We start from the raw sequence: 57,671 nt of genomic DNA, 5'->3' as shown, positions 1-57,671 counted from the left end.
ATTTTAAACAGATGCTGGAGAAAGGTTATTTGTCTGAACTGCCTGGAAACTCTTTTGAAGAGGGCGGTGTCTATCAGTATACGATTATCGACCCGGAAGACGATTTGCAAGTCCGCCTTATTGATTTACAAACTACGGAGCAATTACGAAGCATCAATGTACGGTTAGACGTTTACAGACAAGAGCACACATATCCAGCCTACGGGCAGCAAATCACAGACCAGATATATACGGTGGATTATGAAAAGCTCGGATTAAGTGAACCGCCGACTGCGAAAAGTCCTTATTCGCAGGCCGATTTGCCGATTGTGATGGATTTAGACGGCAAATTATATATTGATTATTCTTATGACTTGAATCAGGCGCTGGAAGAGGATGATCACGGCTATGAAGAAGGCGATGATATCCGTTATCTTTTAGTGGATAATTATCCATTTGTTCCCGCATACTCCCTTCCTTACACCGTAGAAGATGGACAAGCCGTATTTATGGAAGAAGACTAAATAGAAAAGCCATGCAGTTTCAATAATTGAACTGTATGGCTTTTTTTGAAGAATAAGAATGTTTATAAAAATAGCCGCTCCGGAAAAACACTACGCTTTCCATGGGCCCCGAGCTCATCTCCTTTAAAGAAGACTTGCTGATTGGCAAGCCGTCAGGCGCAGACAGAAGCATAGTCGCACTTATGCCCCGCGGGTAGAAAAAAAGAAGTTCACTTTTTTTCTGCGGGGTCTTCACACTGGGACTGGGACTGCGATTACTCGCCCCACCGAAGACCATTGCGCTTTCCTATAGGAGTCTCCATGTTTTTCCACCGCTAGAATCAGCTTCATTTTTTTGAAAGAAAGCAAATAAAACATATTTCTTCAAAGATGGGAGCGGAGGGAAGTCGACTCCTGCGGGAAAAGCAACAGGTAGACCTGAGCAGGAAGCGGTTTTCTTCCGAGGAGGCTGAACGTTGCCCGCGGAAAGCGACTTCCTGGGACTGCGATTACTCGCCCCATCGAAAACCGTCGCAGCGGACATCGCTTCGGCGAGGACACCGGTGATTTAAAGACCAACCAATATTCTTGGTTTTCTTTGTCGTCCTCAAATAAAACAGAATAAATAGATTCATGCTGCATATACATGAGATATAAAGTTTGTTTATAAATACCTGTGTTTTATTTGTAGCTTGCTTAGAGGACCTTTTAAAGTCAAATATGACGTCTGATGGACGTGTGATAAAAATGTGTAAAACTTAGTCATAATCTAATAGGACAACGTCATAGACTGTTAGTGTCCAACTATTACGGGTGATGTATATCAAAGTACGGAGATCGGGAGGGGATCTTTTGGAAAAAACAGATATTTTTAAGGATATATCGAAACGTACAAATGGCGACATATATCTTGGAATCGTCGGAGCAGTCCGTACGGGAAAGTCCACCTTTATTAAGAAATTCATGGAGTTGGTTGTACTTCCTAATATTGAAAGTGAAAGTGAAAGAGCAAGAGCACATGATGAATTACCGCAGAGTGCGGCAGGAAAAACCATTATGACAACAGAACCAAAGTTTGTTCCGAATCAGGCTGTTCAAGTAAACGTGGAAGATGGATTAGATGTAAATGTCCGTCTTGTTGATTGTGTTGGATACGCTGTAGAAGGGGCGAAAGGGTTTGAGGATGAAAATGGCCCGCGTATGATTCATACGCCGTGGTACGAGGACCCTATCCCGTTTCATGATGCAGCAGAAATAGGAACCCGTAAAGTAATTCAGGAGCATTCTACTATTGGCGTTGTCGTGACAACAGACGGTACTATCGGTGAAATAGATAGAGAAGACTATATTGAAGCTGAGACAAGAGTGATTGAAGAGTTAAAAGAGGTTGGCAAGCCATTTATTATGGTAATCAATTCTACAGAACCGCACAGTCAAAAAACAACTTTGCTTCGGGAAGAGCTGACGGAGCAGCATGATATTCCGGTATTAGCGATGAGTGTAGAAACAATGACAGAGCATGATGTCTACAGTGTACTGCGTGAAGCATTATTCGAATTTCCGGTCCTTGAGGTAAATGTAAACCTGCCTAGCTGGGTAATGGTTTTAAAAGAAGATCACTGGCTTCGTCAAAATTATCAGGAAGCCATTCAAGATACCGTAAAGGATATAAAACGTTTGCGTGATGTCGACCATATCGTTGGTCATTTCAGAGATTATGAACATATTGAAGGTGCCAATTTAGCAGGGATGGAGATGGGCGAGGGTATTGCCGAAATCGACTTGCATGCCCCTGATCAGTTATATGACCATGTTCTGAAGGAGATTGTCGGGGAAGAAATTCGCGGTAAAGACCATTTATTAGAGCTAATGCAGGATTTTGCCTATGCGAAAAGAGAGTATGACCAAGTTTCCGGTGCTCTGCAAATGGTAAAACAAACCGGTTATGGCATTGCTGCCCCCAGTTTAGAGGATATGCAGCTGGATGAACCGGAAATCATCCGTCAGGGCTCCAGGTTCGGTGTCCGCCTGAAAGCTGTGGCCCCGTCTATTCATATGATTCGGGTCGAAGTAGAATCTGAATTTTCTCCTATTATCGGAACCGAAAAACAAAGTGAAGAGCTGGTCCGTTATCTGATGCAGGATTTTGAAGAAGATCCGCTGTCTATCTGGGAATCAGATATTTTTGGCAGGTCACTCAGTTCGATTGTGAGAGAAGGTATTCAAGCTAAAATCTCGTTAATGCCGGAGAATGCAAGATATAAATTAAAAGATACCCTAGAGAGAATTATTAACGAAGGGTCAGGCGGTTTAATCGCTATTATATTATAAAAAAATACTTCTCGATAAGCAGCTAAATTGATAGCTGTTTATTTTTTTTATAATTTTTTTGTCAGAACGCCTAAAAAATCTGCAAAACACCGTATAGATTTATGGAAAGGTGACAATGCTTGTTGCATAAGAGTTTAGCCTGTTTCTCTTAAGAAAAAGGAATTTTTATGTAAAATCTCAATAAATTCTAGAGAAATCGATAGTTTTTGTTGAATTTTATTCCAAACTCGTTTATTATAAGCCTTGTCATCACATATTAGGGTGACTTTGATGAAACAGACCATGGGATAGGCAGACTAACTAGCCTATTTGTCTAAAGAACATCCTGGGAGGAGGTGAATGTCATGAATAAAACAGATTTAGTAAATGCTGTGGCTGAAAAAAGTGATCTTTCAAAAAAGGATGCAACAAAAGCTGTGGATGCAGTATTTGATGCAGTCATGGATTCACTGAAGAATGGTGAAAAAGTACAACTAATCGGTTTTGGTAACTTTGAAGTTCGTGAACGTTCTGCACGTAAAGGACGTAATCCACAAACAGGAGAAGAAATCGAAATTCCTGCAAGCAAAGTTCCTGCTTTCAAACCAGGTAAAGCTCTTAAGGATAGTGTAAAATAATATTTTACATATCCGGACAGGAGTGTACAAAAGGGAGGGATACGTTGATAAACGTGTCCCTTTCCTTATTTCTGCATGAGAAAGCATACAGGAGCTGAACAAGCCTATTAAAGCAAAGATATTATTTAAATAGATTTATTTTACATAAAGAATTCCATTTAAGGAGGAGTAATGTATGAATGATCAAAGCGCAAAAGCAGATTATTTCGTTATTAAAGCATTAGAAGACGGTGTTCATGTTATTGGCCTGACGCGTGGAAGCAATACAAAATTCCATCATTCTGAAAAACTGGACCAAGGCGAAATTATGATTGCTCAATTCACAGAACATACTTCTGCTATTAAAGTTCGCGGTAAAGCACTTATTCAAACAAGTCATGGCGAAATAGAAAATTAATATAAAAACATCCCCTTATTAGTATTTTACGAAGTGATCCATAGCCTCGCTCAAAAATAACTCCGCCTGAAGAGAAGATAGGAAACAACTGGAAGGTTATTTGTTTTCCAGTCCATGTGAGATAAAGACTCGTTCATTTCTGTGAGCAGCGGCGACGTTTCGATGCCGGAAAATATTCTGGATATTGTTTCTCTGACAGAAGCAGTTAATATAGGGGTATTTATTTTTTTGCACGATAGGGCAGTATAAGAAAAGCTGCGGATTCACTAAAAAACAAGCGAATGTGAGATTTTCTAAGACCAAGCCTAAAACAGAATAAGTTCTTTCGTTTTTATAACATTTAAAATGTGCTATAATAGCTAGAGCAAAGAAAGGCTGAAAGGGTCCAGGTGATAGTGTTGACTACATTTATTACAACTGATAGAGGTTATAGAAAAATACTGGAAAATAAATTATATGATTCATACATTCATAAGCATATACGTTATCCAGTGATCGATGAAGAAAAGTGGAATTTATTGCTATTTCTTGTTGAACAACATAAATCATTAACTCCTTTGCAGCGTGAAAAGTATATTATTTCAACCATGCTTGTTCAAATCGCCCTGGATACACATGATTTTGTTCCGATCAAACAACATGCTGATACAGAAAGCGAAATGATTGAGAAGCAGCTCCAGGTTCTCTCAGGAGATTACTATAGCGGACTGTATTATTTATTGCTGGCAGAAGCGGGAGAAATTCAGTTTATCCAGATACTCGCGAATGCGATTCGTGAAATAAATGAACTAAAAGTTACTTTATACTATGAAGAACAATTACCGCTTGAAACCTGGTTAAATATCAAAATGAAATTGAATGCATCCGTGCTGGTACATGTCGCAAAATATCTGCACAATCCTGAATTAGAATCGATTATTCAAAACTGGCTGATGTATCGCCGCTTGGATACAGAACAAGCAGACAACGGGTATACTTTACTGCGCAAAGAGTGGGAAGCACGTAATAATAAAGCAACTTCGATTCCGCTGATTGACGGGAAATTGATTCGGGATTATGAAAAAGCTGTTTACCGTGCTGTTTCGGAATTATCCAGCTCTAGTTTATTTATGGAGCAATTTATTTATTCCCAGGAAACGAAAGAAATAAGAACGTCAAGACTTTAAAAGGAAGTGTAATGAATTATGGGTTTTTCATCAAAAGAAGAACGTGTCCATCACGTCTTTGAGAAAATATATGAAAACTACGATTCCATGAACTCGGTGATTTCGTTTAAACAGCATACGTTATGGCGTAAAGATGTTATGAAACGAATGCACGTATCCCCGGGAGACAGTGCATTGGACGTATGTTGCGGTACAGGAGACTGGGCTATTTCCTTGGCGAAGGCTGTCGGAGCTGATGGAAAGGTTATAGGGCTTGATTTCAGCGAGAACATGCTGTCTATTGCCAGAGAAAAAGGAAAACAGGAGCAGCTGGATGAGATTGAATGGATGCATGGCAATGCGATGGAGCTTCCTTTTGATGACAATCAGTTTGATTACGTAACAATTGGCTTTGGCTTACGGAATGTTCCTGACTATATGGCGGTTTTAAAAGAAATGTACCGGGTAGTCAAACCGGGTGGGATGGTGGTTTGTCTGGAAACCTCTCAGCCTACACTGATTGGCTACAGGCAATTATATTATTTTTATTTCCGTTTTATTATGCCGCTTTTTGGAAAAGTATTTGCTAAAAGCTATCAAGAATATTCCTGGCTGCAGGAATCCGCAAAGGATTTTCCAGGTAAGGACAAATTGAAGCAAATGTTCTTTGATGCAGGCTTCAAGCATGTCGATGTCAAAATGTATGCCGGCGGCGGTGCTGCGATGCATATGGGGCATAAATCTTAAAATAAAGATTGAATTTACTAGTAAAATAAGGTGACGTACATGAGACTACCAAAGATTTATGGATTTTTAACAAAAGATATGGACACTATTGAAAAAACATTACAGAAGAGCATTCAGGCTGAACATCCCGTACTTCGAGACGCTTCTACAGCATTATTGAAAGCAGGAGGGAAACGCATTCGTCCTGTTTTTGTTTTGCTTTCATGTCAAATAGGGGATTATGACTTTGAAAAAATACAAAAAGTTGCTGTAACCCTAGAGCTTATTCATATGGCAACGCTTGTTCATGATGACGTGATTGATGAAGCTGAGCTGCGTCGCGGGAAACCGACGACTGCTTCTCAATATGGAAACCGGATTGCGATGTACACAGGCGATTTCATTCTTGCAAGAGCCCTGGAAGAAATAACAAAAATAGATGATCCGAGAATACATACTTTATTATCCAAAACACTTGTTGAAGTATCTATTGGGGAAATTGAACAAATTCAATTTAAATACCAATGGAATCAAAATTTTCGAGACTATCTGCGCCGGATAAAACGGAAAACGGCATTACTGATAGCGTGCAGCTGCAAACTGGGTGCGCTCGTCGGCGGGTTAAGTGAACAGGATGCAAATAAAATGTATCGTTACGGCTATAATGTCGGCATGTCTTATCAAATTATTGACGATATCCTCGATTTTACATCTACTGCAAAAGAACTGGGGAAACCGGCAGGAAATGATTTATTACAGGGTAATATCACGCTGCCTGTTCTATATGCAATGGAGGATCAGGAATTAAGAAATCAATTGGTGACATTAATCAACAGTAATCAGGACATTGATGAAAAAACAATGCAGAAGCTGATTGCCTGCTTAAAAAACACAGATGCTATTCAGAGGAGCTATGCAGTCAGCGACCTTTATCTGCAAAAAGCATTGAAATCTTTAGAAGGACTGAAATCGTCCAGGGCAAAGAAAAGTTTACAAGATATTGCTACTTTTATTGGAAAAAGGCGTTCCTAATGAAATAAAGATATTGTTATTTGTCTGATAATTTGTTACTATTTTAGAGGCTACATTTTTCATTTATTATAATTACATAGGGGCAGGGTGATTTTAATGGAAAGAACTTTTTTAATGGTAAAACCAGATGGTGTGCAGCGTAACTTAATTGGAGATATTGTTGCGCGATTTGAACAAAAGGGGTTTAAATTAGCCGGAGCTAAATTAATGACAATATCTACAGATTTAGCTGAAACACATTATGGCGAACATAAGGAACGCCCATTCTTTGGGGAACTGGTTGATTTTATTACTTCCGGACCAGTTTTTGCCATGGTATGGGAAGGCGAAAATGTCGTTGCTTCTGCTCGTACCATGATGGGAAAAACAAATCCATTAGAAGCGCTTCCAGGAACGATCCGGGGCGACTACGGCATTAATGTTGGCAAGAATATCATTCATGGTTCGGACTCTTTAGAAAGCGCTTCAAGAGAGATTAATCTCTTTTTTGACGAGAAGGAATTGAATTCTTACAACAAACAACAGGATGCATGGATTTATTAAACTGAAAGCGTTGTCGAAACCTCCGTTAAATATACGGGGGTTTTTGCGTACAAGCAGAGGAGGTTAACGAATGAAAGATGATTATGATTTAATGAAGCAGAAGGTGCATCAATCACTTAAACTGAATTTGAGCTTATATAAAGAAGCGCAGATGAAACGAAGAATCACGACTTTAAGAGATAAACATGGTTTTAGAAGCTACATAGATTATTTCTCGGCCTGTCAAAAGGATGCTGAGTTATTGGAAGAATTCACAGAGAAATTAACTATAAATGTATCGGAATTTTACCGGAATCCGAATCGATGGGATGTTCTGCAAAAAAAGATTATTCCAGAATTAACAAAAAATAAAAGAAAAATCACGATTTGGAGCGCTGCCTGTTCTACAGGGGAAGAGCCTTACAGTCTTGCGATGATGCTGGAAGAATACTTTCCGGGCTTGCGTTACCAGATTCGTGCTACAGATTTTGATCAGGCTGTATTAAACGCAGCAAAACAAGGAAACTATCAAGAGCGTTCTTTAAAAGAGCTCCCGGCTGCTCTGAAGAAAAAGTATTTTACATCACAGGGGACCATTTTTCAAGTTGATCCGTCTTTAAGAAAGCATATTCGTTTTGAACGCCATAATCTATTAGAAGATACTTACCCTAGAGATGTAGATCTTATCGTCTGTCGAAATGTATTGATTTATTTTACCGATGAAGCAAAAAATAATATATTCCATCATTTTAATAAAGCATTAACGAAAGGAGGCTGTTTATTCGTCGGCAGTACTGAACAGATATTTAATGCAGAACAGTTTGGTTTTTATTTAGAAGACAGCTTTTTTTATCGGAAACAATAATTTATACTACCCGAAACGGGCTTTTATATGGTATAGTAATTAGAAAACTTTCAACTATTTAAATAGGTAAAGTATATTCGATATTATCTAAAAAATATGACATGTCCATATTGCAAAACGTTTGGATAATAACAACGTTTATACGTTCTTATTTTAATAGCTTTATAAAGATAAAGGAGAATGTGTAGTGCGCTACTTAACAGCTGGAGAATCACATGGAAAACAATTAACGACAATTATCGAGGGCCTGCCTTCACAGATGGAATTAAAGGCAGAAGATATTAATGAGAGTCTGCGCAGAAGACAAGGCGGGCATGGCAGAGGCAAGAGAATGCAAATTGAAAAAGATACGGTAGATATCACAAGCGGAGTACGGCACGGATACACGTTGGGGTCTCCTGTGTCACTTGTGATACATAATGATGATTTTAAGCATTGGACAGATATTATGGGTGCAGACCCGCTTGAGGACGGAGCCAAGCTGCGCAGAGTCGTAACAAAACCTCGTCCGGGACATGCAGATTTAAATGGCGGTCTGAAATATGGACATCGTGATATGCGTAATGTATTAGAACGCTCTTCTGCAAGAGAAACGGGCGCTCGAGTTGCTGCAGGTGCAGTGGCAAAATCACTTTTAGAGCAATTGGGTATTTATGTTACTGGATATGTGAAAGAAATCGCAGGGATTCGGGCAGAAGAAAAAAACGATTTAACAGCGAAAGAACGTGCTGAAATTTCTGGAGATTCTCCTGTAATGGTATTAGATTCCAATGTGGAGCAGCCAATGATGGACGCAATAGATGAAGCGAAAAAAGTTGGCGACTCTATCGGCGGTATCTGTGAAGTTTATGTAGAAGGCCTGCCTGCTGGAATCGGTTCTTATGTGCATTATGATCGAAAGCTGGATAGTAAGATTGCAGCAAGTGTTGTCAGCATTAATGCTTTTAAAGGTGTGGAATTTGGCATCGGTTTTGAAGCAGCCCGCTTAAACGGCAGTGAGGTACATGATGAAATTGCCTGGAATGAAACAGATGGATATCATCGTACAACGAATCGTCTTGGCGGTTTGGAAGGCGGAATGAGTACAGGGATGCCGCTCATTGTTCGCGGGGTAATGAAGCCTATACCTACATTGATGAAGCGTCCATTGCAAAGCGTGGATATTGAATCCAAAGAGCCATTTAAAGCAACAGTGGAAAGGTCCGACGCTTGTGCAGTGCCGGCAGCTTCTGTGGTGATGGAGCATGTTGTCGCATTTGAAATTGCAAAAGCCGTCACAGAGCAATTTTCAAGTGACCGATTCCCGCAATTAAAACAGGCAATTGATCAGTACAGAGAAGAAATCAGGTGCTTCTAAATGAAACAATTAACAATCCAGTCCAGCCAGCGTAGCTATCCTATTGTGATGGAAGCTGGATTACGGTTTCACTTAAAGAAGTGGTTAAAGAAGGAATACAGCTCTATTTTAGTGATAACGGACGATAAAATAGCTGATAAATATTTACAGGATGTTATAAACAATCTGGAGGGACAACACGTTTATTCTTACATTGTTCCAGCCGGGGAAGCTTCTAAAAACATGGATCAATATTACAAATTACAGACAAAGGCAATCGAGAGCGGTTTAGATCGTAAATCGCTCATCATTGCTTTGGGCGGCGGTGTCATAGGTGATTTAGGCGGATTTGTTGCTGCGACCTTTATGCGCGGAATCGATTATATTCAAATGCCGACAACTATTTTAGCGCATGACAGCAGTGTGGGTGGCAAAGTAGCAATCAATCATGAATCCGGTAAAAATCTGATTGGCTGTTTCTATCCTCCGGCAGCTGTTTTATATGACACAGAAACGCTGGTATCTTTACCATACCGTGAAATTCGTAGCGGCTATGCCGAAATTTTAAAAGAAGGATTTATTTCTGATATCAATCTGACAGAAGAATTATTGTCGCTGTCTTTACAGCAGGTTACCACTACGCAGCAGGAAAATCATTTAGAGGCTGGTATAAAAGTAAAAGCAGCTATCGTAGAAGAAGATGAAAGAGAATCGGGTGTCCGGAAATATTTAAACCTCGGTCATACATTGGGACACGCGTTAGAAGCTAGATTGGGGTATGGAACAGTAACTCATGGAGAGGCCGTTGCGAATGGAATGCTATTTGCGCTTCATGTAAGCGAGGATATGTCAGGGGAAGAGCTCCCTTTTAATGAACTGTACCATTGGATGAAACTAAATGAATATCCTGTTATCGACATAGAAAAAAAGCGTATCGCCGAGCTCGTCAAAAGCATGAAGGCAGATAAAAAATCCGTTTCCGGCCATATCCAGATGGTATTACTGAACCAGGTAGGTGAGCCAACTGTCGCAAACTTAGATGATTCCTCTGTGGAGGCTTATATCAGAACATATATAGAGAGGATGAACAAGCTATGACAAGAGGCGTGCGCGGTGCTACAACCGTAGAAAATAATGTTGCAAGTGAAATTATTGAACATACAAGAACACTTGTTCAGGAAATGGCAGAGAAAAATAATATTCAGGCAGAGGATGTTTCCCATGCTTTTATTTCAGTAACAAAGGATGTGGATGCAGCTTTTCCTGCGAAAGCTTTACGTGAAATTGACGGGTGGAAATATGTTCCGGTTATGTGTATGCAGGAAATAGATGTTCCCGGCAGCCTGCCAAAGTGTATTCGAATTATGATGATTGTGAATACCGATAAACAGCAAAAAGAGGTTGAGCATACATTTCAGAGAGAGGCTGTAAAGCTTCGTCCGGATCTTTTAGAAAGAAAGGGTAGTTAAGCAATGAGAAGCAAAGAAGTATTAAAACAGCTTAGTCCATATAAACAAGGGAAGCAGACAAAGGATATTCAAGAAGAATTCGGACTTGATTATATCGTTAAATTGGCTTCTAATGAGAATCCTTATGGCTTTTCAGATAAAGTGAAGGAAGTCTTCCAGAAAAATGAGCCTGTATTTAATATCTATCCGGATGGGTACACATCTGAACTCCGTTATCTGATCAGCGGAAAACTAAATGTAAGCCCGGAATCACTTATCTTCGGAAGCGGTTCAGAGGAAATTATTCAGATGCTTTGCCGTTCTTATCTTACTGTAGGGGATCAGGTTATTATGGCAACACCGACATTCCCGCAATATAAGCATTATGCTTTAATCGAAGGAGCTGAGATTATAGAGCATCCTGTTAATGAGGATGGAAGTCATCCGCTTGATAAGATGCTTGACTCGGTTCAGGATAATACAAAAATTATCTGGATTTGTACACCAAATAATCCAACAGGCACTGCACTTTCCAAAGAAGCGTTAGAAGACTTTTTAGATAAATGCCCTTCGGACGTCCTTATTGCTTTAGATGAGGCATATGTTGAATTTTTACAGCCTGAGAAGGATTTAAATGCTCTCGAGCTGTTGGATAAATATCCAAACCTGATTGTTTTACGTACATTTTCAAAAGCTTATGGACTGGCAGGTCTGCGTATTGGCTATGGAATCGCCGATCCATTGATTGTGGAAACCTTAGATAAGGTCCGCGGACCGTTTAATACAACGTCTGCAGCGCAACAGGCCGCCGTTATTGCCTTTTCAGATCAGGGGTTTATCCAGCATACGTATCAGGAGAATAAAAAAGTATTAAAACAATTTCAAGCCTTTTTAACTTCGATCGGTTGGGGTTATTATGAATCAGAAGCGAATTTCTTGCTTGTAAAAACACCGGAAAGCGGAATGGAGGCTTTTGATTATTTAATCAAGCATGGTTTTATTGTCCGCCCTGGAGAATTATTAGGTATTCCAAATACCATTCGTGTTACGATTGGAAAAGAAGAGGATATGAAGGTATTGGAGAGCGTACTAAGAGATTATCAAGAACAATTAAATTAGGTAAGGTGAATGTATGAAAAAGCAGCAGGTATTGATAGCTGGACTCGGCCTCATAGGCGGGTCCATTGCTAAAGCGATTAGAAAAGAGTCCGAACATTACATAATCGGTTTTGATGTAAATGAAAACACACTCCATTTTGCTTCGAATCACGGTATCATTGATGAAGCTTTTACCAATTTTGAAGAAGCTGCATTAAAAGCAGATATTATTATTATTTCTGCACCTATTTCAGAGACGATTCAGCTTGTTTCCAGACTGGATGACATTCCTTTCGAAAAAGATGTGATTGTCTCTGATACAGCGTCTGTAAAAGGTTCTGTACTTATTGCTGCAAATGGTTTAAGCAATAAAGCCATCCGTTTTATCGGCGGGCATCCAATGGCGGGCTCCCATAAGAAAGGGATTGAAGCGGCGAAGGAACATTTATTTGAGAATGCCATTTATGTTTTATCCCCTCTTGATAATGCAACTGAGGAGAATGTAGATACATTAAGAGACGTTTTATCTGCAACCAAAAGCAACTTTGTTGTATTGCAATCAGATGAACATGACGAAATGACAGGAGTTATTTCTCACTTTCCGCATCTTATAGCATCATCACTTGTCCATCAGGCGAGAAAATGGGAGAAAAAACACTCCTACCTTCCGAAGCTTGCAGCAGGCGGATTTCGGGATATTACCCGGATTGCCTCCAGTAACCCGGTGATGTGGCAGGATATTTTTTATCACAATCAATCGAAAATGTCTGCCATGCTGGATGATTGGATTGTTGAAATGGAGCAGCTGAAAAAGCTGATTGAAGATAATGAAAAAGAAGAGGTTATTACGTATTTAGACAGCGCCAAAAATTACCGTGATGGATTAAATGAAGGCGGACGCGGTGCAATTCCGGCGTTCTACGATGTTATCGTTGATATTGCAGACCAGCCGGGTGCCATAGCTGAAGTGGCGCTTATTCTGGCAAATGCATCATTAAGTATTAAAAACATTGAAATCCTTGAAGTACGGGAAGGAATTACTGGTGCACTGCGCTTGAGCTTTTACACAAAAGAAGCGCAAGAAGCCGGTCAGAAGATATTAAAACAACGTGGATTTGAAACGATGATCCAATCTTAACGACAAGGAGGAGAACGTATTGTCGCATGTTCAATTTGAATACACCTCACCAAGATTAGAAGGTGAAGTTATCGTTCCTGGAGATAAGTCGATATCACATCGTTCTATTATTTTCGGGAGTATTTCACATGGAATTACAAAAATATCTAATTTTCTTGACGGGGAGGATTGTCACAGAACGATTGATGCTTTTCGGGAGATGGGAGTACAGATTGAAAAAGAAGGAAGCTCGGTACTCGTTCATGGGAATGGGTTAGAAGGATTAAAAAAGCCTGCTGGAGCATTCGATTTTGGTAATTCAGGGACCACGACCAGATTAATGCTGGGTCTATTATCTGGACTGCCATTTGAAACGAAGATTTTTGGGGATGCTTCTCTTACAAAGCGTCCGATGGATCGTGTGGTTACGCCATTAAGAGAAATGGGTGCTGCAATTCATGGACAGGAAGATGGAAAATATCTCCCGATTACCGTTCATGGAGGCGCCTTAAAAGGAATTACCTACCGCCTTCCGGTGAAAAGCGCTCAAGTAAAATCAGCTGTTTTATTGGCAGGCTTGGTTGCAGAAGGAGAAACTGTCGTACAAGAAGACACTGAAACAAGAAACCATACAGAAGTTATGCTTCAAGCCTTTGGTGCTGATTTAAAGCAGAAGGAAGAAGGAATTGTCGTTACAAACAAAGGGAAGCTGACAGCTTGTGACGTGGAAGTCCCCGGCGACATTTCCTCAGCTGCTTTCTTTTTAGCTGCCGGAGCAATTGTGCCCGGAAGTACAGTTACGTTAAAGAACGTCGGTTTAAATGCGTCCCGGACGGGCATTTTAGATGTAGTCAAGCAAATGGGGGCAGCTATTACTGTTTCTAATGAGCGCACTACAGGCGGTGAAAAAATTGGTGATTTAACCATTAAATATACTGCCTTAAAAGGGACGACAGTAGAAGGGGAAGTCATCCCCCGCCTGATTGATGAAATTCCAATACTTGCCTTGCTGGCAACACAGGCAGAAGGAAAAACGGTAATCAAGGACGCCGAAGAATTGAAGGTAAAAGAAACAGACCGCATTGAAGCAGTGTGTCAAAATTTAACAACACTGGGAGCAAATATCACACCGACCGAGGACGGAATGATTATTGAAGGACCAACCCGTCTAACAGGCGGCACCATTTCCTCCTATATGGATCACCGGATTGCCATGATGGGTGTTATCGCAGCGCTCGTATCAGAAAGCCCGGTAAAAATGGATGAAAAAGACAGTATCAATATATCGTATCCGACATTTTTTGATGACCTGGAAGCAATTTTGCAATAAAATTTCGTATATTTAAATTCTGGCTACAGTTCTAGTTATTTGAACTGTAGCTATCTTTTTTGTATGATAAATTGGAAGCAAAAGAAACACAAAAAGAGAGGGGTTCTTTTAAATGAACACCATTCAACAAGCAATCGAACTGGCTGAAAAAAATGAAACAGAAAAGGCGTTGGCATTATTAAGTGATTACCAAAAAAACGCAGATGATGATTCTCTGTTTCAAATAGCTGAACTTTACCTGCAGTGGGGGTTTCTAATTGAATCTAGAACCATCCTCGAACAATTGATTGAAAAATATCCTGAAGAAACGTCGCTGAAGCTTACCTTATCTGATATTTTTATTGAATCCGAAGAAGATGAGCTGGCGATTACGATATTAAATGAAATTCCGGAAGAAGATGAAGGATATGTTCAGGCGTTGATCCAGCTTGCGGATTTATATCAGGCTCAGGGATTATTTGAGGTTTCGGAGCAAAAGCTGCTGGAAGCAAAGCATATCGACCCTCAAGAGAGCATTATAGATTTTGCGCTCGGAGAATTATTCTTTTCTATCGGCGAATACCTAAAGGCTATCAACTATTATGAGCGCGTCTATGCGAAAGCAAAAGAAATAGGAAATGTTGCGATAGAAGACCGGCTTGGAGAAGCATATGCTGCTGCCGGTGAATATGAGAAAGCACTTGAATTTTACAAAGAAGAGGAAGACCCGGATCCGGATAATTTATTTAAATATGGAATCACTGCCCATCAGGCTGACCGTAATGACATTGCTATAAAAGCTTGGGAGCATGTGTTGGAAATCGACCAAGACTATTATGCGGCATATACCCAGCTTGCCAATGTATATAAGGAACAAGGGACGCTGGAAGAAGCTTATAAAGTTGCGGAACAGGGCTTGGAAAGAGACTCCTATCAAAAAGAACTCTATTTCCTGGCTGGCGATATTGCTCACCAATTAGGGAGAAATGCGGAGAGTGAAGAGTATGTCAGGCAGGCTATCGCTTTAGAGCCGGATTATAAGGAAGCCGTCTTGTTTTTGATTGAACTGCTTAAAGCAAGAGAAGCATTTGATGAGATTGTTGAATTGATCCAAAGTATTAAAAATTCTGGTGCAGAGGATGCACTCTATGATTGGGAACTGGCTAAAGCTTATGTTGAAATAGAATCGTTTGGTGATGCATTAAATAGCTACCAGGAAGCATATACTAGTTTACAGCATGACAGCGACTTTTTAAAAGAGTATGGCTATTTCCTGACCGAGGAAGGAAGAATGCAGGAGGCCATTCCAGTCCTGAAAGCATATCTCGGCCAGCAGCCTATTGATGAAGATGTGCGTGAGCATGTGGAACGCTTGGAACAAGATTTATTGTAGGTGACATGTCCAGCTTTTAGAGAGGAGAGAGGGGAGAGCGGAATGCTATCATCTGTAACTGCAAAAGATAAGAAGGACTTCATCCAGTGGTTTTTAAACCATTACCGCTTAAAAAAACGGGAAAGTGTATGGATACTTAATTATTTAGTAAACCATATGGATATTTTAGAACATGTGCATTTTGTTAGAGATGTAAAGTATTGTCCTAGAGGTGTAATGATTTCCAGTCGCTGTTCAGAGAAAATACCATTTCGATTTTACAAAAATCATCTGGTAACAACGGACGCAGAGAAAACCTTTCATGACATTCGGTTAAACAAGCAGGAAGCGTTATTTATCCAATTGAATTTTCATCAGGCAAACCAAAGCGCTTATTATGCTGCTGTATTAGAAGAAAATCCATTCTTGCCGGATGATTACTATTTAACAAAAGATGATAAACAGACCACAGCTGAATTATTGGATCAGCTCCTGATCAATCAAAAACAGGAACGTTTGCGGGAAGCGATTGATGAGGCTTTAGATTCGGGAAATCATACGAAATTTTTAGAGCTGACAAAAGAGTTAGAGAAACTGCTGAATAAATCATAAAGAACAAGCTGAAAAACGTATAAATCAAATGATAATGTTTAAAAGCAACCTATATTTTTATGGGTTGTTTTTTTCGTAACTCAAGTTTTATACATTAAAAAGTAACTTCATTTCCATAGAAACAGGAGTTACGGCGGTCCGTTTTGCTTTCCGACGTCCTGGGACTGCGATTACTCGTCCCATCGAAAACATTTGTATGTCGGAAAGCGGAGTGGTTGGTTGCAGGAGCTATGGACCATCACCAATTCCAAAAAGGCCGGATATTTAATCAAAAAGTAAGCATGTAATGGAGAACATATTCATCCGGGAATAGCAAAATATATATGCTTATTCTTAGGTGTGAAAATTGAATTTGTAACAAATAGATTAAATATTATTCATCATGGATAGAATAAGAAAGATTGGCAAATAAGCTTGGAATGGCGAAAGAGAGACCATGTCTGTTATGGCCTGGGCCTGTCTGTCTATCAGTTGTATTCGCTGACAATTTATCCTTTCCTATATGTGTGAAAAATTGTTACAATATAGGCAAGTATTTTGGAAGGGAGGATTGTTTATGAAATGGACAAGGGTTGATTTGCAGAAATATGAACAAGCGAAGGAGTATATTGATACAGTGATTGTACCGTTGGCTCCTTTTCAAATTGGCGCTTTAGAGGCTTCTGCTAAAAATGCAGATCAGTATGAGATTTTAACGCTTTTTGCCAGAGAGCTGGAGAAAGAATTAATGGGCAGGATTATGCTTACTCCGACTTATACATACATCAACTCGGCAGAGAGGTCCGAAGAAGCAGAGCGATTAAATCAGTGGACAGCTCATTTTAACGAACAGCCTTTTAAACAGGTGCTCTATATCAGCTTTGATCCGTCTTGGCGAAAAATAGCCAATGATTTAGAAGGGGAATTTATTTGGCTTCCAACTATTCCTTTAAAAGATGCCGAACCAGCTGCAATAAAAGACATGATAAGAGACCAGACCATGCAAACAGCAGAATTAGTCAAGTCCTTTTGGTAGAGTAAAACAAAATTATCAAAACATTTACAGTTAACCTAGGATATATATTGACCGAACCAATAGTTTACGCTATCATTATTAGTGTCCTAGTAATCTGATTTTATCTTAAAAATGTCCGTGACTATTTGAACACAGAGGGGGGAAAACCATGAGTGATGAAAAACGCGATATATCCCGCAGACAATTTTTAAATTATACGCTTACAGGCGTAGGGGGCTTTATGGCTGCCGGTTTGCTGATATCACCTGTTCGGATGGCAATCGATCCTGTATTGAAGTCCGGTGAAGGCGGAGATTTTACAAATGTTGGACTAGAAGTTTCTGAAATCACTGCTGATCCACAGCGTGTCGATTGGACTGTCGATCAGGTAGATGGCTGGTATGAATCAGAAGTAAACCAAACAGCTTGGGTATATCGAAATGATGATGACGAAATTGTTGCCTTTTCCCCAGTTTGTAAACATTTAGGGTGTTTTGTTTCTTGGGAAGGAAATGACGACTATCCAGAGGAGTACTACTGTCCTTGCCATGATGGCCGTTATTACAAGAATGGGGTGAATGTTCCTGGAACACCGCCATTGCAACCGCTTGATGTTTATGAACAGGAAGAAAGGGATGGCATGCTGTTCCTAGGTAATATTAGACCACATGAGGAGGCGTAATAAACAATGTTACAGAAGATTTATGATTGGATCGATGATCGCATTGATATTACGCCGATATGGCGAGATATTGCCGATCATGAGGTTCCGGAGCACGTTAATCCAGCGCATCACTTTTCCGCATTTGTATACTGTTTTGGCGGATTAACATTCTTTGTAGTAGTAATCCAAATTCTTTCCGGTATGTTTCTAACGATGTATTATGTGCCGGATATTGAAAACGCTTGGCAATCTGTTTACTACCTGCAGACAGAAGTAGCACATGCTCAAATTGTCCGCGGTATGCATCACTGGGGCGCTAGTGTCGTTGTCGTAATGCTATTATTACATACTTTACGGGTATTTTTCCAAGGGGCATATAAAAAACCTCGTGAGCTTAACTGGATGGTAGGAGTTCTTATCTTCTTTGTTATTCTGGGGCTAGGCTTTACAGGCTACCTGCTTCCTTGGGACAACAAAGCGTACTTTGCGACTCAAGTAGGACTAGAAATCGCGGAACAAGTACCATTTATTGGAGAAGCTCTTAAAACGCTTCTAGCCGGGGATGCTACCATTGTTGGTGCACAAACCCTGACACGTTTCTTTGCAATCCATGTCTTCTTTTTACCGGGAGCATTGTTTGCATTATTAGCAATTCACTTTATCTTAATCCGTAGACAAGGTATTTCCGGACCACTATAAAAAGGAGGGCAACCAATGCATAAGGGTAAAGGTATGAAATTCGTTGGTGATTCTCGGATCACAGCGGAAAGAGCATCAAAAGTACCAAAAGATTATTCCGAGTATCCTGGTAGAACAGAAGCTTTTTGGCCCAACTTTTTATTAAAAGAGTGGTTGGCCGGAGCAGTTTTCCTTGTAGGGTTTTTATGCTTGGTGTTGGCACATCCATCTCCGCTTGAAGGAATGGCTGATCCGACAGATGCAGCATATATCCCGCTGCCAGACTGGTATTTCTTATTCTTGTATGAATTATTAAAGTATCAATTTGCAAGTGGTAATTGGATTATTCTTGGAATTCTTGTTATTCCGGGAATTGGGTTTGGAGCGCTATTCCTTGCTCCATTCTTGGACAACGGTCCTGGGCGACGTCCGCGTCACCGTCCAATTGCTGTTGGGATGATGCTTTTAGGACTGGCGTCCGTTATTTGGCTGACGTATACTTCTGCAGCACCAGTTGACTGGGAAGAGCGTGCCGAGCAAAACAAGCCAATTCCTCCAGGCGAATCTATTGTTGACGAGAGTCATCCCGGATTTGCAGCGTATGAAACAAGCTGTCTAAGCTGTCATGGCGGAGAATTGGAAGGTGGGGCAGGTCCTGCGTTAGTCGGAGGAAATGAGCACACCAAGGAAGAAATAATGGATATTGCTGTCAATGGTATTGGTTCCATGCCTGCCGATCAGTTCCAAGGAACGGATGAAGAACTGGAACAATTAGCAGATTTTATTATTGAAACCAATGAAGCAGCAGCAGAATAAAGAATAGACAGAAGCACCTTTGACCAGAATAAGGCAAAGGTGCTTTCTCTATTCATGACAACGATAGAAGGGAGAAGTTGAATTGAAAATGCTGTCCTACATATTATTAGATAAAAAATTTTTGATCCTGCTTTTCATCATAAATTTCCTGGGCACCATCTATGGTTATTATTGGTATGGAGGGCAATTAGAAATAACTCCTCTGATATTTATTCCATTTGTACCGGATAGTCCGACAGCCAGTCTGTTCTTTACGATTTTCCTGTTGTTTTTTATTTTTGGGAAAAACATACCCTACATCGAGGCATTAGCAATTGTCTCTTTATTTAAATACGGCGTCTGGGCCGTCGTTATGAATTTATTAACCGTAGCTGTCGGCAAAGACATTGGTCCAGCTGGGTATATGCTGATTGCCTCCCATTTAGGAATGGCTATTCAAGGATTGCTTTATGCCCCGTATTACAAAATAAAGCTGCGGCATTTAACGCTTGCGGGAATTATTGTTTTACATAATGATATTATTGACTATGTCTTTGGCCAAATGCCTATTTATTCAGATTTAACAACGTATATGAATGAAATTGGTTATTTTACATTCTGGTTAAGCATAGCCTCTCTCCTGCTTGCGTATTACCTGACGATTCACAAGAGACAGCGAAAAGTTTAAAAAGCATAGCTGGATGAAGTTTAGCCGCACCCGTGTTTCGGGCGGAATATGGTTATCCCCATCGTGTTTATGTTATTATTTCAGCAATTCCTGCTACTCAGAAAAAGCTGACCGTCATACCAAGTCACCTCTCATCATAAACTTAGAATATACATCAAAAGATCAGAGGTGATCTCTATGGGAGAGAAACTGCTTCGTGTGATGACAATCGGATTCATAGGGATATTTTACCATGCAAACGATGTTCATGCTGCCTCTATTCCATCAGGAAACATTTACTATAACAGCTTAGTGCCGTCTCCGTTTATTTTGGGTGTCATAATTGTAGGCGGTTGCATTATTGTTACATTATCTTATGTAAGTTGGAAAAAATACAAAGGGGAAAAAGGAGGCAATAAGCCGGTCCGCAAAAACGACAAATCAGTTGACTAAAATAGAGATACTGACTAAAATTGACCTTATGATACAGTAATGGGGGTATTAAGAAATGGTCGCTTATTTGATTTATTTTGTCTTATTAATGATTGTACCGATGCTTGCATCAGGAAAAGTAAAAAGCACGTATACAAAGTACTCTAAAAAACCAACATCTTCGGGGATGACTGGCGCAGACGTTGCCAGAAAAATTTTAGATGATAATGGTTTGCATGATGTACAGATTGGAATGGTTAAAGGGGAATTAACAGACCATTATGATCCTCGTAAAAAGCAAGTGAACCTTTCTGAAAATAATTATAACGGCAGATCGATGGCTTCTTCCGCTATTGCAGCACATGAAGTAGGCCACGCGATTCAGGATCAGGAAGAGTATGCATTTTTACGCTTTCGAAGTGCTTTAGTTCCAGTAGCAAACTTCGGCTCTAATATTTCTATGTTCTTAATCATTGCGGGTATGCTTATGCAAGCAAGTAATATGCTGCTTCTTGGAATTATCTTCTTCGCTGCTGCAGTGCTTTTCCAATTAGTGACACTGCCAGTTGAGTTTGATGCTTCGAACCGGGCGATGACCCAGATGGTTTCAGCGGGTATTATCCGTAACAATGAAGAACGAGAGACGAAAAAAGTATTGAACGCCGCTGCAATGACCTATGTTGCTGCAGCATTGGTTGCCGTTGCTGAGCTTATCCGCTTTATTCTTATCTTTGCGGCAAACAGAGACTGATATGTAAAAAAGATGATCCGAAATGGGTCATCTTTTTTCATTGGCAAATAACCGACGGAAGGAGCACTGGAAATTATCCTATGCCCCTTTCTGTCTGCCTAATCATTTAACGGCTTTTTATTCTCATCCAATGTGAAACCTTCTCCCATGACCTCATGCACAGTTGTCATCGACACAAAGGCAGAAGGGTCTGTCTGATTAATGATGTTTTTCATCCGGACAATTTCATTTCGTGCAACTACACAGTAGAGAACATTTCTTTTCTCTTTGGAAAAGCTCCCATGACCATTTAAAATCGTCACGCCCCGTTCCATTTTTTCCATAATCTGTTCTGCGATTTCTTCACTTTGATTTGAGATGATAAAAGCTCCTTTTGCAGCATATGCGCCTTCCTGAATAAAATCAATCACCCTCGCACCAACAAATACAGCCAGCAGTGTGTACATTCCTTCAGACAGCTCAAGGAATGTCAGAATAGAAGTGATAATCACAAGAAAGTCAAAGACAAACATCGCTTTTCCGATACTCCAAGAAGTGAATTTATTAATGATGCGAGCGATAATATCAACCCCGCCGGTTGTACCGCCAAAGCGGAAAATAATTCCTAACCCAATACCGATAAACACACCTGCAAATAAAGCGACAAGTGTCATATCATCCTCTAATCCAATTTGAATCTGATAGATTTGAAAAATCCAGAGAAAAAGAGATACGGATAAAGTTCCAACCAGTGTATAGACAAACGTATTCCTGCCTAGTATTTTCCATCCAATAAAAAATACCGGAATATTAAGGACAATATTCGAGATTGCCGGGTCGATGTCCCATAAGAAGAAAAGCAGCAGGGTGATACCTGTAAAACCGCCTTCTCCAAGATTGTGCTGCATATTAAAATGGACAAGTCCAAAGGAAAAGATGGCTGCTCCTATTAAAATAAATACAATATTTTTTACTCGAATCTTCAACTTATTATTCCTCCTTATGTTCACGTATCAACAGTAAAGCTGACGAAATGTCTATGTATACAATTCCAAGTATTTACAGCTTGATTATAGCCAATATCTATTATAGCCAATTTAAAATCAAGTAACAATACGCATACTGTACCAATTAGTTGTCAAAATCCTTGCTTTTAGCTAACATGAAAGAAGAGAAAAAAAGTATATTGATTTTAAAGAGGTGTCAGAGATGGAGAATACCAGACATACATTAAAAGATGTCCAAAAACGTGTGGATCAATACATATCTCAATTTAAGGAAGGATATTTTTCTCCGCTTGCTTTGATGGCAAGATTATCTGAGGAGACAGGAGAATTAGCGAGAGAAATTAATCATTATCATGGCGAGAAACCAAAGAAAGTTACAGAAAAAGAAAATACAGTAGAGGAAGAAGTCGGCGATATGATTTTTGTATTGGCCTGTTTAGCAAATTCGCTGGAGTTTGATTTATCGGATTCCTTCGAGAAATCAATGCAAAAATTTGAAACAAGAGATAAAAATCGCTGGACAAAAAAAGAGGAGGAAGATAACCATGGCAATTAAAATTATCGTAGCAGGTCCAAGAGGAAGAATGGGGAAAGAAGCAGTCCATATGATTTATGACACAGCTGATTTTGAATTGACCGCTTGTTTAGACCATAAAAATGACGGAAAGAAATTAAGTGATTTAGAAGGCTTTGCAGACGGTTTCAATGCGCCAATCTACACAGATATCGAAACATGCTTTTCTGAACAGCAGGCGGATGTATTTGTTGATTTAACGATACCTGAAGTCGGTTATAAACATACAAAAGCAGCTTTGAATCATGGTATTCGTCCAGTAGTAGGAACGACAGGGTATACAAATGAACAGCTAGAAGAATTAAAACAGCTGGCAAAACAAAAACAAACCGGCTGTATTATTGCACCTAATTTTGCAATCGGTGCTGTATTAATGATGAAATTTGCAAAAATGGCCGCTGCCTATTTTCCGGATGTAGAAATCATTGAAAAGCATCACGATCAAAAATTGGATGCGCCATCCGGTACGGCTAAAAAAACTGCGGAGCTCATCCAGGAGACCAGAAAATCGAAAAAGCAAGGTCATGCCGATGAAGAAGAAACCATCAAAGGTGTCCGCGGCGGAGACTTTGACGGCATGCGTATCCACAGTATGCGTCTTCCCGGGCTGGTAGCCCATCAGGAAGTGGTGTTTGGCGGCGCCGGTCAAACATTAACCATCCAGCATGATTCGATGAACAGAGCCTCCTTTATGGATGGCATCAAAGAATGTGTTCATCAGGTAATGGATCTGGACGAGCTTATTTATGGTTTAGAAAACATTTTGTAGTAGATAACAGGTATAAATAAAGGGGGAGCCGTCATGAATGTTGCATTAATTGCGCACGATAAGAAAAAAGAAGATATGGTCGAATTCACAACTGCTTATACACATGTACTAAAGAATCATCACTTATTTGCTACAGGAACAACAGGGACCCGGATCATGGAGTCAACAGGACTTTCGGTCCATCGTTTTAAATCCGGTCCGCTTGGTGGCGATCAGCAGATAGGCAGTATGATTGCAGAGAATAAAATGGACATGGTTATTTTCTTCCGTGACCCGTTAACTGCCCAGCCGCATGAGCCTGATATCAGCGCGTTAATGCGGTTGTGTGATGTGTATCAAATTCCTTTAGCAACCAATATTGCCGGAGGGGAAATTTTCATGCACGGGCTGAATCGAGGCGATTTTCAGTGGAGAGAAATCGTGAAGGAAGATTAAGAAAGAAGGGGAATTGTGAAAAAAATAGGAATTACATGTTATCCAACCATCGGCGGTTCAGGAGTAATCGCTACAGAATTAGGTAAGAAATTAGCGGAAAAGGGTCATGAAATACATTTCATCACTTCCAGTATGCCCTTTCGCTTAGAAAAAGTGTACGTAAACGTGTATTATCATCAGGTAGAGATGAGTCATTACCCTGTATTTCAATATCCACCTTATGATTTAGCTTTAGCTGCCAAGATGGCAGAGGTGATCGACCGCGAAAAATTGGATATTCTTCATGTTCATTATGCGATGCCGCATGCTATTTGCGGTATTTTAGCAAGAGATATGGCGAAGCACCCTGTAAAAATCGTCACTACCTTACATGGAACAGATATTACTATACTGGGCATAGATAACACGTTAAAGCCCATTATCCGTCATGGTATCGAACAATCCGATGCAGTTACCGTTGTTTCAGAAAGCTTGCGTAAACAAACAGTAGACATGCTGGATATCCAGAAGGAAATGGATGTTATTTATAATTTTATTAATGAAAATGAATACTACCCCCAAAAAGGGGCGGAGCTGCGCAGCCAATTTCAGATAAATGCTTCTGACAAAATTATGATTCATATCTCAAACTTTCGGAAGGTAAAACGGGTCCAAGATATCATAGATACCTTTAAAGTAGTTAATGAAAGCATTCCTTCCAAATTATTATTGATTGGAGATGGCCCGGAATATTCAGATATGGTTCAGCATGTTAATGAATTAGGGCTGAAAACAGAAGTACATTTTCTGGGGAAACAAAATAATGTCAGTGACATACTGGCAATGGCAGATGTAATGCTGCTTATGTCTGAAAAAGAGAGCTTCGGGCTAGTATTATTAGAAGCGATGGCCTGCGGCGTGGCTGGAATCGGAACCAATGTCGGCGGTATTCCAGAAGTATTGACCCATGATAAAACAGGGTATATTGTAGAGCTTGGAGATATTGAACAGGCTGCATCATACGCTATTGAGCTTTTATCAGATCCGGAGAAGCAACACCAATTTTCAGAAGCAGCTATCGAGCATGTGCGGAATCATTTTGCATCCGCGAAGATTGTTAACCAATATGAAGCTTTATACGACAAGGTTTTAGAAGAAGGGAAAAGAGGCTAGAAGCATGCTACCATCTATTTTTCATAAGGCAGCAAACATAATATCCATCATAGAAGAGCATCATTACGAAGCATACTTCGTCGGCGGCTGTGTACGCGATTATATTATCGGCCGCCCTATTCATGATGTAGATATTGCATCATCAGCTTTTCCTTCAGAAATACAAGCTATTTTCCCGAAGGTCATCCCGGTGGGAATCGAGCATGGTACCGTGATTGTCCGGTATGAACAGGAATCTTTTGAGGTAACTACTTACCGGACAGAAGGGACCTATACAGATCACCGCCGGCCGGATGAAGTTCATTTTGTCCGCGATATAAAAGAAGACTTAAAACGCAGAGATTTTACCATGAATGCTATTGCCATGGATGCCAATGGCAAGATATTAGACCCTTTTGGGGGAAGAGAGGACATTGCCGGCAGACGAATCCAGACGGTAGGTGATGCAGCAGACCGGTTCAAAGAGGATGCTTTACGCATTATCCGTGCGCTGCGTTTTTCCAGCCAATTAGGTTTTTCCATTGAAGATAAGACAAAAGAAGCTATGAAAAGCTGCAGAGCATTAATAGATAAATTAGCAGTGGAACGGTTAACCGTTGAATTAGAAAAATTATGCGCTGGTGCTTATTTTAGCAAAGCAGTGGAGTATATTTTTGAATTAGAGCTCTATCACCACCTGCCTATTTTTAAAGACACTCCTTTGCTGTTAAAGGAAATAGAGCCTGTTGCTTCGCTCGCACCTGTTTTTGCGTTTGTCGAGCTAAATAGTGAATCTATCACGGCAGCAGACTGTACCAAGGCCTATAAATGTTCCAATCAATTAAAGCAGCAAGCAAACACGCTTGTAGATGCATATCATCGCTATAAAGAGAATGGCATAGATGCCTGGTTTGTCTATCAGCTGCCAAGAGAACAGTGGGACTTTTTCATATACTTAGTAAAACAGACCGATAAGAAAATCATTGATATAGAAGTGTTTTATTCTATCCGGGAGAAGCTTCCTATTTTATCTAAAAAAGAGCTTTGTGTGAATGGATATGATTTAATGAAATGGTTTCCTGAACGCCCAAAAGGTAAATGGATAAAGCAGCAATTAGATGAAATAGAATACCAAATTGTTACCTCCAAGCTGGCAAATGAAAAATCGAAAATAAAGGACTGGATACAATGGAATCTACCCGTTCAAGATTAATCAAACTATTATCCAAAAATAAAATGAGCTACGTCTCTGGCCAAGCGCTCTCTGAACAATTAGGCATTTCCCGGAATGCAATCTGGAAGCATATGAAGGACTTGGAAAGTGATGGCTATCATATTGATGCGAAAAGAAGCCAGGGCTATCGGATTGTTTCGTTTCCGGATAAAGTCAGCAGTAATACGATCCGCTGGGGTTTGGAAACAAAATGGATGGGGCATCATATTATTCATAAAGAGGCAACACCGTCGACTCAAATCATTGGACATGAAGCAGCCCGGGACAATGCTCCGGATGGCACGATCATCATTGCAGAGGAGCAGACAGCAGGAAGAGGAAGAATGAAAAAGAATTGGTTTTCGGATAAAGAAGGGTTATGGACGACTCTCCTGCTCAGACCGCCGATTCCACCGAATAAAGCTTCTGAACTGACGCTGTTAACAGCGGTTGCTTTAAGAAAAGCACTCCATCAGCTGACCGGATTACCCATCGGTATCAAATGGCCGAATGATTTATTAATCGGAGACAAAAAACTCTGCGGTATTTTAACAGAAATGCAGGGAGAGCAAGACCGAATCAATTATGTTTTGATTGGTATCGGCTTAAATGTGAATCAGGATGAAGCGAGCTGGGATGCTTCCATTCGAGATATTGCAACCTCCTTAAAAAGAGAATCCGGGAATAACTGGGATAAGATTAAAATCGTTCAGACAATATTAAAGCATTTTGAAAATACATATGAGATGTATTTAAATAATGGTTTTAAAGCTATTAAATCGGAATGGGAAGAACATGCTTTTAAAATAGGAGAAAATATTAAAATCAAAACATTTCATGAGGAGTGGACCGGCCGCTTTTTAGGGATTACTGACGAAGGGGCCCTGATTGCGGAATCAGCGGAAGGCAGTCCTGTAACGCTTTATTCTGCTGAAATCACATGGTTTGACCGCTAGAAAAAACGAAAATATAGATTGGAGGTGATCTGTTGCGATATGTTGTGATTGACCTGGAAACGACCGGGAATTCTCCGTCAAAGTCGGGGAAAATAATTGAAATAGGCATGGTTGCGCTTGAAAATGATGAAATTAAAGAAACAAAGACGACCTTATTAAATCCCAATCAGCCTATCCCTCCATTTATTTCTCATCTGACAGGGATTCATGATGAAGAAGTAAAGGACGCTCCGTTATTTAGCGATGAAGCGGAAGAAATCACCCGGATTTTAGAGGACAGTTATATTGTTGCCCATAATGCCGCCTTTGATGTCGGCTTTCTCAATATGGAATTAACGTCGAACGGTTATCCCGAATTAAAAAATCAGGTTCTGGACACAGTGGAGCTGTCCAGAATATTATTCCCGAGTATATCCAGCTATAAATTGAGTCATCTGGCAACGCATTTCGAGCTGCATCATGATGATCCGCACCGTGCTTTATCAGATGCGTATGTAACGGCAAAGCTATTTATGAAGTTAAAAGAGAAATTAGATCATCTTCCATATGAAACGTTATTTAAACTAAAAAATCTCGAAGAAAAACTGCAATCCGACTTAGCGGCTATCCTGGATAACCGTCTGGAAGAAATAGCGTTCCGAGAGCATCCGGATAAGCAAATAAAGCATTATCAGGGGCTTGCTTTTCGTATGTCTGAAAAAGAGACGAAATCAGATGCGCAGATAGACATATCGTTCGGAGAATACTTAGATGCCATTTATGAGGAACAGGGAGCGCTTTCGAGAGCCTTTTCTTCCTATGAGCCGAGGGAAGGACAGCGACAAATGTCAGAGACGATTTATGATGCCTTTTCTGCAAAAAAACATGCGTTTATCGAAGCGGGAACCGGTACAGGAAAATCATTAGCTTATTTATTGCCAGCTGTTTATCAGGCTGTTAACCAACGTGAACGCATCGTCATCAGCACGTATACAACTCAATTACAGAGCCAGCTGCTGGAAGAAGAAATTCCTTTATTAAGGAAGATTATCACAAATCCTTTTAAAGTGGCTTTAATGAAAGGAAAAAATCATTACTTAAATTTGGAGAAGTTTCTTTATGAGCTTGATTACGGACCAAAGGATAATTATGATTTTGTCCTGACAAAGGCGATATTACTCGTATGGATCACGGAGACAGAAACAGGAGATATTGATGAGATTCAACTGCCGGCAGGAGGCTATATTTTCTTCCAGAAGGTTTCTGCTGATGTAGAGAAGACAATGAATCCAAAATCGCCCTGGTTCCACCATTCCTATTATCAGCTGGCCAGACGAAGGGCTCAAAAAGCAGATGTTGTCATTACCAACCATGCCTTGCTTTGCACGGATATGTTTAATGACTATGCTTTTTTACCATGCTATCAAAAGGCCATTATTGATGAGGCGCATCATTTTGAAGAAACAGCATCCCATCATTACGGGCTGAAACTGGATTACATACAAATGCAATTTACATGTAATTATTTGGGGACAGCTGATGAGGATAAACAATTCAGTTCCGTTCTGAAAGCTTCTGATATAGGACAAAGAGAAGCATTAGCTCATAAATGGAATACAGCTATCAGAGAAGCGAAGTATGATATTGATGAACTTTTTCATCTGATTGAACGTTTTGTCAGGTCACAGCAGAAGAACGATAAAGCAACCAGTGATTTGGGAAGAGTCCAATATCGTATCAAGCCGGAAACCTATCAGCAGGATTCCTGGCAGCTTGCTCAGGATATGGCGGCACGCTTGCGTATGCATTTTCAGAGGCTATTGGATGTTTTATCTCAATTAATGGATGCATATTCCGTAGACAATGGAGATGAAAAACAATTTCTGGAAGATATCGGTCAAATGCAGGATGCGTTAGTAAAATATATAGAAGATTTAAAAGTGATGTTCCAGGAACAAAATGAGGTAACGTTGATTAAATGGGCTGAAGTAGATTTAAAAGGAAAGCACCATAGTGTATTTCTTTACAGTGAGCCGGCGGATATCGCTCCGATACTGGCTGAAGACTTTTTCTCCAAAAAAGAGAGTGTCATCTTCACCAGTGCGACATTAACAATGGGAAGCTCCTTTACATTTATAAAAGAAAGATTAGGCGTAGCTGAACAAGATTTATTAACAGAGCAAATTGCTTCCCCGTTTCAGTATGATAAACAGGTGCAATTGTTGATTCCAACTGATTTTCCAGATATTAAATATGGAAACATTGATGATTTTGTTTACGCTGTATGTGAAGCAATCTTATCGCTGGCAGAGATTACTTCAGGCAGAATGCTCGTCTTGTTTACCTCCTATGACATGCTGAAAAAGGCAAATGATTTGTTAAAGGAAATGATGACAGAGCAGCAATACGTCATTATTGCCCAAGGAGTGACAAGCGGAAGCCGAAGCAGGTTAAAGAAGAATTTCCAATCCTATGATCAGGCAATCCTGCTTGGAACAAGCTCTTTCTGGGAGGGTGTAGATATACCAGGGGAGGATTTATCGGCGCTTGTAATGGCCAGACTGCCTTTTCAGCCGCCAAACCATCCTGTTTTTGAAGCGAAATCGCATCAGATGAAAGAAGAAGGAAAAAACCCGTTTATGAACCTGTCTTTGCCACAGGCAGTCATTAAATTTAAACAGGGTTTTGGGCGGTTAATCCGCTCCTCAGAAGACAGAGGAATTGTATTTATTTGCGATGGACGGATTAAAACAGCTAGATACGGGAAATACTTTTTGGAATCCATCCCCGCCGTACCTGTTCATTATGAAGCAACACGGCATTTGATAAGCAATGCCGAAGAATGGTTTCATCAATAAATAAGAACAGCTGCTCATCAGCGGGAATATTTCCTCCCCGCTGATGCAAAGTTATTTTTTAACGGTATTTGTTTACAGGAACCGCACATCTAGGTATAGTAAATGATGAAAGATAATCTTAGAAGAAACGGATGGAATGACATGAGGGAATCAAAAAATAGATGGGTATTATGGACATTGATTATAATCACAGTCCTCTTGCTTATCGGAATAGGCTACAGCATTTATTTATATCAAATAATCAACGATAGCCGGACAGCAGGATTTGATAATACGAAAAATCAAATAGAATCGCAGACCTCTTATCAAAATGTTCATTCGATACAGGGCTACTATGGGGAAAATAATTACCACGTATTTTATGCAAGTAATGAAGACAATGAGGAGCGCCTCGTTTTTCTTCCCTTAGAAGGGGAGGAACGTGAATTAATTGCGATTGATACGGAGGATATGATGAGTGAAGAGGCTATCATAGATGCCTGGTCATCCAGCTGTGATACATGCCGATTTTCAGATATCAGCCCTGCCTATGAAGATGGTCAGGCTCTGTGGGAAATTACGTATCATGATAAAGATAATCGGTTTGTCATGGATTATTATTCGATTGATGGACAGAGTCTGGAAGAAAGATACACGTACGATAAAATGTTCCCATAAGCGGACAAAGCTGCCGGAACACAGTAAAAGAATCACCTTTTTTAGCAGAAAGACACAATAAATAAGAAACGTTTAATAACAAGTTGGAGGATTTTAAGATGAAGATAACAATTCAAGAAGCACCGAAACACGTAAACGAGGAGGTAACCATTGGCGGCTGGCTGGCAAATAAACGATCAAGCGGCAAAATTGCTTTCTTACAGCTTCGTGATGGTACCGGATTTATGCAAGGTGTGGTTGTGAAAAGTGATGTATCGGAGGAAGTATTCTCAGATGCTAAAAACCTGACGCAAGAGACATCTCTATATGTTACCGGAAAAATCGTAGAAGATACGCGCTCTGATTTCGGCTATGAAATGCAGGTAAGTCATCTGGAGGTAATTCATGAAGCAACAGATTACCCGATTACGCCAAAAAATCATGGCACGGAATTCCTGATGGATCATCGTCACTTATGGCTTCGTTCTAAAAAGCAGCACGCCGTTATGAAGATTCGAAACGAGATTATCCGGGCTACCTATGAATTCTTTAATACGAACGGTTTTGTAAAGGTGGACCCGCCTATCTTAACCGGTTCCTCTGCTGAAGGGACAACCGAGCTTTTCCATACAAAATATTTCGATGAAGAAGCCTATTTATCCCAAAGCGGACAGCTTTATATGGAAGCAGCGGCAATGGCATTAGGAAAAGTATTTTCATTTGGTCCGACGTTCCGCGCAGAAAAGTCCAAAACAAGAAGACATCTGATTGAATTTTGGATGATTGAGCCAGAGATGGCATTTATGGATCACGAGGACAGCTTGCAGGTCCAGGAAAACTATGTCAGCTTTATTGTACAATCTGTGTTAGCAAACTGTGCTTTAGAACTGAAAATATTAGAAAGAGATACATCTAAACTTGAAAAAATCAAAGCTCCATTCCCGCGAATTAGCTATGATGACGCAGTAGAATTCTTAAAAGAAAAAGGCTTCGATGATATCGAATGGGGAGAAGACTTCGGTGCTCCGCATGAAACAGCAATTGCCGAAAGCTATGATAAGCCTGTTTTCATTACAAACTATCCGAAAGATATCAAAGCTTTCTATATGAAGCCGGACCCGGAACGTTCCGATGTTGTGCTATGTGCTGACTTGATTGCTCCGGAAGGCTATGGAGAGATTATCGGCGGATCACAACGTATCGATGACCTGGAATTAATGGAGCGCCGTTATGAAGAGCATGGACTTACTGGACCAGCGTATGCATGGTACTTGGAACTGCGCAAATATGGCAGTGTTCCGCACAGCGGATTTGGCTTAGGTCTGGAAAGAACGGTAGCCTGGTTATCCGGAGTAGAACATGTTCGCGAAACGATTCCATTCCCAAGACTGCTGAATCGTTTATACCCTTAAAAAAAGCTCTATGCGTCTTATTAGAGGCGTTGGAATCTCTGTTTTACAAATACGCAATCCATAGATTACGTCATGATTATCCATAAATCCCTTGCTCGTAAGCGAGGGGTTTTTCCTATCTTCATTATGAAAAAATGCTATACTGTTATCTGAGGTGCTAGAATGAATAAAAAAATAAATTACCAAGAAATTATCCAAGATCAAATGACTGTATCCAAAAAATTGCTGACAACTTATTACGAATTAGGGCTAAATGAAACAGAGCTTATTTTACTCATACAGATTACCCGTTTTGCTGATGAAGGAAACCATTTTCCAACCCCTTTTGAATTGGCTCAATCAGGGAGTTTTTCAGAAGAAGAGGCAGCCCGTATGCTGCGAAAATTAGTACAGAAAGGGTTTCTGTCTATTGAAAAAAATGATTCTGAGCAGACGCCTATCAGTGAATCATATTCTCTAGAACCATTAATGGAAAAATTATATGAGGAAGATACCGCTGTAGTTAATCGTGATGAAGAAAACATAGGGAATATCTTTATTTTATTTGAACAGGAATTTGGAAGACCTTTGTCGCCATTTGAAATAGAAACCATTAACAGCTGGCTGGATGAGGATGGGATAGAACCATCGTTAATAAAAGCAGGGCTGCGTGAATCGGTACTTATGAGCAAATTAAATTTCAAATACATTGACCGTATTTTAAGAGAATGGAAGAAAAAAGGGATCCACACGGTACAGGACGCCAGAAAAGCAAGTCAGCAATTTCATCAGGGCAAATCAGATAATAATCATCAAACCAATACACGTCCTAAAAGAGATACATCCTTTTATTATAATTGGCTGGAAGGAGATTGAGTTTATGCTGAATAATACACAAATAAGAGAATGTTTAGATGCCATGGCAGAAATGTTTCCAGATGCAGAGGGAGAGCTTGTACATTCTAATCCCTTTGAGTTAGTTATTGCTGTTTTGCTTTCTGCACAATGTACAGATAAATTGGTTAACAAGGTAACAGCAGATTTATTCCAAAAATATAAAACACCGGAGGATTATCTTGCAGTGCCATTAGAAGAAGTGGAAAATGATATTCGTTCTATTGGTTTATACCGGTCCAAGGCAAAAAATATTCAAAAGCTTTGTCGTACTTTAATTGATAATTATAACGGGGAAGTCCCGAAAACGAAAGACGAATTGGTTAAACTGGCCGGTGTCGGCAGAAAAACAGCAAATGTCGTTGCTTCTGTTGCTTTTAATGAACCGTCAATTGCCGTGGATACCCATGTGGAACGGGTATCCAAGCGCTTAGGTATCTGCAGATGGAAGGACAGTGTTGTAGAAGTAGAAAATACACTGATGCGCAAGGTCCCGAGAAATGAATGGAGCGTCACACATCATCGGATGATTTTCTTTGGGCGCTACCACTGTAAAGCCAGGAACCCCAATTGTCCCGAGTGTCCATTATTGTATCTCTGCAGAGAGGGAAAAAAGCGGATGAAGAAAATAGAAGCATGAGCTCCTTAGAAAAAACAATAAAAAAATAATCCCGGTCCATTGATGGACCGGGATTATTTTTTTATTCCTCTGTGTTTTCTTCGTCATTGCCATTGTTGCTATCTGATTCGTTCTGAGGCGCAGGGTCATTCGTGTCTTCCTCATCGGAATTGCTTTCTTCCTGCGGCGCTTCCTGATTATCTGAATCCCCGTTGCTGTCACCATTACCGGAGGAATCATTATTCTCTTCGTCATTCCCATTATTTGAATCATTATCATCAGTATTCGTGTCTTCGGATGAATCCGATTCAGAATCAGAGCCCGAATCGGATTCCGATTCGGAATCGGAACCAGAATCAGATTCCGATTCTTCTTCGTTCTCATCTTCTGGAGGCTCTTCCTCTTCCGTTTCTTCTTCGTCTTCTTCCTCTTCTGCTTCAGGCACAGTCACGCTTGTAGATGAAGAAGGACCGCGAAGATCGCTGTTTTCGTCACTTATTGGCGTGACGGAAATATTGTAGTCGCCCGGGGTAACTCCACTTACATTGATACTATTTGATCCTACATTTTCAGTATCTCCATTTACGCTTACTTCAAAATTAGCGGATGGGCCATCATAGCCCCATGAAACATTAATTGTTTCATCTCCGTCATATTCAGCGGAAAGACCGCTCACTTCTGGTATTTCTTCGTCTTCTTCCTCTTCGTCCTCCTCGCCGCCGGGTACTTGAACAGTTGTTGTAGCCGGATCACTGCTTAATGAGCCTCTTTCGGCTATAACCTGTATCGTATACTCTGCGCCTTCTTCCACATCTGAAATTTCCATGGATGTGTCACTGGTAGAAGAGAGGGACTGCATACTGCCGCCATCAATGCTGGCACTTATGTCGAAATTAACATCTTCTTCCGAATCGGTATCATAATCCCAAGATACTTCAATGGAATTATTGTCTTCATTATAGCTTCCAGACAGCCCGCTTACGGCGTCCAGCTCTTCATAGCGTTCAGACACTTGACTCGGTTCATGCCCCTTAACAAATAACTCAGTCACTTTGCTATCACTTGGTGTACTGTCACTTGCCAAGGCAGCCGGATTGGTTCCTTTTTCGATGGCTAACTCAACGACAGAATCAGGACGGGTAAAGTCAGGCGTATCGATTCCTTCTGATAAATGACTCATTGTCTGTCTGAATATTTGCTGAGACAGGGTAGTATCCTGAAGCGGTACACGGCCGCCGCCTTCTGAATTATAACCGCCAGTCCATGCTGCGATTGTATAGTTTGTTGTATAGCCGACAAACCAGGCGTCCCGGCTTCCTTCTTGGCCATCCATTGTCGTTGTTCCGGTCTTACCGGCAACGTCCAGTCCAGGCACTGCTGCATTTGTACCAGTACCAGAGCTGACCACAGATTTAAGCATATCGGTTACCATATAAGCTGTATAATCTTCCATCACTTGTTCAGACTCCGGTGTTAAATCAATTTCCCGGCCATCTGAGAATTCTACTTTGGTTACAGCGTATGGCTCTGTGTAATTACCTTCATTCCCAAATGCGCTATATGCTCCTGCCATTTGCATCGGGGTAACTTCTGTTTCTGTCCCGCCAATTGCTTCACGGAGATCCAGGTTACCTGAATCAAATTCAAAGCCCAGATTTTCAGCAAATTCCTTGGAATTTTCAGGGCCGACTTCTTCCATCAGTTTTACTGCTGGGACATTTAGCGATTGCTGCAGTGCATATCTCGCAGTTACCCAGCCGTTATAAGTTCTAGTGGCATTCCTTATTGGATTCGAACCTTCAATTTCATAAGGGCCTTCATCATCTAACTGATGGTATGTTGACATTTGATTATATTCAATTGCCGGTCCATAAGACATAATCGGTTTTGCAGTGGAACCAGCCTGTGTTGTACCTCTGGTAGCATAATTAAAACCGCCTTCGTTATTCAGACTGCCGCCGATTGCTTGGATAGCACCGGACTGTGTATCTAATACAACCATGGCTCCCTGTGTATTATCAGGGTAACTGATTGACGATTCTTCCTCATCAAGCAGGCTTTCAACATATGGCTGTGCATCGGGGTCAAGCGTTGTATATACTTTCAACCCATCCGCATCAAGCTCTACATCCTCCAATTTTTCGTCGATTTCTTGACGAACCTGATCAATAAATGCATCATATGGTGTCGGATCAGGACGGTCTTCTGTTAATAGAGAAGTAACGTCAACACTTCTTGCCTCATCTGCCTCTGCTTCTGTAATCTTGCCATGGCGCACCATTAAATTTAATACGGTGTTCATTCGTTCTTCCGTCAATTCCGGATTTTCAAATGGGTTATAGGCTGTCGGCCGCTGCGGCAAACCAGCTAAAATAGCAGCTTCCGGCAAAGTAAGATCATTTAAATCCTCTTTTCCAAAATAAGTTTCTGCTGCCTGAGCAACACCATAGGAATGACTGCCGTAAAAAATACTATTTAAGTACATTTCCATGATTTCTTCTTTACTATATTGTCTTTCCAGCTTCATTGCCATCCACATTTCCTGGACTTTAATGCTTACTTTCTTCTCATTACTTAAAAATGCACGCTCTACCACCTGCTGTGTAATGGTACTTGCACCCTGAGAACCAAATCCGCCGGTAAAGTTCCCACGGATCGCTCCGCCGATACGTCTGACATCGATCCCGTTATGGTCAAAAAAGCGGACATCCTCTGTCGCTGTTACAGCATCGATTAGTAAATCCGGCAGTTCTTCAAATCTTACTTCCTGTCTTTGTTCATCTGAACTTAAATTGGCAAATTGATCGCCATTTTTATCATAAAGGGTAGAAGCAAAAGGAACCGTTAACTGATCTTCATCAATATCTGGTGCAGTGGCAATCCAATAGGCACCGACAGCAGTTCCGCTTAAGAATAAAATCAACAATAATAACAAAGTAATTTTAATGATTTTTTTCCAAATCGGCTGTTTCTTTTTCTTTTTTGTTTTCTTTCCTTGCTGCTTTCTTCTAGCAGCTCTTGTTTGGCTCGTTTGATCTGCCATTTTTTTATACCTCCATATCTATAGGTAGAGCTTATCAACAACAGATAAAAAATCAACTTTTTTCTGGTAATGAAAGGGGATAGGATACCCCAATTTTTTTACATGATTATAAGAAATTGATTTCTTACCACCATCAAATTGCTCCTGCCAGCAAACAAATAAATCTTTTGCATCGAATAGATAAGTTTCTTCATAAGCTCTAAACCGTAAAATAATAAAGCTGATTCCACCGTGCTTTATTACTTGCTGCATGTGATGCACTTGATGTTCATGAATATTGGCAAGTGGAAAAGATGTTTTATTTTTCGTTTCCTTTGCCTCAAAATCAATATACTTTCCTTTATAAATGCCGTTGTAATCAGTAGTTGATGCTTGTTTAAAGTATGCTTCGGTAATTACTGCAGCACTCCGTCTTGGATAATGGACATTTACAATTTGCACGGGTGTCGGTTTTTTATGAATAACTGCTTGTCCTTGTATTCGATAAAAATCTGTGGTTTCATTTATTTCTTCTTCAAGCGTCATTCCTCTCCTGCTAAAACTTGTTTGCTTTGGTTTTATGGTTAGTGGTTTCCGCTGACCATTTGGATAATTCATATTCGCAAGCCTCCTAACGCGCTATCCTAAATGAAAAACAGCAATATAGAAACGTTACTGTCTCGGGCAGGATACATATAAAACCAGTACACCATATATTATAATATAAATTCAAGAAGGAAACGAATTATAGCGTGCGAAATCTAAAAAGATATGGCCAAAATATGGAGAAATAAAACAATGCACTTCCATTTGCATCAGCCTTACATAGTCTACGCATAATTGCATCTATTCATAAGGGTTGAAGCTAAAAAAAGAACCTAATTGTATTCTGCGGACAGGATATACCCGCAAAATAGAATTAGGTTATTTGCTGAAAATATTTTTTAATTTAAGTGGAAGGACGGTCAGGACCTGCTATTTTTTTATCTCTTGTTTTCTCATTGTTATTCTTTTTGTTATTCGCATTCGTTTTTTGCTGTCCTTTTGACGGTTTCATGAATATTAACCTCCTTTTCCTTGTAAATAGCTGCTTTCGTTTATTTACTGTATTCCTCTTGAAGGAAGAGCTAATGAAACCTCCAGCAGCATAAGGCTTCATTATATAGCTTGTCTAATTTTGTGCAAATCATTACAGTTTTGCACTAGTTTTGTTTTGATTATTCTAGTTTTGTCGAATAGGAAGGAGGTTTCCCTTCTCACGTGGAATAAGTAGCGCATCCGCTTTTAGAAACGTACGATTTTATTTTTAAATATATAGGAGGAGAATAAAATATGTTACTTTCAAAATCTGCCCTTACCGAAGAAAATAAAGGATACAGCAAAAAGGATATGGAAGCACAAATAGAACAAATTCAGGAACAGCTTGCGTTGATTCATTTTAAATTAAAAGCAAAAGTAGATAGTGAGGTATGGGTGCAATTTCAAACAAAAACAAATAGTTTAAAACAAACCGAACTGGAATTTCAAAGACTAAAACAGCTATTATAATCATTTGCAGGTAATTTTATGTGTTGTTCATGACTTTTCTATCTATTATATGATAAAATTTATTTAACGATTTTATATAAAAGCATGCAGTTTGAAATTGAAGGATGACTATTTAAAATGAAACTCAGCGAACAAACAGAGAAGTTAAATCACTATTTAGAAACACTTCGGGAGAGGTTTGAGAAAAGCGAAGCTCCCAGTGACCGAAAAGACCGTTCATTTTTTAATATGGTAAAAGCAGAGACAGCTCCTATCTATGATTTATTAGAAAGCTGGGAGAGAGATGCTTCAGCCGCAGTAAAAGAAAGAAAAGCGTCCGTTCACCCAAATCAAGTTCAATCAACAAGAGAGAATATGGAATTATTGTTGATGCATAGTTATTATTTGGATGTCAGAAGAAAAAGGTATATGGAATTATATACGTCCATTCGATATGTTTTTGATTTACTGCTGGATACCTTGGAAGAAGATAAATAAAGAGAGATGCGAAAGTGTCAGGAGGAACATTCACATGAAAGAAAAATTACTTGAAGAAGCCATTCAAATCAGAGCTAGAGCGTATGTACCCTATTCCGAATTTCCGGTAGGTGCCGCACTGTTAACCAGCTCAGGGAAAATCTATACGGGATGCAATATCGAAAATGCTGCCTATCCATCTACCTGCTGTGCAGAACGGGTTGCTATTTTTAAAGCTATTTCAGACGGAGAGACAGAATTTACGGAGATGGCTGTTGCAGCAGATACAAAACGTCCAGTGCCTCCGTGCGGGACGTGCAGGCAGGTGATGAGTGAATTTTTCGCTCCTGATATGACCATCCACTTAACTAATTTAAACAAAGATGTACAGACGCTCACTACAGATCAATTATTACCTTTTTCATTCCAAAAGGAAGACATGGATTAAAAAGCCTGTGCATTTATCAGATAGCGTGAAACCGGCAATGATAACCCTTTTTTAAACGGAAGTATTGCAGAGATTTATAAATTTTAGAAGGAGACTGATATTCAGTTTCCTTTTTTATGTTATAATAGCTTTAATAAATATAGAATAATGTTAAAATAAAAACACATGATGAAAAATGATAAGTAATAGTATATTTCAGAGGTGATTTGGTAATGAGTATTGATCGCGTTCAACTTAATGGAAAGAAAATTTTAGAAAAAGATTTTAAAACAGGAATCAGAGGGTATTCTCAGGAAGAAGTAGATGAATTTTTAGATATCATTATTCAGGATTACGATAATTTCAAACAGGAAATTGATCGTCTAAACGAAGAGATCGAAAAATTGAAAAGCAATCGTCCAGCAGCAGAAACACCTAGAGCACGTTCTACACAGCAAAACTCACAGGTTAATTATGACGTATTAAAACGGCTATCTAATCTTGAAAAAGCTGTATTTGGAAAAAGATACACTGATTCAGAAGAATAACAGAAGAGATGATTGATTTTTTTTAAGAACTTTGCTAAACTGTTTTAGGCTGCTTAAATGTCTATGTAATCGCTATGTCCATTTTTGGATATAGAGGAAAGTCCATGCTCACACAGGCTGCGATGCCTGTAGTGTTCGTGCTTGATGAAATCATAAGTCAAGGTAGTTTTTAATAAACTAACGGCAGACGAGCTGTACTAAGTCACTTTTTGTGATATGTCAGCTCTCTTGAAAGTGCCACAGTGACGTAGCTGGTGTGGAAACATACCAGGTGGAACGAGGTAAACCCCGCGAGTGAGCAACCCAAATAATGGTAGGGGCATCCTTTAGTAGGGAATAGAACCGAACGAGGGACAGCAACAGCTGTAGATAGATGATTACAACCGGCGTACGAGGCTTGACCACCGTTTGCAGTACAATGGAACAGAACATGGCTTACCGGACATTTAAAGGTCGTGCTGATGAACAAACAGATTCTATTTCCAATTAAATGAAATAGAATCTTTTTTTCTTTAAATGATAAACATACTAATAATGACTAATGACCGAGAGGAATATTTAAAAATGAAACAAGTAACTTTAATTGCTACAGCAGCGATGGGACTTGAATCAATTGTTGCAAAAGAAGTAAGAGACCTTGGATATGAAGCCGCAGTAGAAAACGGAAAAGTTATCTTTGATGCGCCAATTTCCGCTATCCCAAGATGTAATTTATGGTTAAGAACCGCTGACCGCGTAAAAATTCTTGTCGGCAAGTTTCAGGCCAAGACATTTGATGAATTATTTGAACAAACCAAGGCGCTTCCTTGGGAAAGTTATATTGACGAAACAGGGCAGATACCTGTATCCGGCAAATCAGTTAAATCGACGCTATACAGTGTACCAGATTGCCAAGCAATTGTGAAAAAAGCAATTGTAGAACGGATGAAATTAAAATATGGACTCATTAATAAGCTGGAGGAATCCGGAGCGCTTTATAAAACTGAGATTGCTCTATTAAAGGATGAAGCAACACTGACGATTGATACTTCCGGGACAGGCTTACACAAGCGAGGATACCGTGTCGGGCAGGGGGAAGCTCCTTTAAAAGAGACACTTGCAGCAGCGCTTGTTCAATTAACCAACTGGAAGCCTGACCAGCCTTTGATTGACCCATTCTGCGGCTCTGGAACGATTTTAATTGAGGCTGCTCTCATCGGCCAAAACATTGCACCTGGATTTAATCGTGAATTTGCTTCAGAGGAATGGAGTTTCGTAAAACAGAAGCATTGGGATGCGGCTTTTGGAGAAGCAGAAGAGATGGCGAACTATGACCAGCCTTTATTTATCACTGGTTCGGATATCAGTCATCAGCTGATTGAAACAGCACAGGCAAATGCCCTGGAAGCAGGACTTGGTGATTTGATTGAGTGGAAGCAGATGCAGGTCAGCGATCTTACAATCAAACAAAAGGACGGTTATTTAATCACGAATCCGCCATACGGAGAACGTTTAAGCGATAGAGAAGAAGTAGAGAAGATGTATCAGGATCTGGGGGATATCATGCGTCATCATCCATCCTGGAGTGCATACATTATTACGGCGTATGAGCAATTTGAAAAAGTATATGGAAAACCGGCCACAAAGAAACGTAAGCTGTTTAATGGATTTATCCAGACGAATTATTATCAATATTTCGGGCAGAAAGAGGATTAGAATCCCTTGTAATCAAGCATTAAAAAATGCAGCAGGTAATCATGGAAAAACGATTATCTGCTGCATTTTTTATTATTTTTCAAATGAATTCTTTTTGTCTTGTTCAGAGACGTGTTTTTCCGCAATCCATTTAAAAAATTCTTTTTCAATTTTTGTCAATTCACGGTCCAGCTTATACTTAAAATCAGTTTCGAGATGTTTATATATTTTTCTGTTCATCATTTATTGAATTATTTCCCCTTATAAAATACCGTCAAATGGAGGAGATCCTGGCGGCGCATTTTGAATAATATCTATCATCGGAATCGTATATGCAAATAATATCAAAGCGATTGTGATTCCAATCCACAGCTTCCAATTTTCCATCCATTGCGGTGTAGGCTGCGCATCCTCTTCTTCTTCCGCAATAGGGTATTCTTCTTCCCCTTTAGGAGCAAATGCGATTAATTCCACAAAGATGTATACCATCAGCACAATGCCGATAAACAAGAGGGTGCCTCCAACAGCCTGTGCAGTCTGATAACCAACCCATTCTGCCGCTTGCTCGGTACCGCCGTATTCGGAGAAGGAGGATCTTCTTGGTCCGCCTAAAAGGCCTTGGATATGCATCGCTCCAGACATAATCAGCATTCCGACAGCCCAAATAATGGTCTGATAAATTCCCAGCTTATGAAGCTTTGGTGTCAGTATTCTGCCGGTTAAATGCGGTATTAACCAGTATGCAATCCCAAAGAAAGTGAGAAGTACTGTTGTCGCAATTGTTAAATGAAAATGTCCTGTTACCCAAATCGTATTATGAACAAGCGTATTCAATTGGTGAGATGCGTTAATAATACCGCCGGCTCCTCCAGGAATAAACGCAAGCATTCCAACAAACGGGGCTACAAAACGGACGTCCTTCCAAGGCAATTTTTTAAACCAGTCAAACAATCCGGTCGCACCTTGCTTTCTTCCTGTAGTTTCAAACATAGCAAACATTGAAAATGCAGTCATTAAACTTGGTACAATAACCATAAAGGTAAGAACTACCTGAATAAACTTCCATGTTGGATCAATTCCCGGCTCTGTAAGCTGATGGTGAAAACCAACAGGAATGGAGAAAAATAAGAATAAAACAAAGGAAAGTCTTGCTAACGAATCACTGAATATTTTTCCGCCAATAATCTTTGGTATAATCGCGTACCAAGCCATATATGCAGGCAATAACCAGAAATAAACCAGCGGATGGCCAAAATACCAGAATAATGTCCGGCTTAACAGAACATTAATCGTTTCTGCATAGCCTAATGACCATGGGATGAATTGGACCAGAACTGCTACTGCTACGCCTATGGAACAAATAACCCACATAATCATATTAATCGTAACCATAAATGCTAACAGTGGTGTTTTCTGACCTGGATGCGCTTTTTTCCAAACATAGACCTGATGCCAATTTACAAAAGCAGCGATCCAAGAGCCTACGACCACAAGCGCAAGACCGATATAAAAGATAGGATGTGCTTTTAATGGCGCATAGAAGGTATATAGAACATTTGCTTCCCCCAGTAAAATTGCTGTTCCTGTTAAAGCTGTCCCTATCGTCATCGTCCAAAAAGACAGCCAGCCCAGCTTCCGTTGTTTATCGGACATTCCGACGGTTTTACCTAATAAGGAATATTGAAAGCCGATAATGAAGAAGGTAGTCAGTACTAATGCCAGAATAACGCCGTGTAAAGTAAGTATTTGATAATAGCCGATACCAAGCGGTAGTTCAAAATCGCCGGAACGCACCAATACTTGTAATAACCCCATTAATCCGCCAATAAATAAAGAAATAAATGCAACGTACATAAAGGAAAGGTATAATTTCGCTTCGGGTTTTGTAATCGTTAAGGGTGTTACATTAATTTCTTCATTCGGCTGCTGTTTCATTGCGAGACTCATCGTCAACCACCTCCACTGTCGCAAACATCATATGGTGTCCTACACCACAATATTCATTACATACTAATGTGAATTCTCCTGTTTGATTAAGCTCTACTTCCAAGCTGCTGATGTACCCAGGCTCCACCATCATATTGACGTTGGTGCCGGCAACATTTAATCCATGGATAACATCGGTTGTAACTGCCTGAAATAAAACAGTTGATCCTTTAGGTATTTCAATGTGAGATACTGCGTTTCCTTCCTCGTCATCTCCTAAATCATAATTGAAGGTACTCGCAACCACATTAACAATATATCTATCTTCATCTACTTGTGTCAGCCCGAGATTCTCTCTCTGGAAGGCCTCGTTAGCTTCTACATTCTCAGGGTCAATGGTCGCACCGTGACTTTGCGGATGTGTGCCTAAATAGAATGCCCCAAATCCAAGTATCAGCAGAAATAATACAAGTGCCCCGCCGCCGAAGATAAGCCATATCTTCTCATATTTGTGTAAGTGCATCTTCTTTCTCCTCCTTCTTTATCGCGATAAAAATAATAAAAATACTGCAAACCAGCTGATAAGAATAACAACCCCTATAGTGATTACGGAAAAAAATGTACCCTTTAAATTAGATTCAGGTTTTTTCATGTGATTCACCCCTTTTGTAACTTCTTGCCTATATGACTATCATATCGAAAATAAGTCTTGTGTACGTTGTCAAATCGCACTTTTCACAATTCGTTCACTTATTCACAAACAAGGTGATTTAACTATTTTACAAACTTTTTGGTTAGAAAAGTTTATGTCTTTTTAGTGAACAAATATAGAAAATCATTGACAAAATGTAATAATACGTGTGCAAAATCCTGGTCAATTTTATAGGGTTTTTAACTATTTCCTAATAAGGGAAGCATTGCATCATGTATGATATCAGTCAGCAAAAAAGGCGGAGAGAGGATTAGTTTGGCTTTGTTTGTTTTTAAAGCAATGAGATTTTCTTTGTTTCCTGCAAAAGCAGGCATTTCGATTATTCACTTCGATGTAATCCGTGGCAGAGGAGGGACCTTACCTGAAGGAATCAATTATGATTACCAATAAAAAAAGCAGAACCCCTCTCAAGGATTCTGCTTGCATCTATAATAGTTTTTATTTTTTCTCAACGTTTGCTGCTTGTGGACCGCGTTCGCCTTCCACTACATCGAAGACAACTTCTTGTCCTTCTTCTAGTGTTTTAAAGCCTTCTTCTTGAATAGCAGAATAATGTACGAAAATATCATTCCCTTCCTCTAATTGAATAAACCCGTAACCTTTTTCTGCATTAAACCATTTTACTACTCCGTTTTCCATGTTAAATTTCCTCCTAAATACTTCCACGTAAAACGCGTGTGATTACAAAGCAGAAGAACGAAATATGAAAAAAGGCAGCCTCCGATAGAAGAACGGGATCATAATCATCCACTTCTGTCTATCGAAGCTGCCTTTACTTTCTAATGATTCCGTGCTATCTTCTTTGCTTGTACCCATATTAGCTTAAATTTTTTTCGTAGTCAAGAAAACCTTACCATTTTCTATAATAATCAAAAGGTTTTGAATATATATGATTTATTTTCTTTATTCTAAATGGATTAATTTAAAGTTGAGAAACATATAGACTATGAATTTCTGTTATAATAGGGTTGTTTAAAAACCTGAGGATAGACAATGGGAAATGAAATAATATAGTCAATATAAGCTCTTGCTAAAATAATTTAAGTTCAGGAGACATATTATATAGAGGAGGATTATAAATGCAGGGAGAACAAGGCTATTTAGATTTATGCCGTAAAATATTAGCTACGGGAGAGAATCGCGATGATCGGACAAACACAGGTACTTATTCCGTTTTTGGCCATCAAATACGATTTGATTTACAGAAGGGGTTCCCGCTGTTAACTACAAAAAAAGTTCCGTTCCGATTGATTGCTACAGAGTTATTATGGTTTATCAAAGGAGATACAAACATCCGCTATTTACTGGAGCATAATAATAATATCTGGAACGAATGGGCTTTTGAGAAATGGGTTAAAAGCGCGGAGTATACAGGCCCGGATATGACAAACTTTGGGATACGCAGTCAAGAGGACGCTGCCTTTAAAAAAGAATACGACCAGCAAATGGAGCTGTTCAAGGAGAAAATACTCCAGGATGATGCCTTCGCTCAAACGTATGGCGATTTGGGTTCTGTCTACGGGAAACAGTGGAGAGATTGGGAAACGTCTAAAGGAGAATCCATCGATCAATTAAAAGAGACCATTGAAGCGATTAAAAACAATCCAAACTCCAGACGCCATATTGTATCTGCCTGGAACCCGGAGGATATTCCGACGATGGCCCTGCCGCCTTGTCATACGCTGTTTCAATTTTATGTAGCGGATGGAAAATTATCCTGTCAGCTCTATCAGCGCAGTGCGGATGTATTTATCGGCGTTCCGTTCAATATTGCCAGCTATGCACTGTTAACGCATTTAATTGCACATGAATGCGGATTAGAAGCGGGCGAGTTTGTTCATACTTTTGGAGATGCACATATCTATTCCAATCATATAGAACAGGTTAACCAGCAGTTAGAAAGAGATATCCGGGAGATGCCGGTATTAAAGATAAATGCCCCTGGGAAATCTATTTTTGATATTGAAATAACGGATTTGGAAATCGAAAATTATCATCCGCATCCAGTCATTAAAGCGCCAATCGCCGTTTAAATAATGAAGCATACACAAATGAATGGAGGATAACGCATGATTTCATTACTATTTGCCGCTAGCAGGAATAATGTGATCGGCTATCAAAGTGGGATGCCCTGGCATTTGCCGCAGGACTTAAAATTTTTTAAAGAGAAGACCACCGGAAACACGATTATTATGGGAAGAAAAACATTAGAATCGATGAACGGGCCTCTCCCGAACAGGCGTAATGTTGTCCTGACCAGAAATAAGGATTTAGCACTTGACGGTGTAGAAATTATTCATGACTTATCTGATGTAGAGCACTGGAACACAGCGCACCCAGAGGAAGAATATTTCATCATCGGCGGCGGAGAGATTTATGAACAGGCATTGCCTATCGCTGACCGCATGTATATTACACGGATTGATGAAGAATTCCCCGGCGATACATTTGCCCCTGATTTTGATGAATCGGCTTGGGAGCTGACGGAAAAGCAAAAAGGCATAAAAAATGAGAAAAATCCCTATGACTATTATTTTCTGCAGTACGATCGCAAAAATTAACTTGTCTAACGTTTTCTAAACATGCTATGATGGAAAGAGATAATGTTCTATTAGAGGACACAATATAAATAAAGAAGGTGTCAATAGATGGGTATTGCAAGTATAGGCGTTCCAGGACTTATATTGATCGTGATATTAGCCCTTATTATCTTTGGACCTAATAAGCTTCCGCAAATAGGGAAGGCTGCCGGACAATCGCTGAAGGAATTTAAAAGTTCTACGCGTGATTTAACGCAGGATATCACCGATGAGACCAAAGAGGTTAAATCGATTGTGAAAGAAGAAAAATGAGTTCAGTCTCATATATGGAGTGAAGGATAATGAACATATTTTCAAATATCGGATTTCCCGGTTTAATTTTAATCATTATTGCTGCTTTAATTGTCTTTGGTCCAAATAAACTTCCTGAAATCGGAAGAGCGCTTGGAACAACATTAAAAGAGTTTAAAAATGCAAGTCAGGATATTTTGAATGACAATCCTAAAAAGAAACAATAATCAAATGCAGAGGTGTAGGGATTATTCCTTGCATCTCTTTTGTGTCATCAATTAAAAAGGTGGGGTGAACTATGTCTGAGCCAGAAGAGCAGATACCTGGAGAAAAAGAAATGAACGTTGGAGGACATTTGACAGAACTCCGAAATCGTTTAATTGTTACAGCGATTATATTCTTATTGTTTTTTATTGTCGGCTTTATTAATGTGAAAAGCATTTATCAGTTTTTTGTGGATGATATCGATATGCAGCTGACAGTTATCAGCCCTGCTGAAATTATTTGGATCTATTTTTCCATCGCAGGATTACTTGCCTTTGCTGCAACGATACCTGTGATTGTTTATCAGCTTTGGGCATTTGTCAGTCCAGCTTTAACCGCAAAAGAAAAACGTATATCCTTAGGGTACATACCAGGATCATTAATTTTATTTGTGCTGGGGCTTGTCTTTGGTTACGTGGTATTTATTAAATTGATTTTTCCATTTTTATTATCTTTGAATGATGATATGTTTCATATCATGTTTACCGTGGACCGTTATTTTGGATTTTTATTAAAGATTACACTGCCTTTTGCCTTTTTATTTGAGCTTCCGGTTGTAACGATGTTCCTGACAAGCCTGGGAATATTGACGCCGGCATTTATGGTGAAAAACCGTAAATATGCTTACTTTATTTTAATTGTTGTCGGGGTATTGATTACACCGCCTGATTTTTTTCTACAGATTGTAGTAGCAATACCGTTAATCATTATTTACGAACTGAGTATCCAATTATGTAAGATGGTATATAGAAAAAAACAAGCACAACATGAAGCCTTTATGAATGAATAGGGGAGGGGAACCATGCGTCAATCTTTTTATCAATTTTTATTAACACATCGCGGGAAATTGAAGCAGGATGATTATTCTCAATTAGCAGATTGGGCATTCTACGATCATCATTTCCCGAAGTACGCTGAAACGTATGATGAAATCAGCGAATACCTTGAATGGAATAGCCCATTTCCTGGTGCATTAGCAGCGTTTGATGCCCTTTGGTCGGAATATGAATGGAAATACAGCAGCTGAATCAGGCTGCTTTTTTCATGGGAAAATTACATTAGTTCATCGCAAAAGCTTAAGGAAAAAAAGTTGAACAAACGTTTGATTAATGAATTTTTGACGAATATCGGATGGTTTCGACATTCTTTTGGCTTCCCAGTTGTTTAATTGGTGATTTCTGCGGTTTCCCGGGAAATGATTGCATGAATACGGGGGGAATGTCTACACAGTTATATGGCTTCCGCATATTCTATAGCAGAACACAAAAAGAGTAAATATGGATGGATAAGGGGTTGATAATGATGGTTTTTCCACGCAGAAATCAAATGCCTCGTTCGCCGCAGCCCCCTTTTCGTAATGGACGCCATGATTTGAGGGGAATTCCGAGAGAAATAAGAAACACAAGCGGAGCTGTAAATACAAAAGGTGAATCAAGAGGATTAGCAAGTTTATTGTCCGGGTCCGGAGGTGTCACGCAAGGTCTGGCTCAATCAGGAGGCGTTTCTACGCTTTCTAAAACACTGGGAGGGGTACAGCAGGTTCTTGGTGTTGTACAATCAACAGCCCCCTTAGTGCAAGAGTATGGACCGATGATCAAGAATCTCCCTTCGATGTACAGGATGATGAAGGCTTTTAAAACATTCAGCAAGGAAGACAGTGAGGAATCAACAGAGGAAGAGCGTATTCCTCCAGAACGTCCAAAGCAAAAAGCAGAAATCAATAAGCAGCCGGAACAGCCGGCACAAATAAAAGAAGAACCTGTACAAAATAGAGAAAAGGGTGTTTCTACACCGAGATTATATGTTTAAGTCAAGCAGAAGGCTGAAGTTATGATTAAAATAAGCCTTCTGCTTGATTTTTTTTTATAAAAAAGGAAAAATAGGGGGAGAGTATATAGACAAGAAGGAAAATAGCGATTGGAGGAAAAAAGTATGTCACAACAAAAAGAACTCGCCACTTTTGCAGGAGGATGCTTTTGGTGTATGGTAGAGCCGTTTGATGAACGCCCAGGGGTAATCAGCATTCGTTCCGGATATACTGGCGGTCATGTAGAAAATCCAACCTATGAGCAGGTTTGCTCCAATACAACAGGACATGTTGAAGCGGTTCAAATAGAATATGACCCCAGCATTATGCCATATGAGGAGCTTGTGGAAACATTTTGGCAGCAAATTGACCCGACCGATGCAGGCGGACAATTTAATGATCGTGGTGAATCCTATCAAACAGCTATTTTCTATCACGATGAAGAACAGAAAGAAATAGCGGAGCATTCAAAAGAATTGCTGCAGCAAAGTGGAAAATTTAAAAAAGATATTGTTACTCCGATTCTTCCGGCTAAACCATTTTATGAAGCGGAGGAAGAGCATCATGATTATTACAAGAAACGCTCTTTCCATTATAGAATGTATAAAAAAGGATCTGGACGAGAAGGATTTATCAAAGAGAATTGGCAAAATAAACCTTCTGCAGAAGAATTACAAGAAAAGCTGACGCCGCTGCAATATCATGTCACGCAGGAAAATGGGACAGAACGTCCGTTTGATAATGAATATTGGGATAATAAAGAAGAAGGTATTTACGTCGATATTATTTCCGGCAAGGTTCTTTTTTCATCAAAAGATCAATACGATGCCGGCTGTGGCTGGCCAAGCTTCACTAAACCAATCGACCCGCAGCAGGTTACAGATGTAACCGACACTTCACATGGTATGATCCGTACCGAAGTACGCAGTAAACAATCTGATTCGCATTTGGGGCATGTTTTTGAAGATGGTCCGAAAGAAGCGGGGGGATTACGCTATTGCATGAACTCTGCAGCAATGCGTTTTATTCCAAAGGACAAAATGGAAGAAGAAGGGTATGGAAACTTTTTATATCTATTCAAATAGATTATAATATTATTATGTAAACAAGAGAAGGGGAACAAAAGAATGATTCATAAAGACTGGGAGAACAGCGAAACTATTAAACAAATCACATGTGTACATGCTAATGCCAAGAAATTTATCGTTGACCGTAAGCTTACACCGGGGAAGGTATATGATGTAAAAAATGAAACAGAAGAGTTTTACTTTATTATTGACAATAGCGATCGGATAGCAGGATTCAGAAAAGATTACTTTGAAGAAAAATAAAGCAAAAAATAGCATGAGATAAGCCTTCTGCTTTGGAGAAAGTCTTATCTCATGCTTACATAAAGCGTTTCTTTTTATTTTAAAATGCGTTATAATGATTTAATATGTCAATATTATTGGTAAAGAGGAGGAGAATTTCGTTGGCTTTCATTATTACTTCACCATGTAAAACAGAAAAAGCGGGGGAATGTGTAGAAGTTTGCCCTGTTGATTGTATAGAAGAAGGCGAAGATATGTTCTATATCGATCCGGATATTTGCATCGATTGCGGTGCATGTGAGGCAGTTTGTCCAGTAGAAGCAATCTATATGGAGGATGAAGTGCCGGAAGAGGAGAATGAATACATTTCATTGAACCGGTTATTTTTTGAAAATCGTTAATTATACAAAGGCTGCTTCCTTTTATAGAAGCAGTCTTTTTCTATACCCTCATATTTATTCCTTTCTATTTCTGTTGAGTAATGATTACGTAAACAGGAGATACTAAAGAAAACATGTAAATGTGAGGTGCTTTAAATATGGATATAAAATCAATTTGGCAGGCAGATACCGCATTCCAAGACTTTCCCAAGCTCGATGAATCAAAGAAAACAGAAGTTTGCATCGTCGGAGCCGGATTAACAGGAATCACTGCTGCGTATCTGCTCTCGAAAAAAGGCATGAAAGTTATCCTGATAGAAGCTGACCGTGTGCTGAGCGGTGTGACTGGACATACTTCAGCAAAAATCACTGCCCAGCATGGTGTCATTTATTCAGAACTGATTGAAACCATGGGCGAGAAAAAAGCAAAACAATATTATCAGGCCATGCAAGAAACCATGCATTTTATAAAAAATGAAATCAAGGAAAATCAGATTGACTGTAATTATGAAGAACAGGATGCATTTCTATATACAAATGATGACGCTTATTTATCGCAATTAGACAAGGAAGCAGAAGCATATAAGACCTTGGATATTTCAGGAGAGCTTACCTCAGAAATGCCGCTGGAGATCCCTTTTAAAAAAGCGTTAAAAATGACTGGACAAGCCCAATTTCATCCATTAAAGTATTTACAATTTATGCTAGAGGAAGCTGTAAAAAATGGTACAGAGGTTTACGAGCAAACCGTTGCAATGAAGCTGGAATATAATAGACAGCATACTGTCTTAACAAAGGATAAGCACCGTGTTGCATGTGATTATCTGATAGCAGCTACCCAATTTCCGTATATTGATCATCAAGGTCTTTATTTTGCTAAAATGTATGCAGAGCAATCTTATATTGTATCAGGAAAATACACAGGGAAATACCCGGGTGGAATGTATATTAATGTAGAAAATCCAACCCGTTCTATCCGGACAGCTACATTAAATAATAAAGATACCTATCTTCTTATCGGCGGCGAAAACCACCGCTCAGGAGAAAGTACGGAGGAGAAATTATGCTATGAGAATTTAAAAGCGTTTGCTAAAGAGCAATTTGAGATAACGGACTTTTCTTATCAATGGTCTGCGCAGGACTTTACCACCCTGGATAAGATGCCATACATTGGCCCTATAACTGACGATGACCCTTCGATTTTCATTGCTACAGGCTATCGAAAATGGGGGATGACCAATGGCACATTAGCTGCAAATATTATCGCAGATAGTATTGCTGCAAAGGATGAAAATCCATACAATGAATTATTTTCTCCGGCGCGTTTCGCTTCCAAGCCAATGCTAAAGAATCTATTCAAATTTAATATGGAGGTTGCCGCAGAGCTTTTAAAAGGTAAGCTTGATTTTACAGTACCGGGAAAAATAGATGATTTAGAAATAGATGAAGCCGTCATCACCAGAATTAATGGATCTCGTGCCGGTGTTTATAAGGATATGGAAGACAAGCTGCATGTTTTGGATACGACCTGTACGCATCTAGGCTGTGAGGTCAATTGGAATGGTGCTGATAAAACATGGGATTGCCCTTGCCACGGGTCTCGTTACCATTATGACGGCGAGGTGTTGGCAGGGCCTGCGAAAGAGCCCTTAAGAAAATTATCTCTGGATGATTAATACAGAAAAGGAACACTCTTGTTTTCAAATAAAAGTGTTCCTTTTTTACGCAACAATCATTGACTTAACTTTTAATTCCATTTAGTGTAATATGGATGAATCTAATAAATTTGGATAATAAAATAGTTCAAATTTAGAAAAAAGCAGGTGATCATATTGGAAATGGAATTAGGTAATATTATTACGATGATTGGTTCTATCGTCATTTTTATTAATTTATTACTGGCACTAGGTGTGCTGTTTTTTGAAAAAAGAGATGTCGGCTATACCTGGGCATGGCTGCTTATTTTATTTTTCTTGCCCATTGTTGGATTTTTAATTTATATCTTTTTAGGCCGCAGTCTAAAACAGAATAACTTTTATGGCTTAACAGCAGAAGAACAAAAACTGCTTAAAGAAGAAGTGGACACACAACTAAAACTGATAGAGGAAGAAAAACGAGATGATATCCCATGGTTAAATCAGTACAATGACATTGTCACCATGAATTTACGCTCTTCTCATGGCAGGTTATCAGAGGACAATGAGATTTTCATATTTAAGGATGGCCATAAAAAGTTTGATGCTCTTCTGAATGACATCAAGGAAGCGAAACAAGAAGTCAATGTGCAATATTATATAATTCAGCCCGATCATCTGGGGAGAAGATTAAGAGACGCATTAATTACTAAAGCAAAAGAAGGCGTAAAGGTCCGTGTTTTATACGATGAAGTAGGATCAAAAAAACTGCCTTCCCGATTCTTTGACGACTTAAAAAAGGCAGGAGGAGAAGTGCGTGTGTTCTTCCCATCCTTCTTAAAGCTGATTAACTTCCGGATCAATAACCGAAATCACAGAAAAATGGTCATCATTGATGGTGATTTCTCCTATATTGGCGGCTTCAACGTCGGCGATGAGTACCTTGGAGAGGATAAAAAATTCGGTTACTGGCGCGATACCCATTTAAAAATATATGGAAATGCTGTTAATGACATACAGGTCCGATTTATTATGGACTGGCATCAGGCTGGAAAGGATAAGCTTCATGATGATTATAAGAAGTTTTGCTTCCATTTAGAGAAGCACCATGGAACAAGTCCTGTTCAAGTTGTTTCCAGCGGTCCGAACTCAGAGACGGAGCATTTAAAGAATATGTATATTAAGATGATTCTCTCTGCAAAGGAAAGTGTCTGTATTCAAACGCCGTATTTTATACCCGATACGAGCTTCATGGATGCTTGTAAAATGGCGCTTTTATCAGGAGTAGACATACGAATCATGATTCCCTGCAAGCCAGATCATCCATTCGTGTATTGGGCCACATGGGCATATGCAGGAGACCTGTTAGAATATGGAGCGAAAATATTGCTTTATGAGAATGGCTTCTTGCATGCAAAAACCATTGTAGTGGATAAGAAAATGGCTTCTGTCGGAACAATGAATATCGATTCCCGAAGCTTCCGGTTAAATTTTGAAGTAAATGCGATTACGTATGATGAAGCTGTCTCCAATGAATTGCACAATATATTTGAAGAAGACTGTAAGTTAAGTTCAGAGTTAACACTTGAACGCTATCATAAACGATCCTTATGGATTAAATTTAAAGAAGATATTTCCCGTTTGCTTTCGCCAATCTTATAAGAACATACCGGGTTTAGCTTAATATAGCTAAACCCGGTATGTTCATTTTAATATTTAACGTTAAAAGAGGAATACTCCGGATCTCCGGAAAGCTTATTGACATCCATCTCATTTACTTTTGCAAATCGAGAGGGGCCTTTTTTAATTTCTTCAAGAAAACGGTCTACATTATCATCTTCTCCATATGCTTCAAAGGCTACTGCACCATCATCTTCATTTTTTACCCAGCCGACGATATCATGATTCATCGCAGCATGCTGAGTAAAGTACCGAAACCCGACTCCTTGCACACGTCCTTGAACTCTAGCAGATACATACTTCATAGAAAATCACCTCTTGATAGATATGATAGCATAATTTATTTATCAATTTACAGTAAAGTGATATAATATAATGTATAAATATTCTGAAAAATATAATGTGAAAAGAATAATTGATAAAAGTATCTGAGTGAGGGGGGGACATAAATGGAATTAGTGATAAGAAATATTAAAGTGGAAGAAATAGACGAATTTGCATCGATTTTAAGAGAAGCCGCCGAATGGTTAAAGAGAACAGATAAGAAAATGTGGTATACTAGCGAACTTACCAAAGAAGCATTATTAGAAAAGCATGCACTGAATGAACTGTTTATGGGGTTTTTAAATGGGGAATCAGCTGGAACAATAATTGTTCAGGGACAGGATCGCATATTTTGGCCGCATAAAAATAAAAATAACGCTTTATATTTGCATAAGATTGCTGTACGCAGAAAGTATGCTAAAGAAGGCGTTTCTGTTAACCTGATAAATTGGGCTAAGCAGCAAGCCAGAATACAGCAGAAAAAATATATAAGGTTGGATTGTGCAGCCAACAGACCTAATTTATGTTATTTTTATGAGTGTCAGGGATTTCAGCAAGTCGGTCAAAAGACAGTTGGTGAATTTTTTGTAGCTCTTTATGAATATCAGGTTTGAGATCAATAAATCATGTAGATTTAGCCGTATGAATAAACAATGGTATATAAAATCAAAAGTGTTAAAAATTCAATTTTGTCTCACTATCTAAAGTATACTTGGAAATGAGATGAAATATTTTATTGTTTCCCATAATAAATATTATGTCTACTCGAAAAAACTAAAAAGAAAAGAGGCTGCTTACTACAACCTTTCAATCAATAAAATGTATACTATGCTCTATTACATCATTTATGAATAGATTATTCTCTTTGGCGAACTTTTTAACTTCAGTTAACAGATCTTTATCATAAGTGGTTTTATATTGAATCCGGTCATTTGGTCTTGTTTGTAGAGTAATTGATAGTTCACTCTTTGCAAGCATATTTTTTAATCCAATTTCGATTAAATGATTGAGACGTATTTTCCGTTCTTTAGCAATAACTTTTAAACAATCCAATGTTCTAACACTTATATTCGTTCGAAACGCTATTCTCGAACCCGAGTTTATATGTTTCAGTTTCTCGTCTTTTTGTGTCCATTTAGGAACATCTCGTTCGTCTTCAACATAATAAGGATTATCTAAATGCTGAGTCATATAGACTCTTTTATAGATTAAAAAGTTATTAGTATCTGTATGTTTATAAACAATTTTTGCTAATTTCTGAAGTTCTTTTTTCCGTTGAGCCATACTCGATAAATAGGATTGCCACTTTGGCCTGTGATTGATGTGATTTCCGGTTTTAATTTCCATGATAAAAATAATGATAATAAGGCTTCTGAAAATGGTTTACTGCCTGATGTAATGTTCATGGCATATCCTGCTTTATCAATCCAGCCATCACCATCTATAACTCCTCGAATAAAAGAGGGGAGGAACTCATCCGGCACCTTAGGAAATTGTACGGATAATGATTTATTAGGTAATACCCCTAACTTCCCTAAATCGTTTTTAATTTCTTTTGAATTAATTATTAATGTTGCTGTTGATCTTGTTTTATATTTTTTCGATAAAATGTAATCTGCACCCATATATTTCGCTACTTGACGAAGTATTGTTTGATTTTTTTGAGTTAAGGAAACACTGGAGATGCTCTTATTGATACAGCCATCTGTTATAAACAACCCCAAAACCCAAGCCATTTCATGTGACCATGTTTTGAAGAAATCCTCGTTAATTCGATGCTTTCGCGGTTGTCCTGAAGATTGTTCTCTATTCATTTTAACGCCATGTTTATACATTACATTACGAATAGATCGATCGGATATGCCGATACGAGAAACCATTTCTTTATAAGGCATACCGCTTTTATACATCTTGATAATAGCTTCATCCGTAATTCCTGGGTTTCTAGGCATTTTTTGATCTCCTTTTGTTTAGTTTCTCTAATTATACAAACAAACGTTCGTTTAATCAAGTGGAAACCTAGGAGAATTTAAAACTTTATCGTATAGTGAATTGGATAATACGCTAGTAATCACTCATCACCTTTAGGCATATCCATCTTATCTACAGCATTTTTTAAATCATCATTGTTAATATGCGTATAAATCATCGTCGTTTGTATCGAGGAGTGGCCCAGTTGGCGCCTTAGCTTAGGTACATCATTAATTTCATTATGATACCTCGTTGCAAACGAATGTCTTAATTTATGAACAGATAAGGAGGGTTTTCCGAAAGCATTGGCATATTTTTCGATTAACTTTTCAATAGAACGCGCAGTTAGTCGTCTTGGCGTGCCTTTTGGTCCCATGGCAGCAGCGATAAATAAAGCTTTGTTTGTTTTCTCAACATGATAGCGTTTTGCTCTGATTTGTAAATATTCATCTAAATCATCCATCGCTTGCTTGCTGAAATAAACGTATTGTTCTTTATTTCCTTTACGAATAACACGTGCAGTAAATTTGCTGTGATCAATATCATCTAAATTCAGGTTCACAACCTCTGAAAGTCGTAATCCAGAGCCTAAAATAAGCGAGACAACCGCTGTATCACGTTCACGATTTAGGCGGTGAAAATTTGCAAGCTTTTTATTGTCTTTATAAAGCTCGCCATAATCATGGGCAACAAATTGGCGAAATCGTTCATATTCATCACCAATTAAAATTTTTCCTTCCATTTTGTTTGCAGTAGTTTCCATACTTTCTTTGATGTCGTTGAATTCAAGCTTTGCCATCACATTACGCTTTAAATATGGCTGTAAATCACGTGTTTCAGCAATGTTTTGCAGGTAGTTGAAAAGCGATTTTAAAGCAGATAACTTGCGATTTATTGTAAGTTCCTTGTTATGTAATTGGTATTTAAGAAAGGTCAAAAATCGTTCAGCTTCCTGAACAGTTAGTGATTCAAGCAACTCAAGGGGCAGATCTTTCAATTCACCAGAATAAAAATTTTCGGTCACGAGCCAATTGAAAAAAATTTTATAATCATGTGCGTAATTGAGTAATGAAGCTGCTGATAATTTTCTTTCTTTATGATTGATAAATTCCTCGACATACCAAGGAAGTTCCTTAAGAAGCGTTTGAAGTTTATTGTAAAGTTGCTGTTTTGAATGATTTGCCATTAGATCACCTCATAGATAAATTTTACAGAACTTTAATCAGAATTGCAATTATTACGTCAAATTTATATTTTACGTAATAAATTATTTGTATAATATTTAATATCAATAAATAAACCTTCTCTGCTCATCCTCTATATAAA

64 protein-coding genes and 1 other RNA gene (1 of these 65 only partly in view) are annotated in these 57,671 nt (G+C 39.2%); 54 read left to right on the top strand and 11 right to left on the bottom strand.

Annotated features, from left to right (window positions below; all coding sequences use genetic code 11):
• From MKY65_RS12435 to MKY65_RS12320, 24 genes are all read left to right on the top strand, one after another.
• Positions 1-503: the 3' portion of a hypothetical protein gene (locus tag MKY65_RS12435; RefSeq protein ID WP_339177260.1), read on the top strand. The gene continues 220 nt to the left of window position 1, outside the view; only the last 503 of its 723 coding nucleotides appear in the window; its start codon lies beyond the left edge, outside the window; its stop codon occupies positions 501-503.
• Between the two features lie 831 nt (positions 504-1,334).
• Positions 1,335-2,813: a stage IV sporulation protein A gene (spoIVA, locus tag MKY65_RS12430; protein WP_042534158.1), complete on the top strand. Its 1,479-nt coding sequence runs from the start codon at positions 1,335-1,337 to the stop codon at positions 2,811-2,813.
• Positions 2,814-3,157: 344 nt separating this feature from the next.
• A complete protein-coding gene (locus tag MKY65_RS12425) occupies positions 3,158-3,430 on the top strand; it encodes an HU family DNA-binding protein (protein WP_040981409.1) in 273 nt (90 codons plus the stop codon).
• A gap of 175 nt (positions 3,431-3,605) precedes the next feature.
• Positions 3,606-3,827 (top strand): trp RNA-binding attenuation protein MtrB, encoded by a 222-nt coding sequence (gene mtrB, locus MKY65_RS12420; RefSeq protein WP_339177257.1) that lies wholly within the window; start codon positions 3,606-3,608, stop codon positions 3,825-3,827.
• Between the two features lie 398 nt (positions 3,828-4,225).
• Complete coding sequence (locus tag MKY65_RS12415; protein ID WP_339177255.1) at positions 4,226-4,993, top strand: heptaprenyl diphosphate synthase component 1; 768 nt, start codon at positions 4,226-4,228, stop codon at positions 4,991-4,993.
• A gap of 18 nt (positions 4,994-5,011) precedes the next feature.
• On the top strand, positions 5,012-5,719 hold the full coding sequence (gene menG, locus MKY65_RS12410; RefSeq protein WP_339177253.1) for a demethylmenaquinone methyltransferase: 708 nt from the start codon (positions 5,012-5,014) through the stop codon (positions 5,717-5,719).
• Between the two features lie 39 nt (positions 5,720-5,758).
• Complete coding sequence (hepT, locus tag MKY65_RS12405; RefSeq protein WP_339177251.1) at positions 5,759-6,730, top strand: heptaprenyl diphosphate synthase component II; 972 nt, start codon at positions 5,759-5,761, stop codon at positions 6,728-6,730.
• Between the two features lie 96 nt (positions 6,731-6,826).
• Positions 6,827-7,273, top strand: a complete 447-nt coding sequence (gene ndk / locus MKY65_RS12400) for a nucleoside-diphosphate kinase (RefSeq protein ID WP_339177248.1) — start codon at positions 6,827-6,829, stop codon at positions 7,271-7,273.
• 70 nt (positions 7,274-7,343) lie between these two features.
• Positions 7,344-8,117, top strand: a complete 774-nt coding sequence (locus tag MKY65_RS12395) for a protein-glutamate O-methyltransferase CheR (RefSeq protein WP_339177246.1) — start codon at positions 7,344-7,346, stop codon at positions 8,115-8,117.
• 187 nt (positions 8,118-8,304) lie between these two features.
• On the top strand, positions 8,305-9,474 hold the full coding sequence (gene aroC, locus MKY65_RS12390) for a chorismate synthase (RefSeq protein ID WP_339177244.1): 1,170 nt from the start codon (positions 8,305-8,307) through the stop codon (positions 9,472-9,474).
• Positions 9,475-10,551 (top strand): 3-dehydroquinate synthase, encoded by a 1,077-nt coding sequence (gene aroB / locus MKY65_RS12385; RefSeq protein ID WP_339177243.1) that lies wholly within the window; start codon positions 9,475-9,477, stop codon positions 10,549-10,551.
• Positions 10,548-10,922, top strand: coding sequence for a chorismate mutase (gene aroH, locus MKY65_RS12380; RefSeq protein WP_339177241.1), 375 nt, complete (start codon positions 10,548-10,550; stop codon positions 10,920-10,922). Before aroB ends, aroH begins: the two co-directional genes overlap by 4 nt.
• 3 nt (positions 10,923-10,925) lie before the next feature.
• Positions 10,926-12,020 (top strand): histidinol-phosphate transaminase, encoded by a 1,095-nt coding sequence (gene hisC, locus MKY65_RS12375; protein WP_339177239.1) that lies wholly within the window; start codon positions 10,926-10,928, stop codon positions 12,018-12,020.
• 13 nt (positions 12,021-12,033) lie between these two features.
• A complete protein-coding gene (locus MKY65_RS12370; protein WP_339177237.1) occupies positions 12,034-13,137 on the top strand; it encodes a prephenate dehydrogenase in 1,104 nt (367 codons plus the stop codon).
• A gap of 19 nt (positions 13,138-13,156) precedes the next feature.
• Positions 13,157-14,446 carry a 3-phosphoshikimate 1-carboxyvinyltransferase gene (gene aroA / locus MKY65_RS12365; RefSeq protein ID WP_193062178.1) on the top strand — a complete coding sequence of 430 codons (1,290 nt, stop codon included), beginning with the start codon at positions 13,157-13,159 and terminating at the stop codon, positions 14,444-14,446.
• Between the two features lie 112 nt (positions 14,447-14,558).
• Entirely contained in the window at positions 14,559-15,818 is a 1,260-nt protein-coding gene (locus MKY65_RS12360) for a tetratricopeptide repeat protein (RefSeq protein ID WP_339177233.1), read from the top strand.
• Positions 15,819-15,860: 42 nt separating this feature from the next.
• A complete protein-coding gene (locus MKY65_RS12355; protein WP_339177231.1) occupies positions 15,861-16,409 on the top strand; it encodes a ReoY family proteolytic degradation factor in 549 nt (182 codons plus the stop codon).
• Positions 16,410-16,965: 556 nt separating this feature from the next.
• A complete protein-coding gene (locus MKY65_RS12350) occupies positions 16,966-17,424 on the top strand; it encodes a DUF2487 family protein (RefSeq protein ID WP_339177229.1) in 459 nt (152 codons plus the stop codon).
• Between the two features lie 148 nt (positions 17,425-17,572).
• Positions 17,573-18,085 (top strand): ubiquinol-cytochrome c reductase iron-sulfur subunit, encoded by a 513-nt coding sequence (locus MKY65_RS12345; protein WP_339177227.1) that lies wholly within the window; start codon positions 17,573-17,575, stop codon positions 18,083-18,085.
• 6 nt (positions 18,086-18,091) lie between these two features.
• Positions 18,092-18,766, top strand: a complete 675-nt coding sequence (locus MKY65_RS12340; RefSeq protein WP_040981375.1) for a cytochrome b6 — start codon at positions 18,092-18,094, stop codon at positions 18,764-18,766.
• A gap of 15 nt (positions 18,767-18,781) precedes the next feature.
• Positions 18,782-19,561 carry a c-type cytochrome gene (locus tag MKY65_RS12335; RefSeq protein ID WP_339177223.1) on the top strand — a complete coding sequence of 260 codons (780 nt, stop codon included), beginning with the start codon at positions 18,782-18,784 and terminating at the stop codon, positions 19,559-19,561.
• Between the two features lie 88 nt (positions 19,562-19,649).
• Positions 19,650-20,228, top strand: coding sequence for a DUF1405 domain-containing protein (locus tag MKY65_RS12330; RefSeq protein ID WP_339185233.1), 579 nt, complete (start codon positions 19,650-19,652; stop codon positions 20,226-20,228).
• Positions 20,229-20,405: 177 nt separating this feature from the next.
• Positions 20,406-20,660 carry a sporulation protein YpjB gene (locus tag MKY65_RS12325; RefSeq protein ID WP_339177220.1) on the top strand — a complete coding sequence of 85 codons (255 nt, stop codon included), beginning with the start codon at positions 20,406-20,408 and terminating at the stop codon, positions 20,658-20,660.
• A 55-nt stretch (positions 20,661-20,715) separates the two neighbouring features.
• A complete protein-coding gene (locus MKY65_RS12320; RefSeq protein ID WP_042534117.1) occupies positions 20,716-21,390 on the top strand; it encodes a zinc metallopeptidase in 675 nt (224 codons plus the stop codon).
• A gap of 98 nt (positions 21,391-21,488) precedes the next feature.
• On the opposite strand, the gene MKY65_RS12315 is transcribed toward MKY65_RS12320, so the two are convergent.
• Positions 21,489-22,355, bottom strand: a complete 867-nt coding sequence (locus MKY65_RS12315) for a YitT family protein (RefSeq protein ID WP_339177218.1) — start codon at positions 22,353-22,355, stop codon at positions 21,489-21,491.
• A 223-nt stretch (positions 22,356-22,578) separates the two neighbouring features.
• On the opposite strand from MKY65_RS12315, the gene MKY65_RS12310 reads away from it, so the two are divergent.
• The 11 genes from MKY65_RS12310 (at position 22,579) to nth (ending at position 33,852) form a co-directional block, all read left to right on the top strand.
• On the top strand, positions 22,579-22,932 hold the full coding sequence (locus MKY65_RS12310) for a nucleotide pyrophosphohydrolase (RefSeq protein WP_339177216.1): 354 nt from the start codon (positions 22,579-22,581) through the stop codon (positions 22,930-22,932).
• Positions 22,922-23,719 carry a 4-hydroxy-tetrahydrodipicolinate reductase gene (gene dapB, locus MKY65_RS12305; RefSeq protein WP_339177214.1) on the top strand — a complete coding sequence of 266 codons (798 nt, stop codon included), beginning with the start codon at positions 22,922-22,924 and terminating at the stop codon, positions 23,717-23,719. Before MKY65_RS12310 ends, dapB begins: the two co-directional genes overlap by 11 nt.
• 33 nt (positions 23,720-23,752) lie before the next feature.
• Positions 23,753-24,154: a methylglyoxal synthase gene (locus MKY65_RS12300; protein WP_042534109.1), complete on the top strand. Its 402-nt coding sequence runs from the start codon at positions 23,753-23,755 to the stop codon at positions 24,152-24,154.
• Between the two features lie 15 nt (positions 24,155-24,169).
• Complete coding sequence (gene bshA, locus MKY65_RS12295; RefSeq protein WP_339177211.1) at positions 24,170-25,306, top strand: N-acetyl-alpha-D-glucosaminyl L-malate synthase BshA; 1,137 nt, start codon at positions 24,170-24,172, stop codon at positions 25,304-25,306.
• A 4-nt stretch (positions 25,307-25,310) separates the two neighbouring features.
• On the top strand, positions 25,311-26,498 hold the full coding sequence (locus MKY65_RS12290; protein ID WP_339177209.1) for a CCA tRNA nucleotidyltransferase: 1,188 nt from the start codon (positions 25,311-25,313) through the stop codon (positions 26,496-26,498).
• Complete coding sequence (locus tag MKY65_RS12285) at positions 26,474-27,454, top strand: biotin--[acetyl-CoA-carboxylase] ligase (RefSeq protein ID WP_339177207.1); 981 nt, start codon at positions 26,474-26,476, stop codon at positions 27,452-27,454. The genes MKY65_RS12290 and MKY65_RS12285 overlap by 25 nt, the downstream gene beginning before the upstream one ends.
• A gap of 32 nt (positions 27,455-27,486) precedes the next feature.
• Positions 27,487-30,291 (top strand): ATP-dependent DNA helicase DinG, encoded by a 2,805-nt coding sequence (gene dinG, locus MKY65_RS12280; RefSeq protein WP_339177205.1) that lies wholly within the window; start codon positions 27,487-27,489, stop codon positions 30,289-30,291.
• A gap of 141 nt (positions 30,292-30,432) precedes the next feature.
• Complete coding sequence (locus tag MKY65_RS12275) at positions 30,433-30,948, top strand: hypothetical protein (protein ID WP_339177203.1); 516 nt, start codon at positions 30,433-30,435, stop codon at positions 30,946-30,948.
• A gap of 98 nt (positions 30,949-31,046) precedes the next feature.
• Positions 31,047-32,339: an asparagine--tRNA ligase gene (gene asnS, locus MKY65_RS12270; RefSeq protein ID WP_339177202.1), complete on the top strand. Its 1,293-nt coding sequence runs from the start codon at positions 31,047-31,049 to the stop codon at positions 32,337-32,339.
• Positions 32,340-32,501: 162 nt separating this feature from the next.
• Positions 32,502-33,194 (top strand): DnaD domain-containing protein, encoded by a 693-nt coding sequence (locus MKY65_RS12265; RefSeq protein ID WP_339177201.1) that lies wholly within the window; start codon positions 32,502-32,504, stop codon positions 33,192-33,194.
• A 4-nt stretch (positions 33,195-33,198) separates the two neighbouring features.
• Entirely contained in the window at positions 33,199-33,852 is a 654-nt protein-coding gene (gene nth, locus MKY65_RS12260) for an endonuclease III (protein ID WP_339177200.1), read from the top strand.
• A gap of 61 nt (positions 33,853-33,913) precedes the next feature.
• Here nth and MKY65_RS12255 read toward each other — a convergent pair whose 3' ends face one another.
• Together MKY65_RS12255 and recU are read right to left on the bottom strand one after the other, a co-directional pair.
• Positions 33,914-36,874, bottom strand: a complete 2,961-nt coding sequence (locus MKY65_RS12255; RefSeq protein ID WP_339177199.1) for a PBP1A family penicillin-binding protein — start codon at positions 36,872-36,874, stop codon at positions 33,914-33,916.
• An 18-nt stretch (positions 36,875-36,892) separates the two neighbouring features.
• Positions 36,893-37,471 carry a Holliday junction resolvase RecU gene (gene recU, locus MKY65_RS12250; protein WP_339177196.1) on the bottom strand — a complete coding sequence of 193 codons (579 nt, stop codon included), beginning with the start codon at positions 37,469-37,471 and terminating at the stop codon, positions 36,893-36,895.
• A 714-nt stretch (positions 37,472-38,185) separates the two neighbouring features.
• Between recU and MKY65_RS12245 the strand changes: the two genes are divergently transcribed.
• The 6 genes from MKY65_RS12245 (at position 38,186) to MKY65_RS12220 (ending at position 41,527) form a co-directional block, all read left to right on the top strand.
• Positions 38,186-38,401 carry a hypothetical protein gene (locus MKY65_RS12245; protein ID WP_339177195.1) on the top strand — a complete coding sequence of 72 codons (216 nt, stop codon included), beginning with the start codon at positions 38,186-38,188 and terminating at the stop codon, positions 38,399-38,401.
• Between the two features lie 117 nt (positions 38,402-38,518).
• Positions 38,519-38,878 (top strand): DUF1798 family protein, encoded by a 360-nt coding sequence (locus MKY65_RS12240; RefSeq protein WP_339177193.1) that lies wholly within the window; start codon positions 38,519-38,521, stop codon positions 38,876-38,878.
• 34 nt (positions 38,879-38,912) lie between these two features.
• Complete coding sequence (locus MKY65_RS12235; RefSeq protein WP_042534089.1) at positions 38,913-39,305, top strand: cytidine deaminase; 393 nt, start codon at positions 38,913-38,915, stop codon at positions 39,303-39,305.
• Positions 39,306-39,517: 212 nt separating this feature from the next.
• Entirely contained in the window at positions 39,518-39,832 is a 315-nt protein-coding gene (gene gpsB / locus MKY65_RS12230) for a cell division regulator GpsB (protein ID WP_339177191.1), read from the top strand.
• 57 nt (positions 39,833-39,889) lie between these two features.
• Positions 39,890-40,275: RNase P RNA component class B (gene rnpB / locus MKY65_RS12225), an RNA gene on the top strand.
• A 121-nt stretch (positions 40,276-40,396) separates the two neighbouring features.
• Positions 40,397-41,527 (top strand): class I SAM-dependent RNA methyltransferase, encoded by a 1,131-nt coding sequence (locus tag MKY65_RS12220; protein WP_339177190.1) that lies wholly within the window; start codon positions 40,397-40,399, stop codon positions 41,525-41,527.
• A gap of 240 nt (positions 41,528-41,767) precedes the next feature.
• On the opposite strand, the gene MKY65_RS12215 is transcribed toward MKY65_RS12220, so the two are convergent.
• The 4 genes from MKY65_RS12215 to MKY65_RS12200 all read right to left on the bottom strand — a co-directional run bounded on the left by MKY65_RS12215 (position 41,768) and on the right by MKY65_RS12200 (position 44,783).
• Positions 41,768-43,453 (bottom strand): b(o/a)3-type cytochrome-c oxidase subunit 1, encoded by a 1,686-nt coding sequence (locus tag MKY65_RS12215; protein WP_339177188.1) that lies wholly within the window; start codon positions 43,451-43,453, stop codon positions 41,768-41,770.
• Positions 43,422-43,955 (bottom strand): cytochrome B5, encoded by a 534-nt coding sequence (locus MKY65_RS12210; RefSeq protein ID WP_339177186.1) that lies wholly within the window; start codon positions 43,953-43,955, stop codon positions 43,422-43,424. The genes MKY65_RS12215 and MKY65_RS12210 overlap by 32 nt, the downstream gene beginning before the upstream one ends.
• Before the next feature lie 18 nt (positions 43,956-43,973).
• Positions 43,974-44,084, bottom strand: coding sequence for a cytochrome c oxidase subunit 2A (locus tag MKY65_RS12205; RefSeq protein WP_339177184.1), 111 nt, complete (start codon positions 44,082-44,084; stop codon positions 43,974-43,976).
• Between the two features lie 498 nt (positions 44,085-44,582).
• Positions 44,583-44,783, bottom strand: coding sequence for a cold-shock protein (locus MKY65_RS12200; protein ID WP_042534079.1), 201 nt, complete (start codon positions 44,781-44,783; stop codon positions 44,583-44,585).
• 440 nt (positions 44,784-45,223) lie between these two features.
• Here MKY65_RS12200 and MKY65_RS12195 point away from each other — a divergent pair, with 440 nt between their 5' ends.
• From MKY65_RS12195 to cls, 12 genes are all read left to right on the top strand, one after another.
• A complete protein-coding gene (locus MKY65_RS12195; protein ID WP_339177182.1) occupies positions 45,224-46,177 on the top strand; it encodes a thymidylate synthase in 954 nt (317 codons plus the stop codon).
• Positions 46,178-46,213: 36 nt separating this feature from the next.
• Positions 46,214-46,705 carry a dihydrofolate reductase gene (locus tag MKY65_RS12190; RefSeq protein WP_339177179.1) on the top strand — a complete coding sequence of 164 codons (492 nt, stop codon included), beginning with the start codon at positions 46,214-46,216 and terminating at the stop codon, positions 46,703-46,705.
• 87 nt (positions 46,706-46,792) lie between these two features.
• Complete coding sequence (tatA, locus tag MKY65_RS12185) at positions 46,793-46,996, top strand: twin-arginine translocase TatA/TatE family subunit (protein ID WP_339177178.1); 204 nt, start codon at positions 46,793-46,795, stop codon at positions 46,994-46,996.
• A gap of 35 nt (positions 46,997-47,031) precedes the next feature.
• Positions 47,032-47,202 carry a twin-arginine translocase TatA/TatE family subunit gene (tatA, locus tag MKY65_RS12180; RefSeq protein ID WP_040982187.1) on the top strand — a complete coding sequence of 57 codons (171 nt, stop codon included), beginning with the start codon at positions 47,032-47,034 and terminating at the stop codon, positions 47,200-47,202.
• Between the two features lie 71 nt (positions 47,203-47,273).
• On the top strand, positions 47,274-48,029 hold the full coding sequence (tatC, locus tag MKY65_RS12175) for a twin-arginine translocase subunit TatC (RefSeq protein ID WP_339177177.1): 756 nt from the start codon (positions 47,274-47,276) through the stop codon (positions 48,027-48,029).
• 12 nt (positions 48,030-48,041) lie between these two features.
• Positions 48,042-48,266, top strand: coding sequence for a YozE family protein (locus MKY65_RS12170; RefSeq protein ID WP_339177175.1), 225 nt, complete (start codon positions 48,042-48,044; stop codon positions 48,264-48,266).
• Positions 48,267-48,538: 272 nt separating this feature from the next.
• On the top strand, positions 48,539-49,048 hold the full coding sequence (vrrA, locus tag MKY65_RS12165; RefSeq protein WP_339177173.1) for a VrrA/YqfQ family protein: 510 nt from the start codon (positions 48,539-48,541) through the stop codon (positions 49,046-49,048).
• Positions 49,049-49,171: 123 nt separating this feature from the next.
• Complete coding sequence (gene msrB, locus MKY65_RS12160; RefSeq protein ID WP_339177171.1) at positions 49,172-50,131, top strand: peptide-methionine (R)-S-oxide reductase MsrB; 960 nt, start codon at positions 49,172-49,174, stop codon at positions 50,129-50,131.
• 42 nt (positions 50,132-50,173) lie between these two features.
• On the top strand, positions 50,174-50,377 hold the full coding sequence (locus MKY65_RS12155; protein ID WP_042534067.1) for a DUF6501 family protein: 204 nt from the start codon (positions 50,174-50,176) through the stop codon (positions 50,375-50,377).
• Positions 50,378-50,517: 140 nt separating this feature from the next.
• Positions 50,518-50,757 (top strand): ferredoxin family protein, encoded by a 240-nt coding sequence (locus MKY65_RS12150; RefSeq protein ID WP_017796848.1) that lies wholly within the window; start codon positions 50,518-50,520, stop codon positions 50,755-50,757.
• Between the two features lie 137 nt (positions 50,758-50,894).
• Positions 50,895-52,412: an FAD-dependent oxidoreductase gene (locus tag MKY65_RS12145; protein WP_339177166.1), complete on the top strand. Its 1,518-nt coding sequence runs from the start codon at positions 50,895-50,897 to the stop codon at positions 52,410-52,412.
• 162 nt (positions 52,413-52,574) lie between these two features.
• Positions 52,575-54,032 carry a cardiolipin synthase gene (gene cls / locus MKY65_RS12140; RefSeq protein WP_339185230.1) on the top strand — a complete coding sequence of 486 codons (1,458 nt, stop codon included), beginning with the start codon at positions 52,575-52,577 and terminating at the stop codon, positions 54,030-54,032.
• A gap of 47 nt (positions 54,033-54,079) precedes the next feature.
• On the opposite strand, the gene MKY65_RS12135 is transcribed toward cls, so the two are convergent.
• Positions 54,080-54,355, bottom strand: coding sequence for an acylphosphatase (locus MKY65_RS12135; protein WP_339177164.1), 276 nt, complete (start codon positions 54,353-54,355; stop codon positions 54,080-54,082).
• Positions 54,356-54,499: 144 nt separating this feature from the next.
• On the opposite strand from MKY65_RS12135, the gene MKY65_RS12130 reads away from it, so the two are divergent.
• A complete protein-coding gene (locus MKY65_RS12130; protein ID WP_339177162.1) occupies positions 54,500-54,988 on the top strand; it encodes a GNAT family N-acetyltransferase in 489 nt (162 codons plus the stop codon).
• A 193-nt stretch (positions 54,989-55,181) separates the two neighbouring features.
• Here MKY65_RS12130 and MKY65_RS12125 read toward each other — a convergent pair whose 3' ends face one another.
• From MKY65_RS12125 to xerS, 3 genes are all read right to left on the bottom strand, one after another.
• Positions 55,182-55,565, bottom strand: coding sequence for an rRNA methyltransferase (locus MKY65_RS12125; protein WP_339177160.1), 384 nt, complete (start codon positions 55,563-55,565; stop codon positions 55,182-55,184).
• A gap of 59 nt (positions 55,566-55,624) precedes the next feature.
• Positions 55,625-56,326: an LAGLIDADG family homing endonuclease gene (locus tag MKY65_RS12120; RefSeq protein WP_339177158.1), complete on the bottom strand. Its 702-nt coding sequence runs from the start codon at positions 56,324-56,326 to the stop codon at positions 55,625-55,627.
• A 119-nt stretch (positions 56,327-56,445) separates the two neighbouring features.
• A complete protein-coding gene (xerS, locus tag MKY65_RS12115) occupies positions 56,446-57,531 on the bottom strand; it encodes a tyrosine recombinase XerS (protein WP_339177155.1) in 1,086 nt (361 codons plus the stop codon).
• Positions 57,532-57,671 lie beyond the last annotated feature (140 nt).

It is taken from the genome of Oceanobacillus sp. FSL W7-1293 (genome assembly GCF_037969815.1).
GTDB classification, from domain to species: Bacteria; Bacillota; Bacilli; order Bacillales; family Amphibacillaceae; genus Oceanobacillus; species Oceanobacillus oncorhynchi.
This window is presented reverse-complemented; position numbering and strand designations above follow the sequence as displayed.

Excerpts from the sequence above, each read along its gene's own strand:
- MKY65_RS12425 (WP_040981409.1), top strand. The coding sequence starts at position 3,158 with ATGAATAAAACAGATTTAGTAAATGCTGTGGCTGAAAAAAGTGATCTT.
- mtrB (WP_339177257.1), top strand. The coding sequence starts at position 3,606 with ATGAATGATCAAAGCGCAAAAGCAGATTATTTCGTTATTAAAGCATTA.
- menG (WP_339177253.1), top strand. The coding sequence starts at position 5,012 with ATGGGTTTTTCATCAAAAGAAGAACGTGTCCATCACGTCTTTGAGAAA.
- hepT (WP_339177251.1), top strand. The coding sequence starts at position 5,759 with ATGAGACTACCAAAGATTTATGGATTTTTAACAAAAGATATGGACACT.
- ndk (WP_339177248.1), top strand. The coding sequence starts at position 6,827 with ATGGAAAGAACTTTTTTAATGGTAAAACCAGATGGTGTGCAGCGTAAC.
- MKY65_RS12395 (WP_339177246.1), top strand. The coding sequence starts at position 7,344 with ATGAAAGATGATTATGATTTAATGAAGCAGAAGGTGCATCAATCACTT.
- aroB (WP_339177243.1), top strand. The coding sequence starts at position 9,475 with ATGAAACAATTAACAATCCAGTCCAGCCAGCGTAGCTATCCTATTGTG.
- aroH (WP_339177241.1), top strand. The coding sequence starts at position 10,548 with ATGACAAGAGGCGTGCGCGGTGCTACAACCGTAGAAAATAATGTTGCA.
- hisC (WP_339177239.1), top strand. The coding sequence starts at position 10,926 with ATGAGAAGCAAAGAAGTATTAAAACAGCTTAGTCCATATAAACAAGGG.
- MKY65_RS12370 (WP_339177237.1), top strand. The coding sequence starts at position 12,034 with ATGAAAAAGCAGCAGGTATTGATAGCTGGACTCGGCCTCATAGGCGGG.
- MKY65_RS12360 (WP_339177233.1), top strand. The coding sequence starts at position 14,559 with ATGAACACCATTCAACAAGCAATCGAACTGGCTGAAAAAAATGAAACA.
- MKY65_RS12355 (WP_339177231.1), top strand. The coding sequence starts at position 15,861 with ATGCTATCATCTGTAACTGCAAAAGATAAGAAGGACTTCATCCAGTGG.
- MKY65_RS12350 (WP_339177229.1), top strand. The coding sequence starts at position 16,966 with ATGAAATGGACAAGGGTTGATTTGCAGAAATATGAACAAGCGAAGGAG.
- MKY65_RS12345 (WP_339177227.1), top strand. The coding sequence starts at position 17,573 with ATGAGTGATGAAAAACGCGATATATCCCGCAGACAATTTTTAAATTAT.
- MKY65_RS12340 (WP_040981375.1), top strand. The coding sequence starts at position 18,092 with ATGTTACAGAAGATTTATGATTGGATCGATGATCGCATTGATATTACG.
- MKY65_RS12335 (WP_339177223.1), top strand. The coding sequence starts at position 18,782 with ATGCATAAGGGTAAAGGTATGAAATTCGTTGGTGATTCTCGGATCACA.
- MKY65_RS12330 (WP_339185233.1), top strand. The coding sequence starts at position 19,650 with ATGCTGTCCTACATATTATTAGATAAAAAATTTTTGATCCTGCTTTTC.
- MKY65_RS12325 (WP_339177220.1), top strand. The coding sequence starts at position 20,406 with ATGGGAGAGAAACTGCTTCGTGTGATGACAATCGGATTCATAGGGATA.
- MKY65_RS12320 (WP_042534117.1), top strand. The coding sequence starts at position 20,716 with ATGGTCGCTTATTTGATTTATTTTGTCTTATTAATGATTGTACCGATG.
- MKY65_RS12310 (WP_339177216.1), top strand. The coding sequence starts at position 22,579 with ATGGAGAATACCAGACATACATTAAAAGATGTCCAAAAACGTGTGGAT.
- dapB (WP_339177214.1), top strand. The coding sequence starts at position 22,922 with ATGGCAATTAAAATTATCGTAGCAGGTCCAAGAGGAAGAATGGGGAAA.
- MKY65_RS12300 (WP_042534109.1), top strand. The coding sequence starts at position 23,753 with ATGAATGTTGCATTAATTGCGCACGATAAGAAAAAAGAAGATATGGTC.
- MKY65_RS12290 (WP_339177209.1), top strand. The coding sequence starts at position 25,311 with ATGCTACCATCTATTTTTCATAAGGCAGCAAACATAATATCCATCATA.
- MKY65_RS12285 (WP_339177207.1), top strand. The coding sequence starts at position 26,474 with ATGGAATCTACCCGTTCAAGATTAATCAAACTATTATCCAAAAATAAA.
- MKY65_RS12275 (WP_339177203.1), top strand. The coding sequence starts at position 30,433 with ATGAGGGAATCAAAAAATAGATGGGTATTATGGACATTGATTATAATC.
- asnS (WP_339177202.1), top strand. The coding sequence starts at position 31,047 with ATGAAGATAACAATTCAAGAAGCACCGAAACACGTAAACGAGGAGGTA.
- MKY65_RS12265 (WP_339177201.1), top strand. The coding sequence starts at position 32,502 with ATGAATAAAAAAATAAATTACCAAGAAATTATCCAAGATCAAATGACT.
- nth (WP_339177200.1), top strand. The coding sequence starts at position 33,199 with ATGCTGAATAATACACAAATAAGAGAATGTTTAGATGCCATGGCAGAA.
- MKY65_RS12255 (WP_339177199.1), bottom strand. The coding sequence starts at position 36,874 with ATGGCAGATCAAACGAGCCAAACAAGAGCTGCTAGAAGAAAGCAGCAA.
- recU (WP_339177196.1), bottom strand. The coding sequence starts at position 37,471 with ATGAATTATCCAAATGGTCAGCGGAAACCACTAACCATAAAACCAAAG.
- MKY65_RS12245 (WP_339177195.1), top strand. The coding sequence starts at position 38,186 with ATGTTACTTTCAAAATCTGCCCTTACCGAAGAAAATAAAGGATACAGC.
- MKY65_RS12240 (WP_339177193.1), top strand. The coding sequence starts at position 38,519 with ATGAAACTCAGCGAACAAACAGAGAAGTTAAATCACTATTTAGAAACA.
- MKY65_RS12235 (WP_042534089.1), top strand. The coding sequence starts at position 38,913 with ATGAAAGAAAAATTACTTGAAGAAGCCATTCAAATCAGAGCTAGAGCG.
- gpsB (WP_339177191.1), top strand. The coding sequence starts at position 39,518 with ATGAGTATTGATCGCGTTCAACTTAATGGAAAGAAAATTTTAGAAAAA.
- MKY65_RS12220 (WP_339177190.1), top strand. The coding sequence starts at position 40,397 with ATGAAACAAGTAACTTTAATTGCTACAGCAGCGATGGGACTTGAATCA.
- MKY65_RS12215 (WP_339177188.1), bottom strand. The coding sequence starts at position 43,453 with ATGAGTCTCGCAATGAAACAGCAGCCGAATGAAGAAATTAATGTAACA.
- MKY65_RS12210 (WP_339177186.1), bottom strand. The coding sequence starts at position 43,955 with ATGCACTTACACAAATATGAGAAGATATGGCTTATCTTCGGCGGCGGG.
- MKY65_RS12205 (WP_339177184.1), bottom strand. The coding sequence starts at position 44,084 with ATGAAAAAACCTGAATCTAATTTAAAGGGTACATTTTTTTCCGTAATC.
- MKY65_RS12200 (WP_042534079.1), bottom strand. The coding sequence starts at position 44,783 with ATGGAAAACGGAGTAGTAAAATGGTTTAATGCAGAAAAAGGTTACGGG.
- MKY65_RS12195 (WP_339177182.1), top strand. The coding sequence starts at position 45,224 with ATGCAGGGAGAACAAGGCTATTTAGATTTATGCCGTAAAATATTAGCT.
- MKY65_RS12190 (WP_339177179.1), top strand. The coding sequence starts at position 46,214 with ATGATTTCATTACTATTTGCCGCTAGCAGGAATAATGTGATCGGCTAT.
- tatA (WP_339177178.1), top strand. The coding sequence starts at position 46,793 with ATGGGTATTGCAAGTATAGGCGTTCCAGGACTTATATTGATCGTGATA.
- tatC (WP_339177177.1), top strand. The coding sequence starts at position 47,274 with ATGTCTGAGCCAGAAGAGCAGATACCTGGAGAAAAAGAAATGAACGTT.
- MKY65_RS12170 (WP_339177175.1), top strand. The coding sequence starts at position 48,042 with ATGCGTCAATCTTTTTATCAATTTTTATTAACACATCGCGGGAAATTG.
- vrrA (WP_339177173.1), top strand. The coding sequence starts at position 48,539 with ATGATGGTTTTTCCACGCAGAAATCAAATGCCTCGTTCGCCGCAGCCC.
- msrB (WP_339177171.1), top strand. The coding sequence starts at position 49,172 with ATGTCACAACAAAAAGAACTCGCCACTTTTGCAGGAGGATGCTTTTGG.
- MKY65_RS12155 (WP_042534067.1), top strand. The coding sequence starts at position 50,174 with ATGATTCATAAAGACTGGGAGAACAGCGAAACTATTAAACAAATCACA.
- MKY65_RS12145 (WP_339177166.1), top strand. The coding sequence starts at position 50,895 with ATGGATATAAAATCAATTTGGCAGGCAGATACCGCATTCCAAGACTTT.
- cls (WP_339185230.1), top strand. The coding sequence starts at position 52,575 with ATGGAATTAGGTAATATTATTACGATGATTGGTTCTATCGTCATTTTT.
- MKY65_RS12135 (WP_339177164.1), bottom strand. The coding sequence starts at position 54,355 with ATGAAGTATGTATCTGCTAGAGTTCAAGGACGTGTGCAAGGAGTCGGG.
- MKY65_RS12130 (WP_339177162.1), top strand. The coding sequence starts at position 54,500 with ATGGAATTAGTGATAAGAAATATTAAAGTGGAAGAAATAGACGAATTT.
- MKY65_RS12125 (WP_339177160.1), bottom strand. The coding sequence starts at position 55,565 with ATGACTCAGCATTTAGATAATCCTTATTATGTTGAAGACGAACGAGAT.
- MKY65_RS12120 (WP_339177158.1), bottom strand. The coding sequence starts at position 56,326 with ATGCCTAGAAACCCAGGAATTACGGATGAAGCTATTATCAAGATGTAT.
- xerS (WP_339177155.1), bottom strand. The coding sequence starts at position 57,531 with ATGGCAAATCATTCAAAACAGCAACTTTACAATAAACTTCAAACGCTT.